We start from the raw sequence: 51,092 nt of genomic DNA, 5'->3' as shown, positions 1-51,092 counted from the left end.
GAGGTGCTGCGGGCGAAGTCCGACGCGGCGTGGCATCTGCACGAGCTGACGCGGGAGTCGGACCTGTCGGCGTTCGTGCTGTTCTCCTCGGCCGCGGGTGTCCTGGGCAACCCGGGGCAGGGCAACTACGCGGCGGCGAACGCCTTCCTGGACGCGCTCGCGGTGACGCGCCGGGCGCAGGGGCTTCCGGCGGTGTCGTTGGGGTGGGGCCTGTGGGATCCGTCCAGTGACATGACCGGGGAGCTGAGCGAGGCGGACCGGCAGCGGATGGCCCGGGCCGGGGTGAAGGCGATGAGCGCCGAGGAGGGCCTGGCCCTCTTCGACACCGCCACGGCGGGCCCGGCGGCCACCGTGCTCCCGATGCGTCTGGACCTGTCCGCCCTGCAGCGGCTGGGACCGGAGCTGCCCCCGCTGGTGCGCGGCCTGGTGCGGCCGTCGCGGCGCGTGGCCTCGGGCGGCGCGGGTACCTCGGACCTGGCGCGGCGGCTGGCGGGACTCACGGAGCCCGAGCGCGAGCGGCTGCTGGTGGACCTCGTCCGGGCCGAGGCGGCTGCGGCGCTCGGCCACGCCGGTGTCGAGGCGGTGGGCGTGGACCGGGCGTTCAGCGAGCTGGGCTTCGACTCGCTGACGGCCGTGGAGCTGCGCAACCGGCTCGGCGTCGTCACCGGGCTGCGACTGCCCGCGACGCTGGTCTTCGACCACCCCCGCCCGGCTGCGGTGGCGCGGTATCTGCTCGGCGAGCTGGTGGGCGCCGCCGACGCTGCGGGCGCCGAGCCTGCGGTGGCCGCCGTGGCGGACGAGCCGATCGCGATCGTGGGCATGGCGTGCCGGTACCCGGGCGGTATCCAGAACCCGGACCATCTGTGGCGGCTGGTCGTGGACGGCGAGGACGTCGTATCGGAGTTCCCCACGGACCGCGGCTGGGACGTGGCCGGCCTCTTCGACCCGGATCCCGACCGGACGGGTACGTCGTACAGCAGGCACGGTGGTTTCCTGCACGACGCGGCGGACTTCGACGCGGGCTTCTTCGGCGTCAGCCCCCGTGAGGCGACGGCGATGGACCCGCAGCAGCGGCTCCTGCTGGAGACGGCCTGGGAGGCGATGGAGAGCGCGGGCATCGACCCGGCGTCGCTGCACGGCAGCCGCACGGGTGTGTTCGCCGGGGTGATGTACAGCGACTACGCCGCCCGGCTGCGGGAGGTGCCCCAGGGCTTCGAGGGGCTGCTGTCCACCGGGAACGCGGGCAGTGTGGCGTCCGGCAGGGTGGCGTACACCTTCGGGTTCGAGGGCCCGGCCGTGACGGTCGACACCGCGTGCTCGTCGTCGCTGGTGGCCCTGCATCTGGCCGTGCAGGCGCTGCGGAACGGCGAGTGCTCCCTCGCCCTGGCGGGCGGCGTGGCGCTGATGGCCACTCCGACCACGTTCGTGGAGTTCTCCCGGCAGCGGGGCCTGGCGCCCGACGGCCGGTGCAAGTCGTTCTCCGACGCGGCCGACGGCGTCGGCTGGTCGGAGGGTGTCGGCCTGCTGCTCGTGGAGCGGCTCTCCGACGCCCGGCGCAACGGTCACCCCGTGTTCGCGGTGGTGCGCGGCAGCGCGGTCAACCAGGACGGCGCGTCCAACGGCCTGACGGCGCCCAACGGCCCGTCGCAGCAGCGCGTCATCCGGCAGGCGCTGGCCAACGCCCGGCTCAATCCGTCCGAGCTGGACGTGGTGGAGGCGCATGGAACGGGTACGACGCTGGGTGACCCGATCGAGGCGCAGGCGCTGCTCGCCACGTACGGGCGGGGGCGCCCGGAGGACCGGCCGGTGTGGCTCGGGTCCATCAAGTCCAACCTCGGGCACACGCAGGCCGCCGCCGGTGTCGCCGGCATCATCAAGATGATCATGGCGATGCGGCACGGCGTCATCCCCCGGTCCCTGCACGCCGGGGAGCCGTCCCGGCACATCGACTGGTCGGCGGGCGCGGTCAGACTGCTCGCCGAGGACCAGCCGTGGCCGGAGGCGGACCGGCCGCGCCGTGCGGCGGTGTCGTCCTTCGGTATCAGCGGCACCAACGCGCACGTCATCCTCGAACAGCCACCTGCCGAGGAACCGGCGGGGAACGCACCGCAGGCCGACGGTGGGGGCGCGCCGGTGCCGTGGGTACTGTCGGCGCGTTCCGCCGCGGCGCTGGCGGAGCAGGCGCGGCGGCTCGCGGAGTCCACGGCCGCCGACGGCGCGCTGCGTCCGGTGGACGTCGGGTACTCCCTGGCCACGGGCCGCTCGTTGTTCGAGCACCGTGCTGTCGTCGTCGGCCGGGACCGCGACGTGCTGCTGTCCGGTCTCACGGCCGTCGCGGACGGCCGCCCCGCCGCCGGTGTGCTCCGGGGCGGGCCCGCCCCGGACCACCAGCCGGTGTTCGTGTTCTCGGGCGAGGGCTCGCAGTGGGTGGGCATGGCCCGCGGGCTGCTGGACAGCTCGCCGGTGTTCGCGGCGCGGATGGCCGAGTGTGCGGCGGCGCTCGCTCCGCACATCGGTTGGTCGCTGCTCGCGGTGGTCCGTGGTGAGGAGGGCACGCCGTCGCTCGACCGGGTGGATGTCGGTCAGCCGGTGCTGTTCGCGGTGATGGTGTCGTTGGCGGCGGTGTGGGAGTCGTACGGGGTGCGCCCGGCCGCTGTGGTGGGGCACTCCCGGGGCGAGATCGCCGCCGCGTGCGTGGCCGGGGGACTGTCCCTGCCGGATGCCGCGGCGCTGATCGCGGCGCGTGCGCGGCTGCTGTGGCAGGCCGACGTGGCGGGCCAGGGCGGCATGGCCGCGGTCGAACTGCCGGAGGAGCAGGTCCGCGGCCGGCTCACCGGGAACCTCGAGATCGCGGCGGTGAACGGCCCCGAGTCGGTCGTGGTCGCGGGCGGGACCGGGGAACTGGCCGGCTTCGTGGCCGCGTGCGCCGCGGACGGGGTCCGTACCCGCGAGGTCAGCACCGAGTACGCGTACCACTCCGCACAGATGGAGCCCATCGGTGAGGCGTTCACCGCGGTGGCGGGCTCACTGACCGCGCGGTCGGCGACGGTGCCGTTCTACTCCACGGTCACCGGCGGACTCCTCGACACCGTGGCCTGCGACGCCGACCACTGGTACCGCAACCTGCGGGACACCGTACGGTTCCAGGACGCGGTGCGGGAGTTGACGGCCGCCGGGCACCGGACGTTCATCGAGGTGAGCCCGCACCCGGTGCTGACCGCGGCGGTGCAGCGGACGGCCGAGGAGCAGGGTGTCCCGGTGGCGGCCTTCGGCACGCTGCGGCGCGGTGAGGACGACTGGACGCGGCTGCTGACCAGCCTCGCCGAGGCCCACACCCACGGCGTGGCCGTCACCTGGGACGAGGCGTTCGCCGGCAGCGGCGCCCGCCGGGTGGCGCTGCCCACGTACGCCTTCCAGCACCGGCGGTACTGGCTGGATGCCACGGCCGGGGCGGCGGATGTCGCGTCGGCGGGCCTGGAGACCGCCGGGCACCCGCTGCTGGGCGCGGCCGTCGCCCTCGCCGGCGCGGACGGCGCCGTCGTGCTGACCGGGCGGCTGTCCCTGCGGACCCACGGATGGCTGGCCGACCACACGATAGGCGGGGCGGCGCTGCTGCCCGGCACCGCCTTCGTCGAACTGGCCCTGCGCGCCGGCGAGGAAGCCGGCTGCGACGTAGTGGAGGAACTGACCCTGCACGCACCGCTGGTGCTTCCGGAGACCGGCGCGGTGCGGCTGCAACTGGTGGTCGGCGCCCCGGACGGAGGTCGCAGGACGGTGCAGGCGTACGCGAGGCCCGAGCCCGCCGGCGGTTCGGAGGCGTTCGAGGACGACGGCTGGGTACTGCATGCCGACGGCGTGCTGACCACGGACGACTCCGACGGCGAGACCGGTTTCGACCTGGCGCAGTGGCCGCCGGCCGGCGCGGAACCGGTGCTCGGCGAGGACGAGACCGAGGAGATGTACGACCGGCTGGCCGGTCACGGCTACGCGTACGGAGCCGCCTTCCGCGGCCTGCGGGCCGTCTGGCGACAGGGCACCGACCTCTACGCCGAGGTCGCCCTGGACGCCGAGGCCGCCGAGCAGGCGGGACGGTTCGGTGTCCACCCCGCCCTGCTGGACGCCTCGCTGCACGTGCTCGCCGTGAGCGCCCAGGAACAGGCCGAGCAGGGCGGCGGTCAGGCGCTGCTGCCGTACGCCTGGACCGGGGTGCGGCTGCACGCGGTCGGCGCCTCCGCGGTGCGGGTGCGGGTGACCCAGGAAGGACCGGAGACTGCGCGCGTCCAGATCGCCGACGCCGACGGCGCGCCCGTGGCCTCGGTGCGGTCGTTGCTGTCCCGCCCGGTGCCCCTGGAGCAACTGGCCACCGCCGGGCGGAGCGGCGACGACGGGCTCTTCACAGTGCGGTGGGAGCCGGTCGCCGGTGGCGCGGTCCCGCCGTCGGAGCGCCCCGCGCCGCAGGTCGCCGACTGCCGGACGCTGCCCGCCGCGCCGGCGGTGGCCGTCCGTCAGGTGCTGCAGGAGGTGCGGCGGTGGCTCGACCGGTCGGACCCGGCCGGGCCGCCGCTGGTGGTGCTTTCCCATGGCGCGGTGAGCACCGGCCCGGACGAGGCCGTCACGGACCCGGCGGGCGCCGCCGTGTGGGGTCTGGTGCGTTCGGCGCAGAGCGAGTACCCGGGCCGGCTGGTGCTGGTGGACGTGGACGAGGCGGCCGGTCCGGAGATTCTGCCCTCCCTGGCGCTGGGGGAGGAAAACCAGCTGGCGGTGCGGGGCGGCCGGGTGCTGGCGGCCCGGCTGGCGCGTGCCGTGCCCGGCGACGGCGAGCCGCCGGAGTGGTCGGCGGACGGCACGGTACTGATCACCGGTGGCACGGGGACGCTGGGCGGCTTGGTGGCACGCCATCTGGTACGGCGGTGGGGTGTGCGGCGTCTGCTGCTCGTCAGCCGCCGTGGCCCCAGCGCGCCGGGCGCCGGGGAACTGGCCGAGGAACTGGCTTCGCTGGGCGCCCGGGTCGATGTCGCCGCGTGCGATGTGGCGGACCGGGAGGCGCTGGCCGAACTGCTGGCGGGGGTGCCGCTGTCGGCGGTGGTCCACACGGCCGGTCTGGTACGCGACGCCACGATCGCCTCGATGACCGATGAGCAGGTCGATGAGGTGGTGCGCTCCAAGGCCGACGCGGCGTGGCATCTGCACGAGCTGACACGGGACATGGACCTGTCGGCGTTCGTGCTGTTCTCCTCGGCCGCCGGTGTACTGGGCGGCCCGGGGCAGGGCAACTACGCGGCGGCGAACGCCTTCCTGGACGCCCTGGCCGCTTCGCGCCGGGCGCAAGGGCTTCCGGCGGTGTCGCTGGCGTGGGGCCTGTGGGCCCCGTCCAGCGACATGACCGGGGAGCTGAGCGAGGCGGACCGGCGGCGGATGGCCCGGGCCGGGGTGAAGGCGATGAGCGCCGAGGAGGGCCTGGCCCTCTTCGACGCCGCACTGGGGCTCGGCGCGCCAGCTGTCGTGGCCGCATCGTTCGACCCGGGTGCGGTGCGCAGGTGGGCGGGCGCCGGACCGGTGCCGCCCCTGCTGCGTCGCCTGGTACGGCCCGTGCGCCGGGCGGCCTCCGCACCGCACGCGCGGGAAGCGGCCGACCGGACACGGCGGCGGCTCGCCGGGCTCCCGTCCGCGGAACGCGAGGCGGCGCTGGTCATGGTCGTACGGGAGCACGTGGCCGTGGTGCTGGGACACGCCTCGGTCGAGGAGATCCCCGCTGAGGCCGGCATTCTGGAGCTCGGCCTCGACTCGCTGACCGCCGTGGAGCTGCGCAACCGGTTGACGGCCGCCACGGGCGTCGAGCTGAGCGCGAGCGCCGTATTCGACCGCCCGACACCGCTCGGACTCGCCCGCTTCCTGGCAGCCGGACTCGCCGCCGCCCCGGCGCCCGGCGAGCCGGGCACCGCGGCCGCCGCACCCGGCGGCGGCCGGGCGGAGTCTCCGCTCACCGCGCTGTTCCGGCAGGCGTGCGACGCCGGGCGGCCCGCCGTGGCGCTGACCATGGCGCGCGAGTTCGCCAGGCTGCGCCCGGCGTTCGACGCCACCGGTCCCGGGCACCCGGGGCAGGATGCGGTCCTGCGGGCGCCGGCTCCGGTGCGGATCGCCCGGGGGAGCGCCGGTCCCGGCCCCGTCGTCGTGTGCGTCCCGTCGATCGTCGCGCTGGGCGGCGTCCAGCAGTACCTGCGTCTTGCCGCCTCCTTCCAGCCCGCCCAGGACGTACGTGTCCTCGCCAACCCCGGCTTCGGGGAGGGCGAGGCGCTGCCCGTCACTCTGGAGGCGGCGGTACAGCACCACCTCCAGGCGCTCGAACAGGACATCCCCGACCGACCCTTGGTCCTCGTCGGCCACTCCACGGGCGGTCTGCTGGCCCAGGCCGTCGCCGCGGGTCTCGAGTGCGCGGGCCGGACGGTCGCGGGCGTGGCGATGCTGGACACGTACCTGCCGGACGAGTGGGGGTCCGCGACGGAGACCGACGACGTACTGGGCGCGGTGTTCGCGGGGATGGCTCAGCGGGAGAGCGACATCCTCGGGTTCACCGACACCAGGTTGTCCGCGATGGGTCGCTACCTGGAACTGCTGGAGACCTGGGAGGAGCCGCGGATCTCCGTTCCCACGCTGCTCGTGCGGGCCTCCGAGGCGCTCGACGGCGCGCTGCCCGAGCCGGCCGGGCCCGATGACTGGCAGACGTCCTGGCCGCATCCGTACTCCGTGACGGAGGTACCGGGCGATCACTTCACCATGCTGGAGGAGCATGCCGACAAAACGGCGCAGGCCGTTGTCGACTGGCTGGCCGGACTCGTGTGACGCAGAGGGGACGATCCGGCCGCGCAGACGCGGTCCTCGGGGTCGGGCGTCACCTCGCGCCGGGCCACCGAGCGCAGGCCGGCCCCACGCAGACGGGCGAGGGCGGGAGGCCCCAACCCGGACGCGACCCTGTTTCCACGGCCCGGCCGGACAGGGTGCGCGGGGACGGGGCGTGCCGCTGTCCGAGGAGGATGCGGTGGCGAAGAAGGGTGAACACCGTCAGCACAAGCTCGCCGACTTGGAAGGTCGAAGTCCACCGTCGCGGGGTGGCTCCTTCATCGCCTGCCGTCACGGCCCATGTGAGCCAAGCTGCGCCCCACCGAGGGCGTCAACACCAAGACCAAGCGGATCGCGCGCAGATGGAACGCGAGGACAGCCGCCTCGTACTGGAATCCGCGCTGGACACCATCCAGCCGCCGCCCGCGTATCTGACCCTGGACATCGACTGAGCGGGAGCAGCCGACCATCATGACCACAGACACCCATACCCCGGCACACCCGGGCACCGCCTGGCTGCCCTCGGGGCCGCCCGCGTCCGGCGGCCCCCGGCTGTTCTGCCTGCCGAACGCGGGCGCGAGCGCCACGGTCTACGCGGGCTGGAGACGCCATGCGCAAGGCGGCGTGCAGATCTGCCCCGTCCAACTGCCCGGCCGCGCCGAGCGGTTCGCCGAGCCGCCCTACGACCGGGCCGAGCCGCTCGTCGACGCCCTGCTCGACGCCATCGGCGACCACTTCACCGGCGACTACGCCCTGTTCGGGCACAGCATGGGCGCCGTCGTGGCGTTCGAGCTGGCCCGGCGCCTGGAGACAGACGGGCGGACACCGCCCGCGCACGTCTTCGTCTCCGGCCGCGCGGCGCCGCACCTCGCCGAGCCGAACCGGGCGCTGCGGGACCTGCCTCTCGACGCCCTGATCGCCGAACTGCGCGTCATCGGCGGCACACCCGAGGAGATCCTGCACGAGCGGGAGCTCATGGAGCGCCTCCAGGTGCTGCTGCGCGCGGACTTCGCGGTGAACGAGACATACCGGTGCAGCGTGGACGAGCCGATTGCCGCGCCGCTGACCGTGTTCGGCGGCGACCGCGACCCACGCGCCACGGTCGCGTCCCTGCACGCCTGGCAGCCGCTCACCACCGGGCCGTTCGAGGTGCGGGTCCACCCCGGCGGCCACTTCTACCTCACCGACCGACTCCCGGAACTGGTGGGACTGTTGAGCCGGTTCGCCCGCCCGACGAAGGAGACACCGGAGGTGCAGCCGTAATGTCACCCGAGCCCGCGGTCCCGGACGAACAGCACTGGCGCACGGGGCGCCGCGCCAAGGATGGATCGACGCCGAACGCGACCGCCTGCGAACCCACCGCCATCTGACCGAGGCCGCACGAGCCTGGCAGGACCTGGACCGCGACTCGGGAGCCCTCTACCGGGGCACTCGGCCGGCCACCGCCCAGGAAACGTTCGGGGTGACGGAGCCACGCGCTCGCCTCACCCCGCTGAAACAGTCGTTCCTGTCCGCCGGCCTCGCGGCCCGTGACCGGGAGCAGAGGTCGGCAGCGCGTTCCGCCAGGCGGCTGCGTACCTTCGTGTTGGCCCTGTCGTGCCTGGTTGTCCTGGCCCTGATGGCCGACCTGGCTCGCGGCATTCCGCTGGGCGAGCCGCTAACAACACCGTCCGCCGTCACTCCCAGAACATCCTTGGCCCGGGACATCCGCAGCACCCACCCTCGGCGCACCACATCCACCGTTCCACCGCAAGACCCAGGGTGGGGCCGCCGAACCCCGCCTTGGCCATGCGCGGGATGCCGAAACTCAACGACGAATCCAGCGGGCGTGCTCCGCTTCATCGGCGTGTGCAAGTTCCGTCCGTCGTGTGAGCGAATGCCGCGCGCAGCGTCGCGGGTGCCGTGTCTGTCGTGTGCGGGTGCACGTCGAGGGCGGCCAGGGCTGACCCGTACACCGGCGCTGCGACGCTCACCGTCGGCCGGGCGCGGGGAACGGCAGCGGCGAGGCGGGCCGTCACCCCGGTGAGCAAACGGGGGTGTCGTGCGGCCAGCACGCTGCCGCCGAGGACGACTTCCGGGTCCTCCGGGGCGTTCGCGGTGTCCAGGTCCAGCCGCCGCAGGAGTGCGATTGCCATGGCAGCCACTTCATCTGAGAGCCGGTCCACCAAAGATGCGGCCACTGGATCGCCCTGATCGCAGGCCGCGAACACCGCCGGACACAGCTCGCTGAGTCGGATCTCGTCCAGTTCGCGGGTGTGCACGGCTGCCGTCACCTCGGCGACGGTGCTCAGGCCGAAGTGGCGGGCGACGACGTGGCGCAGCGCGGTGGCCGGGCCCCGTCCGTCCTCGCTGCGCGCCGCATGCCACAGGGCCGCGGTACCGATGTCTGCCCCGCCACCCCAGTCCCCGGAGATCCTGCCGAGCGCGGGGAATCCCGCGGTGCGGCCGTCGGGCGCGACACCGACGGAGTTGATACCCGTGCCGCAGACGACGGCAACACCCCAAGGCCGTGTCGCACCAGCACGCAGAACGGCGAACGTATCGTTGTCGACCCGTTGGACACCGGCCCAGCCGCGCGCCCTCACTGCCTGCCGGAGCCCCTCAACTTCACCGGGGAGGTCCGCCCCGGCGAGGAAGGCCGCGACGACGTCGACCATCACGTTGGATGGCAGCCCCGCGGCTGCCAACGCATCGGCGCGGACCTCCTCCAGCACCTGCATCGCGGCCTCGGTGCCCATCCGCTGTGGCCGGAACCCCGCGCCCCTGGCCCGGCCGAGCACTGTCCCGTCGGTGCGCAGCACGGCGACATCAGTCTTGCTGCTGCCACCATCCACCGCGAGCAGCAGACCAGCGTCCATCAGGCCCACCACAAGTACTGGCGATTGGCGGCGATCAGCCGGTCCGTCAGCCGCGCGGCGCGGTCGGCCTGTCCGATGAGCGGGTGGGCGAGCAGCGCGGTGGCCACTCGGTCTGCCCCGCCGCGCAGCGCGGCGTCCAGCGCCAACTCCTCGTAGGCCGTGACATGGGCGATGAGACCGGCGAAGAGCGGCTCCACACGGTCGACGGGCAGTGGTACGCCGCCGTGTGCGCCGATCCGCGCGGGAACCTCGATCACCGCATCGTCAGGCAGGAAGGGCAGGGTGCCCCGGTTACGCACATTGGCGACCCGGACCTCCCCGGTATCGGCGATGAGGGCCTGCACCAGTTGCACCGCGGCTTCGGAGTAGTAGGCGCCGCCCCGCCGGTCCAGCAGGGCGGGCTTCTCAGCGAGAGCGGGATCGGCGTACGCCGACAGCAGTTCGGCCTCCATGGCAGCGACCTGCTCGGCCCTGGACGGGCCGCGCAGCTGCTCGGCGAGTGCGTCGTCGTGGGCGTAGTAGTAGCGGAGGTAGTAGGAGGGAATGGCACCGAGACGGCGGACGACCTCGATCGGCATGTGAAGCCGGGCCGCGAGGTCGCTGCCGTGCTCGGCGAGGATCTGCGGCATGACGTCGACGCCGTCCAGCAGTACGGCCCGCTCCCAGGTCAGATGGTTGAGTCCGACATGCTCCAGGCTGAGCCGCTGGTGGTCGACGCCGAGCCAGTCGGCAAAGGTCCGTTGGAATCCGATGGCGACGTTGCACAGTCCGACCGCCCGGTGTCCGGCGTCGAGCAACGCGCGGGTGACGATACCGACCGGATTGGTGAAGTCGACGATCCACGCCGCTGGTGCACGTTTGGCGATTCGCTCGGCGAGGTCCAGGACGATGGGCACGGTGCGCAACGCCTTGGCGAGGCCACCGACGCCGGTGGTCTCCTGGCCGATGCACCCGCAGTCGTGCGGCAGGGTCTCGTCGATGTGCCGCATGCCCTGGCCCCCGACGCGGAGCTGCAGCAGTACGGCGTCGGCGCCGTCGACGCCCGCGTCCGGGTCATCGGTGGCCGTGACCCTGGCGGGATGCCCAAGACGGGCCAGGATCCGGCCGGCCAGCGGGGCGATGACCGCGAGGCGGCTGGTGTCCGGATCGACCAGGGCTATCTCCTCGACGGGGAGGCCCAACCGGGCGAATCCATCGATCAGCTCGGGGGTGTACGTCGAACCGCCGCCGATGACAGTGATCTTCAACCTTTTACTCCTGTGAGGGTGACACCTTCGATGAAGGCTTTCTGCGCAAAGAAGAAGATGACGATCACGGGTGCCATCGCGATCACTGTGGCCGCCATCGTCAGATTCCACTGGACGGCGTGCGCGGTCTTGAAGCTGGCCAGACCGACGGCGAGGGTCCAGTGGTCGGGGTTCTCCCCGGTGTAGATCAGTGGGCCGTAGTAGTCGTTCCAGGCGTTGAAGAAGGCGAACAGTCCCACCGCCACGAGCGCCGGACGCATCATCGGCAGCACGATCTTGGTCAGGACCTGCAGTTCGCTGCACCCCTCGACCCTGGCCGAGTTGAGGTAGTCCTCCGGGATGGTCAGCAGGAACTGACGCAGCAGGAAGACCGAGAACGCGTCGCCGAACAACGACGGAACGATCAGTGGCCACAGAGTCCCGGTCAGGTGCATGCGTGCCCACATCAAGTACATGGGGATGACCAGTACCTGAGGGGGCAGCATCATCATCGTGATGACGCCGAGGAAGGCGGTGCTGCGGCCCCGGAAGGAGAACCGCGCCAGGGCGTAGGCGGCCGGGACGCTCGACAGCAGGGTGGCCGCGGTGGAAGCCACCGCGTAGATCACCGAGTTGACCAGCCAGGTGGCCAGCGGTGCCTTGTCAAAGACCGATGCATAGTTCGACCACTGCCAGTGCTCCGGCCACAGGGTGGTGGTCAATGACTCCTGGTCGGTCATTGCCGAGGTCAGCAGGATGAACACGATCGGACCGAGGAAGAGGCAGGCCATACCGAGTGCCACGGCATGGTTGGCGACCCAGATCAGCGCGGTGCGTCGGTGGGCCCGGCCGGAGGCGGCCCGGTGCGGTGAGAAGGGACGAGTTGTTCTGGTGCGCAGGGGCGCGTACGTCGTCATCGCAGCCTCTCCTGAGGGTTGAAGCCCGACGCCTGGCGCAGCAGGACGATGGTGAACGCCATGGCCACCACGAAGAGCACCACGGCGAGAGCACAGGCGTAGCCCACATGGAACTGGGTGAATCCGGTGACGTAGAGCTGCTGAGGGAAGGTGAGGGTCGAGCCGTCCGGGTAGCCGGGAGACGCCTGCACGTTTCCGTTGGCCACCTGTGAGGCGACCATGGCCTGGGTGAAGTACTGCAACCCGGCGATCACACCGGTCACGGTGGCAAAGAGCACCACCGGCGAGATGGCTGGCAACGTCACGTAGCGGAAGCGCTGCCAGGCATTGGCGCCGTCCAGTTCGGCTGCTTCGTACTGCTCGGCCGGCACGTCGAGCAACGCCGACAGGAAGATCACCATCAGAGTGCCGCTGCCCCACAGCGCGAGCATTGTCAGCGCCGGTTTGGACCAGTCGGGCGAATCGAACCACAGCGGCCCGTCAATGCCGAACAGGCCCAATATACGGTTCACCGGCCCGGAGACAGGGTTGAACAGGCACACGAAGGCAACCGTTGCGGCCACAGGAGGAGCCAGCGCGGGCAGATAGAACAGGGTTCGGAAGATTCCGGCGCCGGACTTGAGCCGGGCAGTCACCATGGCCACTCCCAGGGCGAAGAGCACCTGCGCGGGCACCATGACGGCCAACAGCCAGCCGGTGTTGCGGATGGCCTGCCAGATCAGCGGATCGCTGGTCAGCAGATAGCGGTAGTTGCGCAGACCCACGAAGCGGGCCTGGGAGATCATGTTGGAGTTGGTGAATGACAGACAGACTGTCATCACCAGCGGATACACCAGGAATACAGTGAAACCGACGAGCCACGGGGACAGGAACAGCAGGACGCGGGTCCGGCTGCGCCTGCGCTTGGCGCGACGTGCCGCGACGGCAGGCTCGGGATGTGCGTGCACAGTACTCATACGGGCTGCCGCTCGCCTTTCACTGAGCCAGCTTGAGCGCATCGTCGTTCTGCTTGTCGAGCGTGGCCAGGCCGGCCTTGAGGTCAGGCACCTTGCCGTTCTGCCACTTGTCCACGAAGAGGCCGAAGCTGGTCATGTAGGCGTTGCCGTTGGGTGCGGGCGGTGTAGTTGAGGTGTGCGGGTTCTTGAATACCGACAGGAACGTCGCGAAGTTCGGTTCCTTGGCGAAGGCCGGAGCCCCGGCCTCGAGTGCCGGGAGTGTGGTCGGGACATTGCCGATCGCCGCAGCCAGCGAGGAGACGGCGTCGGTGTCGGTGGTCAGGAACTTGAGCAGCTTCCAGGCCGCACCCGGGTGAGGAGCGTTGCGCGGTATGCCCATGACGTTTCCGCCCACGTACCCGGAGCCGTACAGGTCGGGTCTGTTGTCGGCGACGGGCACAGGTGCGGTGGCGTAGTCGATGTCGGCTTTGTCGTTCTTGATGAAGGCCGTGCGCCATTCACCGTCGATCATCATCGCGACCTTGCCGGTCTCGAAAGCGTTCTGCGCGGAGAACTCGTCCGGCATCCCGGCCTTGAACTTCTTCAGTTTGTCCGCCCCGAACCAGTCGACCAGGGACTTCTGCCAGGTCAGTGCTGCTGCGAAGGCGGGGTCCGCGGCCGTGTTGGACGTGCCGTCGCTCTTCAGCCACCGACCTCCCCAACTGGGAACCAGGTGCTCGGAAAGCATCTGGTACGCGCCGAGATAGGGCATGAAGCCGGCCGTCCTGATGGAGCCGTCCGGGTTGAACGTGGTGAGCTTCTTGGCGTACGAGGCCAGCTCGCTCATCGTCTTGGGCGGCGCGGTCAGCCCGGCCTTCGCAAGAAGCTTTTTGTTGTAGTAGAGGCCGAACGTGTCTGCCAGCCACGGCATGGTGCACCGCTTGCCCCCGAACGAGGTATAGGACTGGACAGCCTTCGGGATCTGGTTCATGTCGATGTGGTCAGCGCGAATGTTCGCCGTCAGGTCCTCAAATGCCCCACTGGAGCACCAACCGCCGACATTGGCCGCGTTGAAGGAGGCCGCCACGTCGGGGGCGGTGCCACCCCGGATGGCCTGGTTGATCTTGTCGTCGGTCTGCGCCTTGACGCTCTTCACCGTGATGTACGGAAACTTCGCGTGGAACTTGGCGAGGACCGCATCGACCGCTGCAACCTCGTGGTCGGAGCTGAAGCCGTGCCAGAAGGTGATGGTGACCGGGGCGGTGTCACCGGCGCCGGTGTCCGCTTTGGTGGGCGTCGTCCCGGTAGTACAGGCGGCCGCCGTCAGCGCGGCGGCGGCCGCCACGGCAAAGGCGCGGGTCCGGCGGCCGAGCCGGGAATGAGGTCTGGTGGAGGGCACAGACACGGGAGTCTCCGATCGGGGAAAGCAGGAGGCCGGCAAGGTCACGGACTGGCGGAGGTCATGGGGCGGGGAATGCTGCATTGGCCGGCTGGAGCCAAATATTGACCACCTATTGACGAGTGGCCACATCCTGAGTGACCCTCTGGTCAACGTCAAGTGCCCGGAGTCGCTTGGTCCGGGTAGTGCGGCACGCGACTGTGACAAGGGCTGCAAGTGTTAACGTCCACACCGTCGACTTGGTTCATCTGCAAGGAGAATTGGTGCGTTAATGGTCAAGAATGAGGGCCGCTGGCAGAAGCGGGAGCGGATCCGCGAGCGCCTGCTCGACCTTGTCGAAGAAACGGCGGTCGGGCGTCCGATACCCGCAGAACGGCAGTTGTGCGAGGAGCTCGGAGTATCCCGTCCCACGCTGCGGTCGGTGGTCGACGACCTGGTACGCGACGGCCTGCTCATCCGCGAACACGGACGTGGCGTCTTTGTGGCCAAGGCCAAGATCGCGCAGCACTTGGCCCAGCCGTCCGGGATGCCCGGTCCGCGCCTTGGCGTCGGGGCTGTCAACGGCACCTGGTACAGCCGGACAGTGGATTTCCGCAGCGTTCTGGCCGGACCGCGGATCGGCCGTCGACTGAAGCTCTCACCGGGCGAGCCCGTTCTGCGTATCGCCCGTCTGCGCTTGGTGGACGACGCACCCATGTGCATCGAGACACTCCACTTGCCCGAGGCCCTGGTCCCCGGCCTGACCACGAAGGACGTGGAAACGGGTTCCTTGTATCAACTCCTGGGCCAGCGCTATGGCCTGCTCCTCACCGACGCCGAACAGATCATCGAACCCACGGTGATCGACGAGGCCGAAGCGGAACTCCTCCAGGTGCCACTGCACACACCGGCGCTGCTCTTCGAGCGTGTCACCAGGGACGCTCAGGGCCGTGCCGTGGAATTCACCCACTCCGTCTACCGGGGCGACCGGTACCGGATCCACACCCAGCTGGCACTGTCGTCCCGACCGGACTCCGGACAGGTGCTCGGCGGATCCTGGACCGCGGCGTCATCCGTCCCCGGGGCGGACACCCTCGCCCTGGATCCCTACTGGACCGGCCAGGAGTAGTCACCACAGCCGCCGGGCCGAGTCCTGGCAGACCCGCAATCAACCCCTCAACGCCCGCACCGGCCACGCCGGCCGAGGCGGAGATCTCCAAGCCCAAAGCCCAAAGCCCAAAGCCCAAAGGAGACATGGTCATGCGTACTCGAAGACTCTCCACCATAGTCGCGGCCGCATTCGCGGTCACAGCGCTGGCCACAGGCATCACCGTGAGCTACCCCGCGTCGAGCAGTGCTGCTGACGCATCCGGTATACAGCGACAGGCCTGGCTCTACCCGGGCTCGCCCGGCGAGTCGCAGTGCACCGCCCCTGCCGAGTACCGCGACGACCGCGTGAAGTCCGGCGCGCTCAAGCCCGAGTACTGGTACATCAACTCAGACGGCACGCTGCACTTGGAGACCACCGCGGAGGGTCTGTGCAACGCCTACAGCACGGCGAACGTCGCCGACCTCAAGGCACACTCCGCATCTCAGTACCCGACGGTCTCCGGCATGACCGCGAGCGACGTGCGTGCGCTGGTGAGCAGCAGCACCAAGCGGTCCAACGCCGTGTCACAGCTCACCACGCTGATCACCAATAACGGCCTGTCCGGCGTCGACGTCGACTTCGAGGACTACTGGTCCTGGAGCACCACCGACTTCTCCAACTACAAGAAGTTCCTCCAGCAGCTCGCCTCGTCCCTGCATGCCCAGGGCAAGCGCCTTCAGGTCGACGCTCCGGCGATGACCGAGGACGCGTCGTTCTATGACTACGCGCAGGTCATCGCCACCGGAGTCGACGAACTGGCCATCATGGCCTACGACGAGCAGTACGACACCCCGGACGGGGCCCGGTGTCTGCCCATCACCCCGTACGACTGGCTCGCGACGGTGACCAACTACGCCAAGAGCAAGGTCCCGGACACCTCGCGCCTGGTCATGGCCCTGCCCTCGTACGGCTACAGCGCTCCTGACCCCTGCGATCTGAACTCCGTCAACGGCAACATCCAGTTCAGTGCCATGAAGCAGAGCCCCGGCTTCTCCAGCGACCCGGCAACAGTGGAGAGGCGCCGCGACCCCTCGTCCGGAGAGATCCGTTGGACATCCGGCGGCGTCCTGTACGACTACGTCGACAGCACCGCCATGGACCGCAAGCTGGCCGTCCTGGCAGACCTGGGCATCACCAAGGTATCGGTCTGGTCCCTCGGCGGCGGCAACCCCTGGTTCACGAGCTGATCGGCAGTCACCTGCTTCCTGCCGCTGCGCGGCGCAGGCCATTGCCTGCCGGAGTCCGGCACCCCCGACATCATGACCGCCGCCGCCCTGCGGACGGCCGGGCGCATGGCCGGACCGGACCGTCTATCCCGGCCGCGGCCCGACGGCCTCGGTGCGCGAGGCCTTCTGCGAGGAGAAGTCCTACCTGACGGTCGCCGATAGACGGCGACCAGGGCCGACCCGTCAGGGGTGTCCCCTCCAAAAGACCGGACACCCCTCTCAAGCCCGGACCCGCCGAGCCGTCTTTGCGCTGTGCGAAGAGTACGAACGCACCGACGTGGTGGCGCAGGGTGTCGGTTAGGTTCGCCGGGTTCATCAGGCTGCGGTGGCGAGAAGGCGTCCGCCCCAGCGGATGCCCTTCTCACTTCGGATGCGGGCGCGTTCCTTGCGTTCGGCGGCCAGGACGTCGCGGTGGCAGGCGTTCGCGTTGGAGTGTCGTCGCCGATCGAGCAGCAGCCGTGGAAGTAGCGCACCCCGTGGGTGCGGTGGTAGGTGGCGGGCAGCCCGTCGGGGTGCTGCTGCTCTGCCCAGCCGGAGCCTGCGGTGGGCCTGATCCCCAGCGGGCCGAACTCGTCGAACGCGAAGCCGCGGCGCGCGAGCAGGCAGCGTAATGCTTCGCGGCCGGATGATCCGGCCGTGGACTTTGCGCAGGTAGGCCATGAGCTTGCGCAGTGACCAGCGAGTGAAGGGCTGGCCGCCCACCGAGGGTCCAGGCAGGCCAGGCCGGTCTCGTTGAACCGGTGGATGACGTCCCGGACGGTGTCCTCGTCGGCCTGCACCAGCTGGGCGATCACCGGCACCCTGTTCCCGCCGGCCGAGGCCAACAGCATCATCGCGCGCCGATAGCGCACCGAGTTCGTACTGCCGCGACGCACGATCTGCTGCCGGTGCCGCCACCGCCGCTCTCGCCGTCTCCTGCATACCGCAGCGCGCATCCGGGGCTGATTTGGGAGTACGCCGCTCCACCGCGTCCGTCCCCGCGGCAGGGCTGCGCCATGAATTGCTGCGGGATTGCTCCACCAGCGCGTCGTCAGGCCGTACCACGCACCACCGAAACAGGAGTGACCAGTGACCAGCACGCACACCCCTCGCATCGCCGCTATCGGTGCCGGCCCAGCGGGACCGATCTGCGCCCGCGTCCTGCAACGCCATGACTTCGAGGTCACCGCCGGCGGGCGGAGCCCGGTGCGACCGTACGCCGTCGACGACCGAGGGGGAGAACGATGAGCGGCAGTGACACGGTGTGGGGCGGGCCGGCGCGGGCCGAGACGCTTTCGCACACCCCGTTCTTCGGTGTGCTCGGGCCTCTGGAGGTGTGCGGTGTCCGCGGGCACCGCGATCTCGGCCCGCCGCAGCGCCGCGCCCTGCTACTGCGGTTGCTCGCGGAGGACTGTCGTCCGGTGAGTGTGGGGCGCATCTGCGAGGATCTGTGGCACGGCAACCCGCCCTCTTCGGCAGCCTCTTCGGTGCACGCGCACATCAGCCGACTACGATCCGCGCTGGAGGAGTCTTCTGCGGGGCGGACGTCCTCCCTCCTAATCAATACCTCCACCGGATACGTCCTGCGGGTTCCTCCCGACCGCCGGGACACCGTCGCGTTCGAGAACGCCATCAAGCACGGTCACCGCCTGGCCGAGGAGGGCCACACCGACCGCGCCCGCCAGACGCTCGAACAGGCCCTGGAGCTGTGGCGGGGACAGCCCTACGCCGATGCGCAGGCCTATCTCTTCGCCCGGCAGGAAACCGACCGGCTGACTGAACTGCACTGGTCAGCGAGGCACCTGCGGGCCCGGCTGCTGCTCGGAGAAGGACGGGTCGAGCAGGCAGTGGCGGCTTCCGAGGAACTGGTCGATGAAAATCCGCTGCGCGAAACGTCCTGGGTGACGCTGCTGCATGCCCTGCACGCGGCCGGCCGTATCGCAGAGGCGCTGCAGCGGTACGAGGAGGTGCGCCGCACACTCGCGGACACCCTGGGCACCGATCCCGGGCCACCGTTGCGCCGGGCTCACCTGGCGCTGCTGCGCCAGGAGCCGGCTGCCATCGCGCCCGGCATCGGCGTGCGTTCCGTCGAGAGGTCCGTTGCCCCGGCGCCGAGGTCACCCCTGACCGGCCGGGGCCGCCAACTCGCCACCTTGGAGGAGCTGCTCGCCCGGGCCGGGTCCGGCCGTACCGTGTGGGCCGTACTGCATGGCGCCGCTGGGACCGGGAAGTCGCGACTGCTGCGCGAGTTCGGCCGGATCGCCTGTGGCTCGGGGGCGTTCGTGGTCCACGACCGGTATCCCAAGCATGCAAGGCCGGGTACCGGACCGAGGCAGGGCGGCGCGGCGCTGCGTGTACTGGAGGAATCGCGGGCCGTACCGCGCAGCGCCCGGCACGCGGAGCCCGTGCTGTGCCTCGTCGACGACGTGCAGGGTGCGCCACCCGAGGACCGAGAGGCGCTGGCGGCCTACGCGGACGTGCTGCAGGCGCCCCGCCTCATGGTGGTGTGCGCGGTCGCGGAAGGCCGTGACCCCGCGGTCGCCGAGTTCCAGGCACGACTGGCCCGGTGCGGAGCCCGGCTCATCGAGGTGGGACCACTCGACGTCGTCGCGGTCGAAGACTTGTTGCGGGCTCAAGGCCCGCGTGGGACCGGGTATTCACAGACCGCAGGCGACACCGCAGGTGCGGGCGGGCCCGATTCGCAGGACGGCCCGGGCGCGGAGCGTGCGTGCCCCCAGGGCGGGCCAGGCCTGCCTGGCGCGCCCGGCCCGCTGTCCGCCGCGGCGGCCCGGCTTCACGCGCTGACCGGGGGCAACGCCTTCTACCTCACCGAACTCCTCAGAGGCCCGGCCGGCCTGTCCGCCGACACCCCGATACGCGTGCCCCACGTGGTCCGATGCGAGGTCCGCGCCCGGATGGCGACGCTGGCACCCGATGCACAGCGTGTTGTGGATGCGGCGGCGGTCCTGTCCAGCCCGGTCGAGGCAGCCTTTCTGGCCCGTGCCTGCGAGCTGTCCCTCACGGTCGTGCTGCGAGCGCTGGACGAAGCCGCCAGCGTCGGAGTGATGACCTGGTTGCCGGTCGAGGACCTGTCACTACCGGCCTCGTACGCCTTCTCCTGCGACCTCATCCGTAGCGCGCTGCTCACCGACATGCCTCAGTATCGCGCCCATGCCGCCCGCAGAGCGGTTGCCCGGGCGAATACGGCGCGGGCGGTGCCGAGCGCCGGCCCGACCGTCTGTCGACCGCCACCATTGATGACAGTGCGTGACTTCGCGGGTCGGACGGCGCCCATGCCCGGCGTCGGCCAGTCATGGGCTGCTCGAAAACCTCGCGCTGTTCACGGGCCAACCGGTCCCGCAGCGCCTCGCCGTCGGGCGTCAGTCGCAGCACTGTTCGCCGACTGTCCTGACTGGCATATGGTACGGCGCGGACTTCGACGCCACGGACGCCATCGGCCAGCTGTGCGGCCCACCACACCCAACGCGGGGACTTCGTCCTCGAGTTGAGCGTTGGCTGCTGTCCCCCCCGCGGTCCGGCCGCCGGGCACGGCCGTCGCCGGGCAGGCTCCTGCCACCACCCCGGTCGTGAACGCATCGCCCACCGGCGGGATACAGGGCTGGTGGCCGAGGTGCATGGTCTGGGGCGGGTGGCAAGCGGTGGGATCGCCCGCTGCATCACCTACGCTCCAGCCGAGGCCGCACTCGACGTGCTCATCGCCGTTGCCGACACCCGCCGGGCCGCCTCTGGCACTGGTCAACCCGCCGCCGCAGACAGCGCCAAGCCCTCCTCGGTCGACAACGAGGCCACAGCCCGTAGGACTGTTTCATCTCAAGTAGGTCGCAATACTGGCGCGGTCGGATGAGGCCGTCGCCCAAGCGTGACCCGGAGGTCAGTGTGTTTCCGTTATTTTGGCCAGGGCCCTCGGCGCGTCCGGGTCCTGCCCGCGCGCAATCGTCACCTCGTACGCCAGGATTTGCAGGGGCAGAATCTCCAGAACCGGCTGGAGTTCCTCCGGGACTCCAGCCGTCGGCAGGACGAAGCCCGCAGAGGCCGCCTCGACCTGGGACCGGGGCCCCACGACCACCAGGTCCGCGCCGCGGTCGAGGAGGCGGTCGAGGACCGGCTGGAGCGCTTCGCCGCCCTTGCCGTCCGCGACCACCGCGATGACCGGGCTGTGGTTGTCCACCATCGCCAGCGGACCGTGCAGCAAGTCGGCGCCCGAGTAGGACAGGGCCGGGATGTAGCTCGTCTCCATCAGCTTCAGCGCTGCCTCCTTCGCCGAGGAATAGCCGTAACCCCTCGACGTGATCACCATCCGCTCGGCGAAGCGGTAACGCGAGGCCAGCTGCCGTACCTCGTCCCGGCGGGAGAGGATATCGGCCGTCAGGTCGGGCAGGACCTTGGCCGCCGCCCCGTCGTTGCCGCGCATGCCCTGGACAAAGAGGTAGAGGGACAGCAGGGACGCGGTGTACGTCTTCGTCGCGGGCAGCGCCTTCTCGGCTCCTGCGAGGACGTCGATGTGGAATTCGGAGACCGCGGCCAGCGGTGAAGCCGGGTTGTTCGTGACCGCCAGCGTCACTGCACCCGCCTCTCGCGCCGCCTTGGTGGAGGCCACCAGGTCGGGCGAGCCGCCGGACTGGCTGACCGTGATGACGAGTACGTCCGTCAGGTCGGGCCGCGCCTCGTACGCCGTCGTTGTGGACATGGAGGTCAGTCCGCACGGCAGACCGAGCTCGATCTCCATCAGGTACTTGGCGTAGAGCGCGGCGTTGTCCGACGTGCCGCGCGCCGTCAGCAGCACGAACCGGGGCCGCCGGGCCGCGATCGCTGTCGCCACCTCGCGGATTCTCGGCGCCCCCTTCTCCAGAAGGTGCCACAGTACTGCGGGCTGCTCTGCGATCTCACAGGCCATGATCCGGCCTGGCTGTTCGGACATGCGGGGTTCCTCCATGGTGCGTAACTTGTGCATGGTCCGCGTGGTCCGGCTCCCGGCATCCTTGCCGGTGCCGCGACCGCCGCGGCCCGTCCTCGGACGCGGGCGGCGCCTTGGGTCGAGAGGTGAAGTCCCCCGCGGCCTGCCCGGTCCACTGTCAAAACGGCCTCCCTCCATCCACGGACGGCGGTGGAGGACGGCGACACATCCCGTTCTTCAGCCCCGTGGCCGGGTGTAGTGGGCGCGTAGTGTGGCGCGCGCCTCGGCCGACGCCCCGACATGATCGAGCCCCAGCAGCCCGGCCCCCAGCACCGGCGGTGCGGTCACCACCTCGATGACCGCGTTGGGCGCCTTCTTGGCGAGCAACCTGGTGATGTGCTCGTCCAGGGCACGATGCCTGGCCGCGAGCACGCTGCCGCCCAGCAGCACCGGGGCCTCCTCTTGGAGCAGACCAAGCTTGGCCAGGGCCACTGTGGACATCGCGACGACCTCCTTGGCCAGTCGCAGGATGAGCGAGCGGGCCACGTGATCGCCCTGTGCACTGGTCGCGAAGAGGACCGGAGTCAACTCGTGCTTGCGTGCCGAGGCGATGTGCCCCAGGTGCAGGGCCTCGATCAGGGCGTACACGGAGTTCAGGCCGAAGTGGGCGGGAAGTGTGCGAGCAAGCTCTGTCGGTGCACCTCGGCCGTCCTCCGCGCGCGCCGCGAACCACAGCGCTTCCTCCGCGAGCCCCGCACCGCCTCCCCAGTCCCCGGAGATCTTCCCGATCGCCGGGAAGCGGGCGGTGCGGCCGTCCGGCAGCAGGCCTACGCAGTTCATGCCGGCGCCGCACACCACGGCCACGCCCCGCGGTTCGTCGATACCTGCCCGCAGAATTGCGAAAGTGTCGTTGCGTACCTCCGCCGTACGGCCCCACCCGCGCGCGTGCAGAGCTGCCGTCAGCTCCCGCTCCTCCACGGGGAGATCGGCGTTGGCGAGACAGGCCGACACATGGTCGACGCCATCGATGACCGCACCCTGGGCCCGCCCCTTCGCCAGGGCCTCGTCGACAGTCGAGGCCAGCATGTCGAATGCCGCCGCAACGCCGACTGCGGGCGGCTGGAAGCCGGGTCCGCGGGCGTCCGCGAGTACGGAGCCGTCGCCGGCGATGATGGCCACATCGGTCTTGCTGTTACCCGCGTCGATGGCAAGGACCGAAGCTGTCCGGGCAGCAGATTCGACCGGTGTGTCGGACACGACCGGGGCGACCGCGGAGGCCGAAGGGTTCACAGCCACGCGAGATGCTCCTGGTTGTGTGCGATCAGCTTGTCGGTGAGCTCGTTCGCGTACTCGTACTGGCCGATGAGCGGATGTGCCAGCAGAGCCTTGAAGACACGGTTGCGTCCGCCACACAGTGCAGCCTCGAGTGCCAGCTCCTCGTACGCCGTGACCTGGGCCATCAGCCCCGCGAACAGCGGGTCGACCCGCGGCACGGCCAGCGGCGTCGGGCCGTGAGCTCCGATGGCTGCCTGCACCTCGATCACCGCGTCGTCGGGGAGGAACGGCAGGGTGCCGTTGTTGGCCGTGTTCACCACCTGGTACGGGCTGCCGCCACTGCCCAGGAGTGAGGCCGCCAGATCCACGGCAGCCTCCGAGTAGAAGGCTCCGCCGCGACCGGCGAGGAGCTCCGGCTTCGCGTCGAGCTCCGGATCGCCGTACATCTGCAGCAGTTGCTTCTCCATCTCAGCGACCTCGGCTGCCCGCGAAGGCTTCCCCTTCAGCTCCTGCACGACCTCGTCATGGGCATAGAAGTAGCGCAGGTAGTACGAGGGCACCACACCGAGCGGATCCAGGACTTCGCGCGGCAGCCGCAGATCCTTCGCGATCGCGTCGGCGTGCCCAGCCAGCAGCCTCGGCAGCGCGTCCACGCCCTCGGGGCCGCCAAGCCGCACACCCGTCTCCCATGTCAGGTGGTTGAGACCCACATGGTCCAGGTGCACCTCGGCCGGGGCGACGTCGAGGAGCTTCGCGAACTTGCGCTGGAAGCCGATGGCGACATTGCACAGCCCGACGGCCTTGTGCCCGGCCTGCAGCAGCGACCTGGTGACGATGCCTACCGGGTTGGTGAAGTCGATGATCCAGGCGTCGGGGTTGCTGCGCCGTACCCGCTCGGCGATGTCGAGTACGACCGGAACGGTGCGCAGCGCCTTGGCAAGGCCCCCCGCGCCCGTTGTCTCCTGGCCGATGCAGCCGCACTCCAGCGGCCAGGTTTCGTCCTGGTTGCGGGCGGTCTGCCCGCCCACGCGCAGCTGGAGCAGCACCGCGTCGGCGTCCGCGACGCCGGCCTCCACATCGGAGGTGGTGACGATCTTCCCGCCGTGGCCCTGCTTGGCGAAGATCCGCCGGGCCAGCCCGCCGACGAGCTCCAGGCGGTCGGACGCGGGGTCGATGAGCACGAGTTCAGTGATCGGGAGGGTGTCCCTCAGCCGGGCGAAGCCGTCGATCAACTCTGGGGTATAGGTGGATCCGCCACCCACGACTGCGAGCTTCATGAAATTTCAGCCCTTCACTCCGGTCAGTGTGACGCCCTCGACGAACGCCTTCTGAGCGAAGAAGAAGACAAGGATTACGGGGGCCATGACCAGCACGGTCGCGGCCATGGTCAGATTCCAGTCGGTGTGGTGCGCGCCCTTGAACGACTCCAGGCCGTAGCTCAGGGTCCAGGCCGCCGGGTTCTCCGAGGCGTAGATCTGCGGGCCGAAGTAGTCGTTCCAGGCATAGAAGAACTGGAACAGCGCTACGGCAGCGATGCCCGGCTTGGCCATCGGCAGGACGACTCTGAGCAGTGTGCGCACCTCACTGCAGCCGTCGACCTTCGCGGCGTCCAGATACTCATTGGGAATGGTGAGCAGGAACTGCCGCAGCAGGAAGATCGTGAACGCGTCGCCGAACGCCATCGGGATGATCAGCGGCCACAGCGTGCCGGCCAGGTCGAACTGCTTCGCCCAGAACAGGTACATCGGTATGACGACTACCTGGGGCGGCAGCATCATCATCGAGATGACGAGCATGAGTGCGAGGCGTCGCCCGCGGAAGCGGAACTTGGCGAGTGCGTAGGCCACCGGGATGGAGGACACCACGGTCAGGACGGTCCCGAGTCCGGCGTACAGCAGGCTGTTCTTCCACCAGGTCAGAAAGCCGGGAGTGTCCAGCACGCGGCTGTAGTTGTCCCACTGCCAGGTGTCGGGAACCAGATCGCGGGTGAGGGCCTGCTGTCCGCTCATCAGTGAGGTGAGGACGACAAAGACGAACGGCAGCACGAAGAAGAGGGCTGCGGCAACGCCCAGCGAGTGCACGCCGATCCAGTGCAGCAGAGCCTTACGGCGCTCGGTGCGCCTGGTGCCGGCGAGGACCGCAATCGCGGGTGCGGGCTTGTCGAGTATCTGCGTCATGGCTCAGTCACCTTCCTGTACGAGGCCGCCGCGTCGCCGCATCAGGAATGCGGTGAAGACCATCGAGAACACGAACAGGACGAGCGCGATGACGGACGCGGCGCCGTAGTCGAAGCGCTGGAAGCCGAGGTTGTATACGAGCTGCGGCAGCGTGAGCGTGGACTGCTCGGGGTAGCCGGGCTCGAACTGCACCCCGCTGCCGCCGATGACCCCGGAGGCGACCTTTCCAGCCACCAGTGGCTGCGTGTAGTACTGCATGGTCTGGATCACTCCTGTGACCACGGCGAACATCACGATGGGCGAGATGCAGGGCAGGGTGACGAACCGGAAGCGCTGCCAGGCCGATGCGCCGTCCAGCTCCGCCGCCTCGTACTGCTCCTTCGGGACGTCGAGCAGCGCGGCCATGAAGATCACCATCAGGTCTCCGATGCCCCACAGTGCGAGCGCGGTCAGGGCCGGCTTGGACCACGTGGGGTCGGTGAACCAGCCGGGCGTCGGCAGCCCGATGGCTTCGAGGATCGAATTGACCGGCCCCGTACCGGGGTTGAGCAGGAAGACGAAGGCAAGCGTCGCCGCCACTGGCGGAGCCAGGTACGGCAGGTAGAACAGGGTCCGGAAGATTCCCGCCCCTGTCTTGATCTTGGTGATGAGCAGCCCGATCCCGAGGCCGAAGGCCACTCGGCAGGTGACCATCACCAGCACCAGCCACAACGTGTTGCGCAGGGCGGGCCAGAACATGGGGTAGTCGCTGAAGACGTACGTCCAGTTGTCCAGGCCGTCGAAGACGGGGGGCCGGAAGCCGTCGTACTTCATGAACGAGAAGTACACGGTCGAGACCAGCGGGTAAGCGAAGAAGACGCCGAAGCCGATCAACCAGGGCGACATGAAGGCTGCGTTGCGAAGCGCCGATGCCCGGCGCTTCGACCGAAGTGTGTGCGTACTCATGGGTCCGCTCTCTGTTTCTACTTCTGCTTCGCGATGTCGGTGTCGATCTGCGCGGCGGTCTTCTCCAGACCGGCCTGCAGGTCCTTCTCCTTACCGGCCTCGTACCGGTAGGCGAAGTCCTGCAAGGTCAACTGGAACGCGCCGCCGTCGAGGTTGGCAGGCGTGGCGTTGGACTTCGGGTGCTGCGCGATGTCAATGAAGATCTTGTACGCCGGGTCGATCTCGAGCCTGGGCGACTTCAGTGCCCCGATCGTGGAGGGCACATTGTGGATGGCGTTGGCAAAAGAGACCACCGCGTCGGTATCTGTGGTCATGTACTTCACCAGCTCCCAGGCGGCGTTCTGCTTCTTGCTGGTGGAGGCGATGCCTATGATCGTGCCGGAGAGGGAGCCCTTGCCGTAGTCGGCCACCTGGTCGTCGGGGACGGGCATCGGAGCCGTACCGATCTTGAACTTCACGCCCGCGTCCTTGGCCATGCCAAGGCGCCACTCGCCATCGAACTGCATGGCGACCTGGCCGGTGTGGAAGGGGTGTTTGGCGCCCCATTCGTCACCGAAGGTGTTGCGGTACTTCTCCAGCTTGGTGTAGCCGCCGAGCTTCTCGACGAGGCTCTTCTGGAAGGTCATCATCTTCGCGAAGGCCGGGTCCTTGGCGATGTTTGACTTGCCGTCGGCGTCGAAGTACCTGGGGCTCCACTGGGCGACGTAGTACATGGGGGATGACTCGTAGCCGTGGTAGTCCGGCATGAAGCCGAGCTGTTCGTAGGAGTCGCCCTTGGTCTTGGTCAGTTTCTGGGCGTCTTTCGCGAACTCGCTCCAGGTCTTGGGCGGCGCGGTGATCCCCGCGGCCTTGAAGGCGTCCTTGTTGTAGTAGAGGCCGTACGCGTCGTTGAGCAGCGGCAGCGAGCACTGGCTGCCGCCGAACTGCGTGTACTCGAGCAGCGACTTGTGGAAGACCTTGGCCGGGGCGATCTTCGACTTCTTGAGGAAGGGTGTGAGGTCGACCAGGGCGCCGGAGCTGCAGAACTTGCCCACGCCGTCGGCGTTGAACGATGAGACGATGTCTGGGGCGTTCGAACCGCCCGCGCGCAGCGCCTGGTTGATCTTGTCGTCGGTCATATTGCCGACGAGCTTGACCTTGATGTTGGGGTGCTGCTTCTCGAAGCGGGTGACGTTCTCCTGGATCGCCTTGACCTCGCTGGGAGCGCTCCAGCCGTGCCAGAAGGTGATGGTGGTCTGCGCGTTCGGATCGTCATTGGCCGCGGAGCCGCTCGAGCCCGTACAGGCCGAGGCAAACAGGATCATGGCGGCGGTCGCCGCGAGCGCGGCGGCTGACTTTCGAGTGCGTATGGGCATAACGGGTTGCCTCTCTGTAACGGATTGGTGGCGGCTGCCGGGTGGTTCAGCGGGAGGTGTCGAAGACTTCGTCGCGCGTGGTGGCCAAAGCGGTCTCCAACGCGCCACGCAGGACTGGGCTTTCTCCTACGGATCCGAGAACGACACGGGGCCGGGTCGGGGCCAGTTCGGTGAGTTCTGCGAGCACGCGAGCGCGCAGCGGCTCCCCGCCGGCGGCGATCACGGCGCCGGCCAGGACGACGAGTTCGGGGTCGAGTACGGAGACAATGGAGGCGAGACCAGTGGCGAGCCCGGTCGCGTACGCGTCGAGGAGCGTGCGGTACGCCCCCTCGTCCGCGGCGGCTGCCCGGGCAACCAACTCGGTGGCGACTTCGGCGGACGGTCCGTGCCCCAGGTCCTCGATGCCGAGCTCCCGGGCCAGTCGGGGCAATGCCTGGGCGCCGGCCAGCTCCTGGAAGCCACCGCTGTTCGTCCTGGTCACCTGGCGCACCAGCGGGGCGCCGGGCACTGGCAGGAAGCCGACCTCACCGGCACCACCGGTGAATCCGCGGTGCAGTTGGCCACCGATGATGAGCGCGGCGCCGAGACCCTCCTCGTTCCAGAGCAGTACGAAGTTCTCATGACCGTGGGCGGCGCCCAGGCGCTGCTCCGCGACGGCGACCAGGTTGACGTCGTTCTCGTACTCGACGGGCATCGGCAGCACGGCGGCGAGCGCGTCGAGGAGGTCGGGGGAATGCCAGCCGGTCAGATGGGATGCATACCGCAGCCGCCCGGTAGACGGGTCAAATGCACCCGGCGTGCCGATGACGAGCCGGTGCACATCGGAACGGGCTACCCCGGCGTCCTTCACCGCCCCGTCGAGCGCCTCGGTGACCTGCCCGACGACACTTTCGGGCTGCCGCCTCGGGGTCGGCACCTCAAACTCACCGACGGTCGCCCCGGTAATGTCGGCCACCGCGGCACGGATCCGATCCGGCGTGACATCGAGCCCTGCGGCGAAAGCGGCCCGTGCATCGACCGCGTACAACTGGGCGCTGGGTCCGGGCCGCCCTTCCGTTGTCCCGGTGGCGACGACAAGTCCGGCAGCTTGCAGCCGTGCGAGCAGCTGGGACGCGGTGGGCTTGGACAGGCCTGGAGTACCGGGTGTGGTTTCGGCCACGGATGCACCTGCCCTCTCGGCTGTAAGTTCCCGCATCGGTGCTTTCCCGTGATTGTTAGGAAAGTTTCCTATCGATGTGGAAGGAAGCTAAACCGCAGGTCCGGCGGTCGTCAATGGCCAGCCCGATACAGGCAACCAAAGCGTTACCTGTGAGGGGGGTCGGGTCGCCGGGAGCAGGGAAGGGTGCCTGCCGCCGAACTCGCCCTCGCCATGGCGGCCTCCGCCGACGAGCCGGCGGACGCGGTTGGAGACGTACGAAAGGCGCTGCACGAGTGCGTGCTGCCACTGACCCAGAGCGGCCCGACATGACAGGCGCACCGATGTTGCCGATCGCCCTGGTGTCCGTCGTGGCGTACATCGGGTCCTTCCACAGCTGGTGGCTGTTGCTGGACCTGCGGTCGGTGGGCTGATCTTCGGGATCGGACATGGCGTACGGGCGGGCGGACAGATGAGGAGGGCAGCCCTCTGGGCCGGCCGGCACCTTGTCGCGCCGCAAGGAGTTGCAGGGGTTCGTGATGCAGGCAGTACTGATCGAACACGACCGGACGGTCCCCATCCCGATGGATCAGGATGTCTGGTCGAGAGAGGAGACAGAGACCCCCTGCACCGATGCGGCACAGTTCGCCGGGAACGGAGCGTTCGTTCAGCTTGCTTTCGCAGCACGCTCCGTCGTGAGGCCGCCTCATCAATTTCTCACGATCTAGTCGGCACCCTGACGGCATGAAGAGCAAACTCTGGCGCTGGAATGCCGCTGATCTGCGGCAGTCCTCCGAGCCCACGCGATCCCGACGCTCCGTCACGACCGCCGCAGCAGCGGTGCTGCTGATGACTCTCACCCCGCTCGCCACCGCATGTTCCGGCTCAGGATCGGACACGAGTCATGGGCAGGTCCGAGCCACCGCTGCAGCAGCGGCCCTGTACGAGGACAATCTCGTTCCTGAGCAGGGAGCGCTTCTCGGTCACTACTACGGTGCGGGCTCGATGGCCGAGACCGACGCCCGCATAGGACGAAAGCCGGCTGTCCACCTCACCTACTACAACTGGGAGGACGACTGGGCGGGCTCCTCGGCCACGCGCGAAGATTTCGCCGAAGGCCGCATCCCGCTGGTCAACTGGGAGCCGTTCGACGTCGACTTCGACAACATCATCAACGGAAGCCTGGACTCGACGATCGAGGAGCGCGCCGACGGGGCCAAGGCACTCGGGAAGGAATTCTTCCTCGACTTCGCGGCGGAGATGAACGAAGAGGAAGGATGGGGCGGACACGATCCGGAGAAGTACGTCGCCGCGTACCGCCACATCCATGACATCTTCGTGGAGCGAGGCGCCACGAACGTCGTCTGGGCGTGGTGCCCGAACGTCACCGACAGCCCCGACGCCCCGCCGGTGATGGACTACTATCCAGGCGATGAATACGTCGACTGGACGGGTGTCGACGGATACAACTGGGGAACGTCCGATCCGGACTTCCAGTGGCAGAGCTTCGAGGAAGTCTTCCGCGACATCTATGCCAAGCTCGCCGAGAAGGGCAAGCCCATCATCATCGGTGAAATGGCCTCCGACGAGGTGGGGGGCAGCAAGGCATCATGGATCGATGGCATCGTCCCGACCCTGAAGACTGAGTTTCCGCTGATCAAGGCGGTCGTCTGGTTCGACGTCGACAAGGAACGCCACTGGCAGATCAACTCCTCGCCGTCGTCGCTGAAGGCCTACGCGCGCATGGCGAGCGACCCGTACATGAATCCGTGACCTGACTCGACGTCGAGAGCCCGGTGCGCTTAGCAGTGCACGCCGGGTTCGGGAGGCGATCCGGAGAAATGGGCTGGCCGTGAGGCCAGTACCGCGTTCCGGGTCGCCTTCACTCACTGATCGTCTTTCCAGGCGGCGATCCTTGCCTCTTCCCGCTCGGTGGCCTTTGCGGGAGTGGGCCTGCACGCTCCAGCGCACAGGACCTCCCCTGGCACCACCGGCCGCATCGGCATCGGTGCCGTCCCCAACGGCAACGTCGGTCTCCAAGACCAAAACTGGTTCTTGGAGACCGACGGCACTCCAGCCCCGAGATCAGGCGTCCCGGGAGCCGGGGAGCGGGGAAGTGATCAGCTGGCGGTCAGGGAGAAGGCCAGCAGGGCACCCGAGGTGAAGTCGATGGCCGACTCCACGGTCTGCCAGGCGCCCGCCTTGTCGACGTACTGGGCGTTGTGGCCGTCGAAATTGCTCCAGGGGACATTGCCCGGCGAGGTCGCCTCGCAGGGCTTGGTGTTGTCGAACAGGGCGAAGGACTGAGCCAGCCTTTCGGTCGAGTTGGGTCCGTTGACCACAGCGCCGCGCAGGATGTTGCCCGTGCCGTCCAGGCTCCCCGCCAGGTTGGCGACCGCGTGCACCGGGCAGTGCGGGAAGACCTGGCCCGCACCGATCATGAACGAGGTACCCCAGGAGTTGGCGCCGAGAACCCAGCTGCGCTGCTGCGTGGCGAAGGCGTCGTAGCTGTGGTCACCCGTCGCCTTGGAGTAGAGCCTGGCGGTGGTGATGGCTCCGAATGTATTCGGAACGGCGTCGAAGTCGTTGTAGATCGAGCCCGCCCCGAAGGGGTCGCTGCTGGCACGCGAGACGCCCGCGGCGAGCTGGCGGCGCAGGTCGTCCTTGAGGTTCGCCGGGCTGACGCCGCCCGCGCTGGACCCGTTGAGGACGGTGAGCAGGTCGTAGTGCGCCAGGGCACTGACATCGCCGATGCCGAGGGTCATCTTGTCGGTGGAGTTCAGGTAGGACTTTGCCCAGTCCGCCGCGTACCCCTTGAACTCGCCGGCCCGGCTGTCGCCGAGCTGCTGGGCCGCGAGAGCCATCTCGGTCGCCGCGAACTCCAGGTCGTCGTACCAGCTCTTCTCGGGGTAGTAGGTCTTCGGGTAGGCGGTGAACAGCTGCCCGGTGTGGTTTTGGTCGGCGTGGTTGTAGACGTCTGCCGCCTTGTCCAGCCACTCTGCGGCCTTCGCGGGGTCCGACCGGTAGGCGTTCTGCGCGGCCAGCGCGAATGCCGCGGCCACCTTGCCCGCCAGGTTGGGGCTGATCTTCCCGCCCGGCGCCGCCGCGCGGAGCAGCGGCCTGTACTTGACCAGGTAGTCCGGCTCACCCGGCTGCACGTTGAGCGCGTCGTCGGCCTCGGGCAGCCGCCACGAGTCGTGGTCGCCCTTGATGGTCTCGTAGTTGCCGATGCCGATGCCGACCTGACCGTAGAGGGTCTTGCTGTTGCCGTCCCACATCTTGTTCAGCCAGTCCACACCGTGCTGGGCCTCGGCGGACATGCCGTCGATGTCCCCCACGTTCCGCTCGCCGAGCAGCAGCTCCGCGGTCGAGTAGGCCGTGGTGTGAGTGAACTTGAGGTAGTCTCCGGCGTCGAACCAGCCGCCGGAGACATCTCTGGGGCCGCCGTTGGCGGCGGTCAGGGGTGCGGCGAGAATGTCATAGGTTTCGCCGGTCTCGTCGTCGATCACCTCTTGGTACTGCGGGTCGTCGTAGACCGTGGCGCTCTGGTCGGCGAGGTGAGAGGGCTGACGGTTCATCACCGACGAGTTGACGTCGGCGCCGTCACGCTGCCCCTGGAAGTAGCGGATGTTGTCCTTGATCAGCGGATCCATGAGGTTCCGGGCGGTGGCGACCTTGAACGCGGGGGACGTGCCGCTGGCAGATCCGGTCAGTTCCACATGATACGTGCCGGGGGTGTTGACCGACGTCAGGTCAATCGCGTGGACGGAGTCGTAGGCAGTGTTCCAGCTCCCGGTGGAGGCGCTGAGGCCGCCGGTGGCCACCGTGGTCCCGTTCCCGTCGACGACCCTGAAGCCGGCATCCGACAGGCTGCTGCTCTTGCCCATGACAAAGGCCTGCTTGGTCTCGCCGACGATGTAGCCGACCTGGTTGACCCGGACCTCAGCCTGGCTGGTGACCGCATTCGCGGGTGGTGCGAGGACCACGGCCGTGCTGGCCATGGCGACGGTGGTGGCCAGCAGGGTGGCTGAGCGCAGGCGGCGGGAGGTCCGCCGGGCGCTGGATGGGGGCTGCGCTCCGTGCAGACCCGGGCTGAGGGGCATGCTCATGTGGGTGAGTACTCCTTGATCGAGGGTGGAGAGCGGGGCGATCCCGCGAGGAAGCCCGGGTACAGGCCCCGGGTCTGCCAGGTCGGTCGGACGCCGCGCCGTTCGGTGGCGTGGCGTTCGTCGTCCCGGTTGGCCCAGACGTTGGGTTGCCGGCGACAGGCCCGTTGGAGGGGAGCACGTCTGGGAGTGGGCACCGGGTTCAATGCCGTACCGACGAGGGGTGAGACAGGGTCGAGCGAGTTGTGCCTACCTATTGCGGCGGCAGACTGTGACAGCGGCCCCCACCCGGTCTGGGCGGCGAGTGCACCACCGTCGGCAGCACTGATCCCTGGGACGATTCGACGGGTCCTGCCGTATCCCGAGCTCCGGCGACCGCATGGCAGACGGCCGCCGGGGACCCGGGATGGCGCGAAACCGACCAGGTGAGATGCAGCGATGGCTGCGATTGACAATCCCAAAGAGAAAGAAAGGAAACTTTCCTAACTATGGGAGGGACCGTAAAGGGCGGGTAGCGAGCAGGTCAAGAGGCCAGGGGCGGGAATGTTCCAGTGGTCGGTCTGCGCAACATTGCGTAGACGGTGGGGATCCTCGGACATCGACCGGCGGCCGAGGATGTGAGCCCAGCCCAATTCCAGCCAAGTCCCGGCATCAGGCCACAGAACTGCGGCCTCCCCGACCAGCGCCGCAGGTCCCCGAATGAAGGCGCAGCAGACGCAGTTGCCCACCGCTGCGTCTGTCTCGGTCTGCTCTGCACTGCGGGTGGACGGTCTTCAGGAGTCTGTCCGCGTCATCGCGGCTCCGCCCGGGTCGGCCGATTGGTAACGCTTCCACAGACGGGGCCCCGCACCATTGACACACCATCTTCCAGGGCCGTACGTTTCGGGCGGCAAGTTAGGAAGCTTTCCTAACAATAACTTTGTGCCAGCTGTATCACGTGAGAAGGGAAGGGCCTGAGCCATGGCCAGCACGCCCGGATGAGTCAAACAAGTGGCTCTTAGGGGGCGTTTGAAGTAGGCAGATTGCCCTTGATGCCCTAGTGAGTTCCTCGATAGGTAGGGGTGGTCTCGTCCGTTATGCGCTTGGTGAGGTTGTCGACCGAGGCGATGTGGATCATGGCTTCGGAGCTGGCGGTGAGGGTCTCGTAGTCGCGGGCAAGGCGGCGATACATCATGATCCAACCGATGCTCCGCTCGACCACCCAGCGTCTCCCACCTACATCGATCCCCAGCTCGAAGACGTGAAGATGGACTGGAAGGTGGCCAGTTCCTGCGACGACCAGTGCATTCAGACCCCGCCGAAATGGACGGACGACAACGGGACCGACACCGGCGGCTCGGCCTACTGGGTGACCCAGACGTCTTCGCAGTACGACCGCAGGTGGGGCACGGTACTGACGAAGTGGGTCGGTTCCGGCAAGAAGCAGATCGACCTCGGCTGGGAGGTGACGGCCAAGGTGGGAGCCGGCGGAAATGACGCCACCGCCAACTTCGGCACCTCCGGTGACACCCGAGTGCGGGAACTGGCCCCCCGCTGCGACACTCTCGTTGCCGGTGCCAAGCCCGGCTGCACGCTGCCCTACTTCCACCCGACGTTCACCGTCGACACCAACCTGTACCCAGCCGCCGGCGCGTACTACTGGCTGATGCAGGAACGCCTTCCCGACCACGCAGGCGCACGTCGTTGGGATTCCCTGCTGCACTACCTGGGTCCCGACACGACGGTGAAGAACTCCGCCGGCGACCCATGGACAACGGACGACAGCCGCAAGGTCGTCTGTCCCACGTCGTGGAAGAAACACACGGCGGACAGCTCCGTCGGCGCCACCGACTGCGACGAATACGCCATGGCGTCCACCCATGAATCGGGCGGGTTCCCCGGCGGGGTCAACCAGGTCTCCGGCGGAGACCAGTGCGCCCAGTACTTCACGGACCGCATGACCAACGGGAACACCGAGTTCGGTCTCTTCGCCGACACCCGTACGGCCACGCGCGGCCCGTCGGGCAACGAACGCTGTGGCAGGGCCGCAATCAACTCCACCCAGAACGAGAAAGCGTTCAGCAAACTCCCTGTCGCCAGATGGCGCCTGCTCGACAACGATGGATACTTCGTCAACCTCCCCGGCTACGCCCACTGCCAGGGCGCGGACAAAACCTGCACCTGGAAGAAGATCGGATAGCCGGTAAACGCGAGAAGGGGCCCGTCGTGGGCCCCTTCCTCGCGTTGCGGCCGCTCACGCCAGCGGACGCCACCGACGCTGCTCGTCCTCATCCAGGGAACTGTCCAGCCACACGAGTCGGCCGTCCAGCAGACCAGGCGTCCCCCCGGTGGCGAGCGCCGGAGTCTCCAAGCTGTCCGCGATCTCTTCGAGGTAGGTCACCAGGGAGTGCTGCGGCTTGGTGCCGTCCGGCAAGAGGTACTCGTACTTCGACCAGTGCCACATCAGCCTCGACGCACTGTCGAGATATGTGCCCAGAACGGTGTCCTCCTCACCGAAGGAGAAGACGGGAATCCATGGCCGCTGCCATACGACGATGTCCTCTTCACCCGGGACACCAGGGGTCGCGTATTCCTGCTCCGTCTCCGCCTGGAACTCCATCTTGCGCCGGTACACCTCTATGACGTCGTCCAGACGCATCAGGGAGCGGTTATCGAGCCAGAAGCCGCCGCCGTTGACGTTCCCGCCCGAGACGAGCCCCCACAGCGTCCGAAGCTCCGTCGGCGCGGCGAACCCCAACGCCGCCTCCACCGCTGCAATCTCCTCTGCGCTCGCGCCCGGACCCAGGGCCGCATGCGTCACGGGCGCATGCTCACGAAGACACGCCTCGATCCGCTGCCATGCGTCCGTGACTTGCCGTGCCGTTATCTCCTCGGTCATGGCGGCAGCGTAGCGGGACAGACTGGCCCGTCGCCCAGCTCTCCGTGCACGTCCCGACCAAGCCTGGACATCCTCAGAGAGATCTTCCACAAGCCGTCCGCCGGCGGCCTGGGCCTGGGCGCGGACGACTTGCAGAGCGGCTCGGCTGGCCCCACTCCAAGATCTACAAGCTGGAGGGTGGACGGCAGACCGCGACGTCGGAGGACCTGCGCGCGTGGGCCGCCGGGGTCGGCCGCCCCGACGTCTACGACGAACTCGAAGGCCGGCTCAAGGCCTTCGAGTCCCACATCCGATCACGGCGCCGCCAGCTTGCTGCCGGCCATCGGCCCGTACAGGACAGCTGGAACCTCGAGGTGTCGCGGACCCGGGTCATCCGCGCCTGGGAAGAGGCGGTCATCCCCGGCATGCTCCAGACTGCCGACTACGCGCGATCCATCTTCCTCCGGTACGCGACCCTGCACGGGACAGCACGCGACACCGAGGAGGCCCTCCGGTCCCGGATGCGCCGCCAGGAGTGGCTGTACGAGGCAGGCCGCCAGTTCCATGCCCCGGTCTGGGAGGCAGCGCTGCATGCCTTGGTGTGCCCGCCACCCGTCCTCGCGGCCCAACTCGACCGGCTAACGGGAATGGTGGGCATGGATACCGTGGAGATCGGCATCATTCCGCTCAGCACCTTCCTCAAGATCCCCACGGCCAACGTATTCTGGGTCCTCGACGACCGGCTCGTCATCACCGAGGACTGGCATGCCGAGCTGTGGCTCGACGACACCGACGCGTGGCCACCTACCTGCGCATCTGGGAGATGCTGCAGGAGTCACCCGTGTGGAGCGGACGCCCAAAACGTGATCACCCAAGTGCGGCGAGCGGTCCGTCCACGCTGATTGGGGCTCAGCGGACCGGGAGAGGCTGCGGTCCGTGGCCACCAGCAGGTGAGCACTACCACACGCGGAACCACAGTGAGTTCTGGTGTCAGACCGGGCCCTTGCTGGTCGGCCGGGAGGCCTGACTGCTGATGGGATGGCGTGCCTGCCGAGCAACACCCTCGACGGCTTCATAGCGGGCACCGGCCTGTCTCTCGACGAACCAGCGCCACCTTGACGAGCCGCAGTCAGTAAAAAAGCTCAGAGCTTGCGGGTGATGAGACGCTTGCCGTCCTGCGCGGCGACGATGAGGTTCCACGCGGTGGCCTTGTCACCGTCGTCGCCGTCCCACCAGGTCGCGAATGCGTCGGCCAGCCGCCTCACCTCGGCCTTGGTGCTCTTGCCGGTATAGGTGGTGGAGACTTCGACGTCGTAGTCCCGGTCACCGAGGTGGATGAGGACCACCTGGCCGACCTCCCGGGCAGGCTGCTTGAACCCGTTCGTGTCGGCCCAGGACCGGAACTGGGCCAGGAGGTCCGGATCGGCTTCGCGACGTGTCACTGGCCTGACGGGCGGATGAGGGTCCTTGCCCGTTCCCACGCCTTGCTTGCAGCCCAGTACCCAGGCGCCGCGGTCCTTCTCGACGACGTTCTGCGGCTCGGCCGTGAGGGACCGGCGGACGCAGCCTCCCCACACCACTTCGCGGACCGCGGAGCCCTTGCCGCCGTCCTTGAAGATCCGTCTGCCTTCACGCCATCCGGCGTCGTAGGCCGCTTCGTAGCCGTGCTCGGCGGAGGCACGGGTCGCGGGTGACTCCGGCTCGGCACTGCTGCCACTGCCCCCGCTGCCGCAGGACACGGTGATCAGGCCGAGTACGGCCGCCACGACAGTGAGCCTGATCGGCCGTGCTTGTGCGGGTACGTGCATGCCCCGTTTCCCCTCTCAACGCCCTTGACGGTCCAACCGTTTAGAGCGTCCTTGCGGTCCTTTGGTTGCTTCATGGAATCGCCTTTACGTTCGCGAGTGGGTGTGGGTAGGGTCCAAGATCGCAATGGACCGGGCCGAACTGACCACACGGCTCGTAAACGCCTGTATACAGGGGGAAATTTGAGGCTGAGACACAGCCTGGCCGCTGCCACGGCGATAGCGGCCACTTTCATCTCGACATCCGCGTGGGCCGATTCCACACCTGCGCCGGTGACAGCGTCACCGAGCAGCTCACGGCTGAGCCCGTCACCATCCGCCTCGCCGTCGGAGGAGGCGACACCGACCGCTCCGGACGGGCCGGCCTCGCCGCCTTCGACGAGTGCGGGCGCGACCACAGCTCCGCGCTCTCCGTCCGGCCCGCCGGCCACGCCCAGCACATCGCCGAGCGCGAGCACCCCGGGCGACACGACACCGGCGACGGAACTCGAGAAGTTCTGGACCCCGGAGCGCATGGCACAGGCCGTCCCGGTCGACGAAGATCAGCCTCTGCCGGGACAGACGGCCGGTGCCCGCCGCGGCAAGGCCGTCGCCCGGACCTCGCCCTCACACACGTTCGAGGGCATCAAGGAGGTGGGCACCTTCTTCTGGCAGGACAGCGACCTGAAGTACCGGTTCTGCGCCGGAACCGTCGTCCCCTCCCCGGGCAAGGACCTGGTGCTGACCGCGGCGCACTGCTTCGACACCACCGACCAGCACAAGAAGCTCGTGTTCGTGCCCAAGCACCACCGGGCCGACCCCAAGCCGTACGGACTCTTCCCGATCAACGTCGGAGAGATCTACGCCGACCCCCGCTACCTGCGCAAGGGTGGTGACCATGACTACACGGACCTGGACTTCGCCCTGCTGAAGACCGAGCCCCGCTCGGATGGGAAAAAGCTCCAGGACGTGGTGGGAGCGATCCCGATCGGCTACGGCACGGGCTTCGACCATCCCAAGACCAGGGTCATCGGCTACCCCTGGCTGCCGGACGACGACGGCAAGTACAAGCCCCATCAGGACCCGCTCGATTGCACGTCGCCGATGAAGAAGTTCACCACTGCCAGTTCCGGCGACTGGAAGGGCGGCACGTTCTCCCAGATCGACTGCGACGGCTATGTACGCGGAACTTCGGGCGGCCCCTTCATCATCGGCGGCGACCACCCGCAGGTAATCGGCGTGACGGGTGGCTGGCAGACCGGCGGACACAGCGACGACACGTCGTACTCCTCATACTTCGACAGCGACCTCAAGCGGATCTACGACGCTGCGGTGGCGGGTAAGATGCCGGCCCCCATCGTGCTGCCGGCCGCGTCGACGTGGAAGCACGCCAAGGACATCGCCTCCGGCTATTTCGCCCTCAACGGGGCAGTCTCGGATGACCGCATGGACATGTTCGTCTTGTGGTCGGACGGCGAGCTGACGATCTACCGCGGTGCGGACAAGGGCCTGAACTACTTCGACAAGGAGATCAGGGTCCAGAAGCCGAACAAGCTGTGGGCGGAACACGCCAAGCAGGTGGTGGCCGGCGACTTCACCGGTGACAACGGTTCCGACCTGCTCGTGCTCTGGTCGGACGGAGAGGTCACGCTGTACCCGTCGGTGGACGAGAAGGGCTTCCACGGCGAGAAGCAGATCGTCGCACCGAACGGGACGTGGAAGCATGCAGAGGCGATGACCGCCGGCCGTTATGGCGGCAACAAGTGGCAGGACGACCTCGTCGTGCGCTGGTCCGACGGCGAATTGACGGTGTACCAGAACACGGGGACGAGCCTTGGCAAGGAGATCAAGGTTGTCAACCCGAACAAGCTGTGGACCCACGCGGTCGAGATCGGTTCCGGTGACTACACCCAGAACGACACCTGGGACCTCGTGGTGCGCTGGTCGGACGGTGAACTCACGCTGTATGACGACTTCACCGGCACCGGTGACACCTGGGGCGAGCACAAGTGGAAGGCCCCGAACGACCTGTGGGAGCACGCCATGCTCGTCACGGGCGGCGACTTCAGCGACAACCCGTGGCCGGACGACACGATCGTGCGCTGGTCCGACGGTGAGCTGAGCCTGTACACCGAGGGCAACGGCTCAGACATCGGCAAGGAAAACGCCCTCGTCAAACCCTAGGATGCGACGCTGAGCCGCAGTATCTCGCGGCACACCCCGTACGGGGTGTGCCGCAGGGTACCCGTTCCCGCACGGCATTCCCTCCAGGTGCGTGCTGTCGGAGTGCGAGCACATCGTGCCTCGGCCGTAGTCCGCGGGGCTGATGGACTGAGCCCGGGGGCACCGGGGTGCGGTGGACAGTGATCGTCCGGCCCGGCTGAATCTTCGGGCTGCGGGCACGTTCGAGTCGTCGAGCGGACAGCTGTCCAACCGCGACAGGTAGAGGACGGCGTTCTCGTTCCTCAGGTGTCACCGTTTGCGTCGGATTTGCACGGATGATGCGCACGCCCCCGGAGTTGTTGTTTGAGGGAGCCGTTCTGGCGTTGCCATCGCCGCCCATTGCACCAGGAGGTTCGATGCGTTCTGCTCGGTTGTCCCGGGCTGCTCTGTTCACCGTGCTGCTCCTCACCGTCGGGACCGCCTGCACGAGCTCCGACGCTCGCCCCGACGAAGCCGCCAGACCTGGTGCGGCTTCGGCAGGGGACGCCCTGTTTCCCGCGCTGGGCAACCGCGGCTACGACGTCGCGCATTACGCGTTGACACTCGACTACGTTCCGGAGACCAACCAGCTGGCCGGCACCGCGGTGATCACAGCACGAGCCCAACAACCCCTGAGCCGCTTCTCCCTCGACCTCGCGGGCCTGAGCGTGCGCGACGCGAGCATCGACGGAGCCGACGCCGAGGCAAGCAGCAAGAAGAACAAGCTCACCCTCACGCCCGCTCATCCGCTCAAGACCGGCGCGACCTTCACGACCACCATCCACTACTCCGGCACCCCGAAGATGATCACTGATGCGGACGACGGCGTGGAGGGCTGGATCGAAACCGACGACGGCGCGACGGCGCTCGGAGAACCGACAGGCTCGATGGCCTGGTTTCCCGGCAACCACCATCCGTCCGACAAAGCTCGGTACGACATCACCATCACCGTCCCCAAGGGCTACACAGCCGTCAGCAACGGCGAGCTGACCGGAATGTGGGACAAGGGAGGGCGTACGACGTCGCGTTGGCATATGGGTGATCCGATGGCCAGCTACGTCGCAACCGTCGTAGTGGGCAGCTTCGACATATCCACCACGACCACTACGCAGGGGCTTCCGGTATACATCGCCATCGACCCAGACGAGGTCGAGGACTCCCCCGACATGACCGAGCTGATCCCCGAGATCATCGACTGGGCAAGCAGCCGGTTCGGCCGCTACCCCTTTGCCAGCACCGGGGCGATCGTCGACCATCTCCCCGATCTCGAGTATGCGCTGGAGACCCAGACCAAGCCGTACTTCGAGAAGGCCCCCGATGAAACGCTGGTCGTGCACGAACTTGCCCATCAATGGTTCGGGAACTCCGTCACCCCGCACTCCTGGCAAGACATGTGGCTCAACGAAGGGTTCGCCACCTACGCCGAATGGCTCTGGCAGGAAGACCAAGGCGACACGACCGCCGACAAGATCTTCGACGCCTTCTACGACGGCACCCACCCCGAAAGCAAGGGGATCTGGGACTTCCCGCCAGCGCAACCCCCAAGTGCCAAGCACGTGTCCGACTCTCCCGTCTACGGACGTGGGGCCATGACCCTCCACCGTCTCCGCAAAACAGTCGGCGACAATATCTTCTTCACCATCTTGAAGACGTGGACCACCCAACACCGACACGGCAACGCCCAGACTACCCAGTTCATCAAGCTGTGCGAGAAAGAGTCTGGCATGGATCTGACTGAACTGTTCGACACCTGGCTCTATAGCAAGGGAAAGCCGACTCTCGCATAGCCGTTTCAACGATTAGACGGTTGAACGGGCCTTTTGGAGTGCTCCGAGTTCCTCGGGTCCGCTAGTTCGACATGCCAAATTCCGCAACGCACCCCTCGGAGATTTTCGAGAAATCTCCTTGCTTGCGAGACTTGAGAATGATTGGGTCAACTTGGCACCCCGCCACCACGACCGATGGGTTACAGGATTACATTCCACGTAATCCGAGGATGAAAGCGAGAAAATATGCGTTCTCTCAGGATGGCCATTGTTGCCAGTTTCACCGGAGTGGCATTGGCGTCGGGAACGCTCGCAGCAACATCGGCGGAGGCGATGTCCGTAACGATCACCACAGCGGCGGCAGCCAGCGGAGGCTGTACAACGTGGACGAGCGACTCCGGCCAGACCGGAAACGCCAAATGCACTGGCGGCTCTGCCACCAGCACGCACCGCGCAGTCGTCACCTGCATGAGTCGATACGGCGGCGGCGTCAAGTGGGAGATCACCGGTCCCTGGAAACCCCGCGGGCGGACCTCGTCTGCAACCTGCTCCGTTAACCACGCGGCTATGGTGTACTCCCTCAGCCATGAACACTCGCACCACGGCTGAGGCGTCTTGGCAAGACGACGAACGTGGGCCGCGTTGAGGAATGGAAGCACCTGACTTGACTCTGTCGGGGATCTTGGAGTTGCCGAGGTCAGGTGCCAGGGTTCGCCAGGACTTCGGCCGGGGGATCTCGCGCTGGTCGAGGTAGTTCTGGAAGGCAGTCGGCTGGCGGGGCGTGGGTGTTTCCTCGGTCTACGTCAGTCCACTGAGGCGCTCGATGTTGACGGCGATGGCGGTCAGGACGTGCTGGATGTGGGCCTTTCCCTGTCCTCGGTAGCGGCAGCGTCGCATGCCGTGTCGGTGGGCGAACTCGCTGATGGTTCCCTCCACTCCGGAGCGCACCGCCTAGCGGGTCTTCCACTCGGGTGTCTGCTGCTCGGTGCGGACGCGGAGTTGCAGGTCGCGGAGTTCTCGTGGGGGAAATCCCACGGTCCGGGTGCTTTCGCGGGAGGCGCTACAGTGATACGCGCCGGGGACACCACAACGCTCGTATCCCTCGACGACTGGTACGGCGGGCACATCTTGGCCCCCGTGGACACCCAGATCATCGAGGCAGCAACCGGCTCGTCGCTTGGCGGGGCGGGGAGCCCCGCGCCGTCAAGCCCTTCACGTCAGGCGATGAGCGCACCGAGGTCGCGACAGCTCACGCCCGAGCGCTGATGGGCTGTCAGCCGGCGTACTGCTTGTCATCAGCAGTGCCGTTCGAGAGCTGACGGGACTGCCGCGCCCCGACTCGGACGAGGACGAGCGTAGCGGTCACGGCGAGGAAGACGAGGGCGGCGCCCGAAAGCAGGAAGGCACCCTGGACTCCGGTGAGGGCGATGGCGGTCGAGGCCACAAAGGGGGAGACCGCCAGGGCTCCCGCTACCCCGGCCTCCCACAGGCCCAGCACCTTCGCCAGATGGTGGCTCGGTATGCGCTGCTGCACCAGTGCAATCAGCGGAATGTCCGTGAGGGCCGAGGCCAGCCCGGTGGCGATCAGAAGAACCGCTGCCACGGCAGTGGAGGTGACCGTTCCCAGCGGGGCGCGGAAGATTCCGAGCGCAGCCCAGGCCAGCACCGCGGCCAGGGCGAGCCGACGAATGCGCAGGCCGGCAAGGAGGAAGGCGCCCACCACCTCGGCGACCCCGGCGACGCCCAGCAGCAGACCGTACTGGCCGCCCTGCCCCACGACGGCGACCAGCCCGACAGTCAGGAATCCACTGGTCAAGGCGAGGGCGAGCACGAAGGTCACGATGACCACCAGCACGTCGGGGGCGGCACGTACGGCCCTGAGCCCGGCTGCGAGATCGGACCACAGCCCCGACTGGCTGCCGGTCGAGGCGGGGCGTGTCACGCGGATGGCTGCCACGGCACCCGCCGAGGCCACGAACGTCAGCCCATTGATCACCAGTGCCCACTGCAGCGAACCATAGGCCAGCAGCGGCGCAAGCGTGAGTGGACCGACGAAGAAGGCGGCTCTGAAGGCGACCTGGAGAAAGCCGTTGGCCTGCTGGAGGCGGTCGGCGGACACGATCTGCGTCACGATGGCGTTGCGCGCCGGAGCGAACGGGGCGCCGATCAGCGCCAGGATCGCCGTGGTCGCCACCAGTACCGGCAGGTTCAGCAGGTCAATGCAGAGCAGTACCGAGGCCACCACCACCACGGCGACCCGGGCCAGGTCACTGGCGATCATCAGCTTGCGGCGGTCGCGCCGGTCGGCGTACGAGGCGACCACGAACGTGGCCACGAACGCGGGTGCGAACGCGGACACGCTGACCAGAGCGACGGCCGTCGGATCCTTCGTCAGTGACCAGGCCAGCCAGGCGGTCGCGGCGGTGTACAGGCCATCGCCGAAGCGTGAGACGCCCTGGCCGACGAAGAGAAGCAGGAAGTTGCGGTCCCTCAGCAGTGACATGCGGCCACTGTCGGACCTCCTCGGATGCCCGATCCACTTATTAGGCAGATGGCTAATCAGTGCCCGTCGGTGCTGTTCAGGAAGCTCTCCAGGCTGGGGGCGAGGCCCGTCACCTGCCCGGGCACGAGCCGGTACAGGACGTAGTAGCCCTCGCGGCGGCGTTCGAGCAGGCCCGCGTCCGCCAGCACGCGCAGATGCTTGGACAGGGCGGCCTCGCTGACGCCGACGAGCGGGGCCAACTCCTGTGTGCTGCGCGGGTGTTCGGCGATCAGCCGCAGGGCGCGCAGCCGGGTGTCGTCGGCGAGCGCCCGGAGCGTGCCGACGAGTTGGGTCGGTGGAATCCTCGGGCGGGCTTCCCGGGCGATCGAGGATACGGGGAAGACGAGTCCGAGGGGCCACGGACTGTCGCAGTTGACGCGTACGTGCGGCCACACGTAGGCGCTGGGGGCGAGTACGAGTGTGTCGTCCGGGCCGATGGCGACCTCGTGGTCGTGAGGTCGCTCCAGCCAGAAGCGTTCGGCCTGTGGATCGCTGCGTACCTCAGGCCACAGGCCGCGGAGCATCCCGTACAGTCCGCGCTGCTCGATCTGGTGCCCGGCCTCGCTCACCCCGGCGGCCAGTTCGGGTTCGAGCCGCGCCCATTCCTCCTCGAACGCCTCCCGCCAGTAGTGCTCCAGCATGCTAAGGAACCGTTCGAGCAGCGCGCGGGGGTCGTCGAGGAGCATCGCGGCCATGGCCTCGTCGCTTTCCCGAGCGACTCGCTCGCGCAGCAGGCGGCGTACGTCCGGTTCGTCCAGAACGTTCGGATGCCTGCCTGCGTCGTCGCCCGGCCACGGGGTGAGCAGCGGGACGGCGAACTCCAGACGGACCAGGTCGGGATTCGCTGCGCGCAGGCGGGTCAGTTCACCCGCGAAGTCGGGCAGCCCGCCCGTCGGCTGCGGAAAGAGGAACTCGGGAAAGTACGAGCGCACCGCGTAGGAGAACGCCTCGATCTCCCGCTTCAGTGCCGGGGACAGCCTGCGCATCGCACGCACCCAGCCGTGCTGGACGGGGTGGTGCTTGGGCTCCACCAGCACATGGAGACTCAGTACGGCCTCCATCGCCGGCGAGTAGGCGAACCCCACCCGCTCCGCGCCGTCGGCAGGAAGCCGGAACGTGATCGTCATGACTCGTCATCCTCGCCGCCCAGCGCCCGCCGCGGGCACCGTACCGCGCGGATTGGTGAACTATTCAGCCACCCGAATCGATCACTACCCTCCGGCCAACTGTGACGCTCAGAGTGGCCACCCGAAGCACTCCTTACCTTGTTGGCGGGTTGATTCCGGTCCTTCGTACGATCGGGAGGCCCAGGGGCCTGGGTGTGGCTGAAAGCGCTCATGCCGTACGTGTGGCTTTGACTGATAGGCCACCCAGTGCCCCGCGACGACACGGCCACTCATTGGGATGAGCGAACAGAGATCGCTTCGTAAGGACACGTCGGCGTGGTCGTCTGCAGGGTCCAGAAGACCGAACGGCGAAGGGGGCTCGGGTGCCCGAGCTGTGGGCGGGAACGGATGCCGTCAAGGCCGCGCATCACTGCACGATGATCGACTCGGACGGCACCAGGCTGTTATCGCGCCGGGTCCTCAACAACGAATCCGAGCTGCTGGAACTGATCGGTGACGTCCTTGCGCTGGCCGAGGACCGTCCGGTGACCTGGGCAGTCGAATTGAACGCGGGCGGGGCCGCACTGCTGATCGCCCTGCTCACCAACCACGGTCAGCGCCTGCTCTACATTCCAGGCCGCACCGTGCACCACGCCTCCCGCAGCTACCGGGGCGATGGCAAGACCGACTGGGAGGATCCTCGTGGTCGCGGTGTTCTCTGGCTGGTCGGACTCAAAGACAGATCGGCTTCGTGCCTTGTTAGCGACGCGTCGACCGGCTGGAGGGCACCGCTTTGCGGTGCCGGTCGGGTGCGCTGTGGCCTGATAGGGGCATGAGGTATCCCATCGCAGTCTTGCCCGCGCTGCCTCGGCCGGCACCGCCTTCCTGTCAGCGCGATGCGAGGAGCGAGGGTGGACAAGGCCGGGGTGGTCGAGGCTGACGAGGTTCTGGTCACGGTGGGGATCGACACGCACGTGGATGTGCATGTCGCTGTGGCTCTGGACCAGTTCGGCCGCAAGCTGGATGGGATCAGTATCGCGACCACAGGTCACGGGCACCGCCGCCTGCTTGAGTGGGTCCGCGCACTGGGCACTCCTCACCGGTTCGGGGTGGAGGGCACAGGTGCCTACGGCGCTGGGCTGACCCGCTATCTGAGCCGTCAGGGCATGGACGTGGTGGAGGTCATCCGGCCGTCCCGTCAGACCCGACGACGGGCCGGCGGCAAGAACGACGCCATCGACGCCGAGGCAGCAGCCCGCGCGGTCCAGGCCGGCACTGTCATGGGCAAGGCCAAGTCCCAGGACGGCCCGGTCGAAATGTTCCGCACCCTGCGACTTGCCCGCCGATCCGCGATGAAGGCCCGTACACAGGCCGCCAACCAGCTCCACGCCGTCGTCGTCACGGCTCCGCAAGAACTGCGTGACCGCCTGCGCAAGCTGTCCCTGGCGGATCTGGTTGCCACAGCGGCCAGGTTCCGCCCCGGCAGCGTCACCTCGCTGGAGGCCGCTGCCAGACTCGCGCTGAAGAGCCTGGCAACCCGCTACCAGCAACTCACCCAGGAGATCACCGCGTTGGATCAGCAGATCGACCGGCTTGCCCACCAAGCCGCACCAGACCTGATGCAGATCAAGGGCGTCGGCTTCGACACCGCCGCAGCCCTGCTGGTGGCTGCTGGTGACAACCCTCAGCGTCTGCGGTCGGAAGCGTCCTTCGCGCACATGTGCGGCGTCGCCCCGATACCAGCCAGCTCTGGGAAGACCAACCGCAACCGCTTCAACAGAGGAGGCAACCGGGAAGCGAATCGAGCCCTCTACATGCTGGCCATCAACCGGCTCAGTTACGACCCCCGAGCACGGGCTTACGCCGCCCGCCGCACCGCCGAAGGCAAGACCAGATCCGAGATCGTCCGGTGCCTGAAGCGCTACCTCGCACGCGAGGTCTTCAAGGCTCTGATTAGTGCAAATAGCTCTGTCCCTCAGCCGCAACCAGGCCCTGCCGCTGCCCGCACCGCCTGACACAGGCGCATGATCGACTTGACCCATAGGAGCGTCTGCGTTCCGTTAGTGGTGATCACGTCGCAGTGGTGGAGGAGCCGGTCGAGGATGGCGGTGGCCAGGACCTCGTCGCCGAACACCTGTCCCCATTCACTGAAGGTCTTGTTCGAGGTCAGGATGATCGAGCCCTTTTCATACCGCTTTGAGATCACCTGGAACACCAGGTTCGCTTCTCCGCGTTCGAGGATCTCGTAGCCCACCTCGTCGACCACGAGGACGCCCGGCCGCAGGTAGGTGCCGAGCTTGTTGGCCAGACGCCCGGCTGCTTCGGCGGCCTTGAGGTTGCGGACCATGTCGTCGAGGCTGGTGAAGTAGACGGAGTAGCCGGCCCGGCAGGCCGCGACCGCGAGAGCGACGGCGATATGCGTCTTGCCCACCCCGGGCGGTCCCAGGAGAGCGGCGTTCGCCTTGGCCTCGACGAACGAGAGCGTCGCAAGGTCCTTGACCTTGCGGGAGTCGAGGTCGGGCTGGAAGGAGAAGTCGTACTCATCGAGCGTCTTGTGGGCGCGGGCGCCAGCGCCCCTCGAGCTACCCCCGCAGGCGCGGGGACGACGTCCGCCTTACGAGGACCCGCACAGCCTGTCCAGAGTGTTTGTAAGCACTTCTTTGGGCACCAGCGCACCAGCGTTTCGGGGCTCCACTGATGTACCAAGTTGATCTGGCTCCACCGGTATGACAAGACAGTTCAGGCCAGGGTCAGGAGGGCCTGTGCATCGCATCTTGCGGGACTGGACGGTGTTCGGTCGCCGGGCCCTCAACACCGCGCCGGAAGTCGCCCCGGTCGGGCCAGGTCAGAGGAGCTGGAGCACCTCGGCCAGCGCGCCGGGACGCTGGTCAACGGGCAACGGATCGACTAGGTGGACCCGGCACCCCAGCGTGGCAGCGCCGACGTCCGCAACAGGCTCGTCTCCCACCATGAGTGCATCGCCGGGTGCCACTCCGAGCTTGTCGCACGCCATCTGGAAGATCCGGGGATCGGGCTTCTTCACCCCGCGCTCGAAGGAGAGGAAGTAGGCGTCCACGAGGGCATCGACACCGTGGTCGCGGAAGACAGGGCGCATGTCCCAGCCGATGTTGCTGACGACAGCGACCGGGATGCCTCGCGCGCGCAGGGCGCGGAGGGTTTCCTCGGTGTCGGGATAAGGGAGCCATGCCCCGGACACTTGGGATCGTTCATACAGGGCCTCGGCCAGGTCAGCCGCAGGCAGCTTCGCTTCCCGGGTAAGGGCTGTGAAAGCAGCCCGGTGTCGTTCGGCGGTCAGATCGCGCTCCCGCCACAGTGCCTCCAGATGGGGCGGCACTGTGCGCGGAGGAACCCCCTCCGGGCTGAGCCCCGAACTCTTCCAGCCGGCTGACGCACGCGTCGAGTTCACTCTCGGGCACGTCCAGACCGGCCTTCGTTGCCACCGCGCGCAGCCACTGCGCGGCCGATTCGATCCGGAAGAGGGTCCCGGAGAAGTCGAACATCACACCCTTGATCATGCAGCCGATCCTGGCGGCGCCGATGAGCCGGCCGCAAGCCCAAGGCGATCACTGGCCGCACCATCGCGGCCAGTGGAACCACCCGATCGACGTGGGGCCAAATCACCGTGCTACAGGGGCGTGAATCACACCAACGCGCGCCCCCTGCGACCCGCCGCTGGGGCCAGAACAACTCCGTGCACTGAAGCCAAAACAAGTGCTTTCAGACAGGCGGCGGCGCGTATTCAAGGACGCGCGGCAGTGTTCTGGCAGGTCATGCGGGGGTCTTCGCGGGCACGGCTGGGGTCTGGAGCAGGGCGGACAGCTTGGCCAGGGCCTGGGGCAGCACCCAGTAGTACACCCAGGTCCCGCGCCGCTGGGAACCGACCAGGCCGGCTTCCCGCAGCACTTTGAGGTGGTGAGAGATGGTCGGCTGGGAGACGTCGAACGGGCCGATGAGGTCGCACACGCATGCCTCGCCGCCCTCGTGCGAGGCGATCAGCGACAGCAGCCGCAGCCGGATGGGGTCCGACAGCGCCTTGAACATCCGCGACAGCTCGGCCGCGGCCTCCTCGCCCAGCGGCTCGCGGACCATCGGCGCACAGCACGCCGTGTCCTGGCCGAGCACGGGCAGACCAGCTTGTTTCGATATGCCTCTATGTTGACATCCATCTAATCAAGTGCTCAACGTCGCTTGTATCGACAGACGTCGAAACAAGCTGCTTCCTGATGGGAGACCGCCATGTCCCGTGTCCAACTCGCCCTGCGCGTCGCCGACCTGGAGGGCTCGATCGCCTTCTACTCCAAGCTGTTCAACGCCGAGCCCGCCAAGCGCCGCGACGGGTACGCCAACTTCGCTATCACCGAGCCCCCGCTCAAGCTCGTCCTCATCGAGGGCGACGCCGGCGAGGACACCCGCCTGGACCACCTCGGCGTCGAAGTCGGCTCCACCGAGGACGTCACCGCCGCCACCACCCGACTCAAGGAGGCGGGCCTGGCCACCTTCGAAGAGAACGACACCTCCTGCTGCTACGCCCTGCAGGACAAGGTGTGGGTCACCGGCCCCGGCAAGGAGCCGTGGGAGGTCTACGTCGTCAAGGCCGACGCCGACACCCTCGGCAAGAGCGCCGACACGCCGGAGGCGTGCTGCGGCACCACCGCCTGCTGCACCCCCGACGAACAGGCCCTCGAACTGTCCCAGACCCCGGCCGAGGCGAAGGCCGCCGCCGGGTGCTCCTGCGCAAGCTGACTGCGGCCCATGGCCCTGGGGCATCGAGGGCGAGGATGCCTGCGCGGCTGTGCCGGGCCTGCGCATTCGCGCCCGTGACCATCGCGCAGGCCTCGCCGGGACGTGTGCGTGCTGTTCGCAGCGGTCGCGGGGTGCGCAACCCAGATGCGCAGTCGGGCCGGGTGGCTGGCTTCAGCTGCTGCGCAATCGGGGGCCGGTTGCGCAGGTTTCGGCGGCAGGGGTCTGCGCAACGCTGTGACCTGCCGTGGTCGGGCTCATGGTCGGGGCTGGACCTTGCGTGGTTGGGGGTGGTGAGGGCCGTGGTCGGGCCGGTGTGTTGGTGCTGAATTGTCTGCAACCACCGGTGCTCAAGCGGCCGCCCGCAGCACTACCGTCGGCGTCCACGTCGGCGAGGTCCAGGTCCTCAACTGACCGGCCGTGGTTGGTTCCGAGGCGGCTGCGCGGAGGGCGGGGATGATGTGTGCCCTGCGTTGGCGGCCCCTGGCCGATTGCGCCCGGGAGTCTGGCTGCTGAGTGATTCGATCAGGCGAGCGGGGATGGTGCGCCTACGTAAGAGCGTCCCGCCAGTTTCGGCTGGCGGGACGGGGCCAGCCGCTGGTCAGCTGATTCTGGTGACGTTCTCCGCCTGGGGGCCCTTGGGTCCCTGGGTGACGTCGTACTCGACCTTCTCGCCCTCGTTCAGCTCCTTGAAGCCTGTGCCGGTGATGGCACGGAAGTGGACGAACACGTCCGGTCCGCCGTCGTCCTGCTGGATGAAGCCGAAGCCCTTGTCGGCGTTGAACCACTTCACGCGGCCTGTTGCCATTGCTGTAGATCCTTCTTGATGTCCCACGGCACCGAGTCGCGGTGCCGACCGCAGCCGTTCGGAGGCTCGGCGGTCCAAGTCTCCGCCTCCTGCAGGGGCTTCGCCCGTATTGCCGGGCCGGGCTCAGACCACCGTCCCCTGCTGAGAGCCTTTACCTGGGCCGGTTAGCTGGCGCTGACCCGCGCGGGCGGCCGCGCATCCGCCTCTGCCGAGCTGTGCGGTCGCCTCGGCGGGCCGGGTCAGCCGCACGGGGATGAGCGATTCGCTGATTACCTCAGCGTGTGATGACCTGACGGCTCACCCGCCGCAAGGCCGGTGCTGAAGATCGCCGCGATGTCGTACACGGCAGGGCCTGTCCGGCCGATCATGGACGTATGCCGTCAGGCATGATGCCTCGGTGAGCATCATCGTCAAGTTCTTCATGGCGCCAGATGACGCGTCTGCGGCTTTGGCTCTTAAAACCGGGCCGGGACGTGTCGCGTCGCTTTCCTTCGGCAACTTCGACCCCGAAGAAGCTGTGGTCGAGTGGGAATGTCTCCTTGCCGGTGGCAGCTTCGAGGAACTCGTCGAAGCCGGTGAGCCTCGTATCGTCGCCGATCAGGGTGACGGTGGCTGTGTCGTCTTCGCGATCTCGCCTCGCCTGTCCGCCGCGCTCGCCGAGGCCGAACGGTCCCAGTTGCGGGATGTCGCCGTCTCGTGGGCCACGCAGCGCGCGGAGGACGGCGAGGTCATCGGCACGGAGATCGCCGACGGGATCCTAGTGTCCTGCGCCAGAGATCCGTCGGCAGAAGCGGGCGAGGGAGTCGAGGATCTCTTCGGCGGTCTTGGTCCAGATGAACGGCTTGGGGTCTT

The 51,092-nt window shown here is 68.2% G+C and carries 34 protein-coding genes and 5 pseudogenes; 15 read left to right on the top strand and 24 right to left on the bottom strand.

All coding sequences use genetic code 11. The features are described 5' to 3' along the window. The coding region (locus tag AB0I54_RS43365; RefSeq protein WP_363301888.1) for an SDR family NAD(P)-dependent oxidoreductase at window positions 1-6,840 on the top strand (6,840 nt) is incomplete at its 5' end. Window positions 6,841-7,308: 468 nt separating this feature from the next. Next, window positions 7,309-8,100, top strand: a complete 792-nt coding sequence (locus AB0I54_RS43360) for an alpha/beta fold hydrolase (protein ID WP_363301887.1) — start codon at window positions 7,309-7,311, stop codon at window positions 8,098-8,100. Between the two features lie 575 nt (window positions 8,101-8,675). On the opposite strand, the gene AB0I54_RS43355 is transcribed toward AB0I54_RS43360, so the two are convergent. The 5 genes from AB0I54_RS43355 to AB0I54_RS43335 are packed head-to-tail and all read right to left on the bottom strand — an operon-like array spanning window position 8,676 to window position 14,304. Further along, on the bottom strand, window positions 8,676-9,695 hold the full coding sequence (locus AB0I54_RS43355) for a BadF/BadG/BcrA/BcrD ATPase family protein (RefSeq protein WP_363301891.1): 1,020 nt from the start codon (window positions 9,693-9,695) through the stop codon (window positions 8,676-8,678). Further along, window positions 9,695-10,942 (bottom strand): 6-phospho-beta-glucosidase, encoded by a 1,248-nt coding sequence (locus tag AB0I54_RS43350; protein WP_363301886.1) that lies wholly within the window; start codon window positions 10,940-10,942, stop codon window positions 9,695-9,697. The genes AB0I54_RS43355 and AB0I54_RS43350 overlap by 1 nt, the downstream gene beginning before the upstream one ends. Continuing rightward, window positions 10,939-11,838 carry a carbohydrate ABC transporter permease gene (locus AB0I54_RS43345; protein ID WP_363301885.1) on the bottom strand — a complete coding sequence of 300 codons (900 nt, stop codon included), beginning with the start codon at window positions 11,836-11,838 and terminating at the stop codon, window positions 10,939-10,941. Before AB0I54_RS43345 ends, AB0I54_RS43350 begins: the two co-directional genes overlap by 4 nt. Beyond that, on the bottom strand, window positions 11,835-12,794 hold the full coding sequence (locus tag AB0I54_RS43340; protein ID WP_363301884.1) for a sugar ABC transporter permease: 960 nt from the start codon (window positions 12,792-12,794) through the stop codon (window positions 11,835-11,837). The genes AB0I54_RS43345 and AB0I54_RS43340 overlap by 4 nt, the downstream gene beginning before the upstream one ends. A 19-nt stretch (window positions 12,795-12,813) precedes the next feature. Next, complete coding sequence (locus tag AB0I54_RS43335; RefSeq protein WP_363301883.1) at window positions 12,814-14,304, bottom strand: ABC transporter substrate-binding protein; 1,491 nt, start codon at window positions 14,302-14,304, stop codon at window positions 12,814-12,816. 139 nt (window positions 14,305-14,443) lie between these two features. Here AB0I54_RS43335 and AB0I54_RS43330 point away from each other — a divergent pair, with 139 nt between their 5' ends. Beyond that, the gene (locus AB0I54_RS43330; protein WP_363301882.1) at window positions 14,444-15,280 is read left to right on the top strand and encodes a GntR family transcriptional regulator; all 837 of its coding nucleotides are present in this window, start codon (window positions 14,444-14,446) and stop codon (window positions 15,278-15,280) included. A 131-nt stretch (window positions 15,281-15,411) separates the two neighbouring features. Further along, window positions 15,412-16,488, top strand: coding sequence for a glycosyl hydrolase family 18 protein (locus AB0I54_RS43325; RefSeq protein ID WP_363301881.1), 1,077 nt, complete (start codon window positions 15,412-15,414; stop codon window positions 16,486-16,488). 354 nt (window positions 16,489-16,842) lie between these two features. On the opposite strand, the pseudogene AB0I54_RS43320 reads toward AB0I54_RS43325, so the two are convergent. Beyond that, window positions 16,843-17,318: pseudogene (locus tag AB0I54_RS43320) on the bottom strand (hypothetical protein). A gap of 432 nt (window positions 17,319-17,750) precedes the next feature. Here AB0I54_RS43320 and AB0I54_RS43315 point away from each other — a divergent pair. Continuing rightward, on the top strand, window positions 17,751-20,015 hold the full coding sequence (locus AB0I54_RS43315; RefSeq protein ID WP_363301880.1) for a BTAD domain-containing putative transcriptional regulator: 2,265 nt from the start codon (window positions 17,751-17,753) through the stop codon (window positions 20,013-20,015). A gap of 383 nt (window positions 20,016-20,398) precedes the next feature. Here the strand turns inward: AB0I54_RS43315 and AB0I54_RS43310 are convergent, their stop codons facing one another. The 7 genes from AB0I54_RS43310 to AB0I54_RS43280 all read right to left on the bottom strand — a co-directional run bounded on the left by AB0I54_RS43310 (window position 20,399) and on the right by AB0I54_RS43280 (window position 28,332). Further along, entirely contained in the window at window positions 20,399-21,445 is a 1,047-nt protein-coding gene (locus AB0I54_RS43310; RefSeq protein ID WP_363301879.1) for an SIS domain-containing protein, read from the bottom strand. Window positions 21,446-21,658: 213 nt separating this feature from the next. Beyond that, entirely contained in the window at window positions 21,659-22,678 is a 1,020-nt protein-coding gene (locus AB0I54_RS43305) for a BadF/BadG/BcrA/BcrD ATPase family protein (RefSeq protein WP_363301890.1), read from the bottom strand. Between the two features lie 29 nt (window positions 22,679-22,707). Beyond that, window positions 22,708-23,973 (bottom strand): 6-phospho-beta-glucosidase, encoded by a 1,266-nt coding sequence (locus AB0I54_RS43300; RefSeq protein WP_363301878.1) that lies wholly within the window; start codon window positions 23,971-23,973, stop codon window positions 22,708-22,710. 6 nt (window positions 23,974-23,979) lie between these two features. After that, the gene (locus AB0I54_RS43295; RefSeq protein WP_363301877.1) at window positions 23,980-24,873 is read right to left on the bottom strand and encodes a carbohydrate ABC transporter permease; all 894 of its coding nucleotides are present in this window, start codon (window positions 24,871-24,873) and stop codon (window positions 23,980-23,982) included. Window positions 24,874-24,876: 3 nt separating this feature from the next. After that, window positions 24,877-25,818 carry a sugar ABC transporter permease gene (locus AB0I54_RS43290; RefSeq protein WP_363301876.1) on the bottom strand — a complete coding sequence of 314 codons (942 nt, stop codon included), beginning with the start codon at window positions 25,816-25,818 and terminating at the stop codon, window positions 24,877-24,879. Between the two features lie 17 nt (window positions 25,819-25,835). After that, on the bottom strand, window positions 25,836-27,173 hold the full coding sequence (locus AB0I54_RS43285; protein WP_363301875.1) for an ABC transporter substrate-binding protein: 1,338 nt from the start codon (window positions 27,171-27,173) through the stop codon (window positions 25,836-25,838). A gap of 46 nt (window positions 27,174-27,219) precedes the next feature. After that, window positions 27,220-28,332, bottom strand: a complete 1,113-nt coding sequence (locus AB0I54_RS43280; RefSeq protein WP_363301874.1) for an ROK family protein — start codon at window positions 28,330-28,332, stop codon at window positions 27,220-27,222. A 183-nt stretch (window positions 28,333-28,515) separates the two neighbouring features. Here AB0I54_RS43280 and AB0I54_RS43275 point away from each other — a divergent pair, with 183 nt between their 5' ends. Next, entirely contained in the window at window positions 28,516-28,641 is a 126-nt protein-coding gene (locus AB0I54_RS43275; protein ID WP_363301873.1) for a hypothetical protein, read from the top strand. Between the two features lie 411 nt (window positions 28,642-29,052). After that, complete coding sequence (locus tag AB0I54_RS43270; protein ID WP_363301872.1) at window positions 29,053-30,081, top strand: glycosyl hydrolase; 1,029 nt, start codon at window positions 29,053-29,055, stop codon at window positions 30,079-30,081. Window positions 30,082-30,428: 347 nt separating this feature from the next. On the opposite strand, the gene AB0I54_RS43265 is transcribed toward AB0I54_RS43270, so the two are convergent. Then, the gene (locus tag AB0I54_RS43265) at window positions 30,429-32,417 is read right to left on the bottom strand and encodes a glycoside hydrolase family 9 protein (protein WP_363301871.1); all 1,989 of its coding nucleotides are present in this window, start codon (window positions 32,415-32,417) and stop codon (window positions 30,429-30,431) included. A 1,033-nt stretch (window positions 32,418-33,450) separates the two neighbouring features. Then, window positions 33,451-33,624, bottom strand: a pseudogene (locus AB0I54_RS43260) (transposase); the annotation flags it as partial. Between the two features lie 36 nt (window positions 33,625-33,660). Here AB0I54_RS43260 and AB0I54_RS43255 point away from each other — a divergent pair. After that, complete coding sequence (locus AB0I54_RS43255) at window positions 33,661-34,593, top strand: hypothetical protein (RefSeq protein WP_363301892.1); 933 nt, start codon at window positions 33,661-33,663, stop codon at window positions 34,591-34,593. Between the two features lie 54 nt (window positions 34,594-34,647). Here AB0I54_RS43255 and AB0I54_RS43250 read toward each other — a convergent pair whose 3' ends face one another. Next, window positions 34,648-35,292: an SMI1/KNR4 family protein gene (locus AB0I54_RS43250; RefSeq protein ID WP_363301869.1), complete on the bottom strand. Its 645-nt coding sequence runs from the start codon at window positions 35,290-35,292 to the stop codon at window positions 34,648-34,650. Window positions 35,293-35,336: 44 nt separating this feature from the next. Here AB0I54_RS43250 and AB0I54_RS43245 point away from each other — a divergent pair, with 44 nt between their 5' ends. Beyond that, window positions 35,337-36,173 (top strand): DUF5753 domain-containing protein, encoded by an 837-nt coding sequence (locus tag AB0I54_RS43245; protein WP_363301868.1) that lies wholly within the window; start codon window positions 35,337-35,339, stop codon window positions 36,171-36,173. A gap of 240 nt (window positions 36,174-36,413) precedes the next feature. Here the strand turns inward: AB0I54_RS43245 and AB0I54_RS43240 are convergent, their stop codons facing one another. Further along, entirely contained in the window at window positions 36,414-37,079 is a 666-nt protein-coding gene (locus tag AB0I54_RS43240; protein WP_363301867.1) for a hypothetical protein, read from the bottom strand. Between the two features lie 510 nt (window positions 37,080-37,589). Between AB0I54_RS43240 and AB0I54_RS43235 the strand changes: the two genes are divergently transcribed. Continuing rightward, window positions 37,590-39,239 (top strand): trypsin-like serine protease, encoded by a 1,650-nt coding sequence (locus AB0I54_RS43235; RefSeq protein ID WP_363301866.1) that lies wholly within the window; start codon window positions 37,590-37,592, stop codon window positions 39,237-39,239. 434 nt (window positions 39,240-39,673) lie between these two features. Further along, the gene (locus AB0I54_RS43230; protein WP_363301865.1) at window positions 39,674-41,044 is read left to right on the top strand and encodes a M1 family metallopeptidase; all 1,371 of its coding nucleotides are present in this window, start codon (window positions 39,674-39,676) and stop codon (window positions 41,042-41,044) included. Window positions 41,045-41,821: 777 nt separating this feature from the next. Here AB0I54_RS43230 and AB0I54_RS43225 read toward each other — a convergent pair. The 3 genes from AB0I54_RS43225 to AB0I54_RS43215 form a co-directional block, all read right to left on the bottom strand. Beyond that, complete coding sequence (locus AB0I54_RS43225) at window positions 41,822-41,959, bottom strand: transposase (protein ID WP_363301864.1); 138 nt, start codon at window positions 41,957-41,959, stop codon at window positions 41,822-41,824. A gap of 337 nt (window positions 41,960-42,296) precedes the next feature. Beyond that, complete coding sequence (locus AB0I54_RS43220; protein WP_363301863.1) at window positions 42,297-43,526, bottom strand: MFS transporter; 1,230 nt, start codon at window positions 43,524-43,526, stop codon at window positions 42,297-42,299. Window positions 43,527-43,582: 56 nt separating this feature from the next. After that, window positions 43,583-44,692, bottom strand: a complete 1,110-nt coding sequence (locus AB0I54_RS43215; protein ID WP_363301862.1) for a DUF5937 family protein — start codon at window positions 44,690-44,692, stop codon at window positions 43,583-43,585. Between the two features lie 362 nt (window positions 44,693-45,054). Between AB0I54_RS43215 and AB0I54_RS43210 the strand changes: the two are divergent. After that, window positions 45,055-45,369 (top strand): annotated as a pseudogene (locus AB0I54_RS43210) (transposase); the annotation flags it as partial. 228 nt (window positions 45,370-45,597) lie between these two features. Beyond that, the gene (locus AB0I54_RS43205) at window positions 45,598-46,686 is read left to right on the top strand and encodes an IS110 family transposase (RefSeq protein ID WP_363301889.1); all 1,089 of its coding nucleotides are present in this window, start codon (window positions 45,598-45,600) and stop codon (window positions 46,684-46,686) included. Here AB0I54_RS43205 and istB read toward each other — a convergent pair. The 3 genes and pseudogenes from istB to AB0I54_RS43190 all read right to left on the bottom strand — a co-directional run. Then, window positions 46,647-47,246: pseudogene (gene istB / locus AB0I54_RS43200) on the bottom strand (IS21-like element helper ATPase IstB); the annotation flags it as partial. The gene AB0I54_RS43205 and the pseudogene istB overlap by 40 nt on opposite strands. Window positions 47,247-47,516: 270 nt before the next feature. Further along, window positions 47,517-48,207: pseudogene (locus tag AB0I54_RS43195) on the bottom strand (HAD-IA family hydrolase). 253 nt (window positions 48,208-48,460) lie between these two features. Then, entirely contained in the window at window positions 48,461-48,781 is a 321-nt protein-coding gene (locus AB0I54_RS43190) for a metalloregulator ArsR/SmtB family transcription factor (protein ID WP_363301861.1), read from the bottom strand. Between the two features lie 147 nt (window positions 48,782-48,928). Between AB0I54_RS43190 and AB0I54_RS43185 the strand changes: the two genes are divergently transcribed. After that, window positions 48,929-49,435, top strand: a complete 507-nt coding sequence (locus tag AB0I54_RS43185) for an ArsI/CadI family heavy metal resistance metalloenzyme (protein ID WP_363301860.1) — start codon at window positions 48,929-48,931, stop codon at window positions 49,433-49,435. A gap of 598 nt (window positions 49,436-50,033) precedes the next feature. Here the strand turns inward: AB0I54_RS43185 and AB0I54_RS43180 are convergent. Then, window positions 50,034-50,240 carry a cold-shock protein gene (locus AB0I54_RS43180; RefSeq protein WP_363301859.1) on the bottom strand — a complete coding sequence of 69 codons (207 nt, stop codon included), beginning with the start codon at window positions 50,238-50,240 and terminating at the stop codon, window positions 50,034-50,036. Between the two features lie 397 nt (window positions 50,241-50,637). Here AB0I54_RS43180 and AB0I54_RS43175 point away from each other — a divergent pair. Then, window positions 50,638-51,092 (top strand): hypothetical protein (locus AB0I54_RS43175; protein WP_363301858.1); only part of this gene is annotated, 455 nt, incomplete at its 3' end.

The sequence above is a fragment of the Streptomyces sp. NPDC050625 genome (genome assembly GCF_040654755.1).
Taxonomy (GTDB): domain Bacteria; phylum Actinomycetota; class Actinomycetes; order Streptomycetales; family Streptomycetaceae; genus Streptomyces.
The sequence above is the reverse complement of the archived record's forward strand: the minus strand, read 5'-3'. Positions and strand labels throughout refer to the sequence as shown.

Bases quoted from the DNA above. Each gene is read 5' to 3' on its own strand.
- AB0I54_RS43360 (WP_363301887.1), top strand. From the start codon at position 7,309: ATGACCACAGACACCCATACCCCGGCACACCCGGGCACCGCCTGGCTG.
- AB0I54_RS43355 (WP_363301891.1), bottom strand. From the start codon at position 9,695: ATGGACGCTGGTCTGCTGCTCGCGGTGGATGGTGGCAGCAGCAAGACT.
- AB0I54_RS43345 (WP_363301885.1), bottom strand. From the start codon at position 11,838: ATGACGACGTACGCGCCCCTGCGCACCAGAACAACTCGTCCCTTCTCA.
- AB0I54_RS43340 (WP_363301884.1), bottom strand. From the start codon at position 12,794: ATGAGTACTGTGCACGCACATCCCGAGCCTGCCGTCGCGGCACGTCGC.
- AB0I54_RS43335 (WP_363301883.1), bottom strand. From the start codon at position 14,304: ATGTGGCCACTCGTCAATAGGTGGTCAATATTTGGCTCCAGCCGGCCA.
- AB0I54_RS43330 (WP_363301882.1), top strand. From the start codon at position 14,444: ATGGTCAAGAATGAGGGCCGCTGGCAGAAGCGGGAGCGGATCCGCGAG.
- AB0I54_RS43325 (WP_363301881.1), top strand. From the start codon at position 15,412: ATGCGTACTCGAAGACTCTCCACCATAGTCGCGGCCGCATTCGCGGTC.
- AB0I54_RS43315 (WP_363301880.1), top strand. From the start codon at position 17,751: ATGAGCGGCAGTGACACGGTGTGGGGCGGGCCGGCGCGGGCCGAGACG.
- AB0I54_RS43310 (WP_363301879.1), bottom strand. From the start codon at position 21,445: ATGTCCGAACAGCCAGGCCGGATCATGGCCTGTGAGATCGCAGAGCAG.
- AB0I54_RS43300 (WP_363301878.1), bottom strand. From the start codon at position 23,973: ATGAAGCTCGCAGTCGTGGGTGGCGGATCCACCTATACCCCAGAGTTG.
- AB0I54_RS43295 (WP_363301877.1), bottom strand. From the start codon at position 24,873: ATGACGCAGATACTCGACAAGCCCGCACCCGCGATTGCGGTCCTCGCC.
- AB0I54_RS43290 (WP_363301876.1), bottom strand. From the start codon at position 25,818: ATGAGTACGCACACACTTCGGTCGAAGCGCCGGGCATCGGCGCTTCGC.
- AB0I54_RS43285 (WP_363301875.1), bottom strand. From the start codon at position 27,173: ATGCCCATACGCACTCGAAAGTCAGCCGCCGCGCTCGCGGCGACCGCC.
- AB0I54_RS43270 (WP_363301872.1), top strand. From the start codon at position 29,053: ATGAAGAGCAAACTCTGGCGCTGGAATGCCGCTGATCTGCGGCAGTCC.
- AB0I54_RS43265 (WP_363301871.1), bottom strand. From the start codon at position 32,417: ATGAGCATGCCCCTCAGCCCGGGTCTGCACGGAGCGCAGCCCCCATCC.
- AB0I54_RS43255 (WP_363301892.1), top strand. From the start codon at position 33,661: ATGGACTGGAAGGTGGCCAGTTCCTGCGACGACCAGTGCATTCAGACC.
- AB0I54_RS43250 (WP_363301869.1), bottom strand. From the start codon at position 35,292: ATGACCGAGGAGATAACGGCACGGCAAGTCACGGACGCATGGCAGCGG.
- AB0I54_RS43240 (WP_363301867.1), bottom strand. From the start codon at position 37,079: ATGCACGTACCCGCACAAGCACGGCCGATCAGGCTCACTGTCGTGGCG.
- AB0I54_RS43235 (WP_363301866.1), top strand. From the start codon at position 37,590: ATGGCACAGGCCGTCCCGGTCGACGAAGATCAGCCTCTGCCGGGACAG.
- AB0I54_RS43220 (WP_363301863.1), bottom strand. From the start codon at position 43,526: ATGTCACTGCTGAGGGACCGCAACTTCCTGCTTCTCTTCGTCGGCCAG.
- AB0I54_RS43215 (WP_363301862.1), bottom strand. From the start codon at position 44,692: ATGACGATCACGTTCCGGCTTCCTGCCGACGGCGCGGAGCGGGTGGGG.
- AB0I54_RS43190 (WP_363301861.1), bottom strand. From the start codon at position 48,781: ATGGTCCGCGAGCCGCTGGGCGAGGAGGCCGCGGCCGAGCTGTCGCGG.
- AB0I54_RS43185 (WP_363301860.1), top strand. From the start codon at position 48,929: ATGTCCCGTGTCCAACTCGCCCTGCGCGTCGCCGACCTGGAGGGCTCG.
- AB0I54_RS43180 (WP_363301859.1), bottom strand. From the start codon at position 50,240: ATGGCAACAGGCCGCGTGAAGTGGTTCAACGCCGACAAGGGCTTCGGC.